We start from the raw sequence: 57671 nt of genomic DNA, 5'->3' as shown, positions 1-57671 counted from the left end.
TGGCTTGTAGAATACAACCAACGAGTGATGCCCTGGGGTGCATGATGCTCGTGACCATCATCAATCGCAATGGTACTGTTCGCACTGGCCTCTGCTGGCGCAGACTTCACTGCCTTATCTATTGGCTTACTCATATTTCCTCCTTAGCACTGCCTTGTGCCTTAAAGGCATTCACATCGGATGCTTGCACTGTATCGCCAGTATCGTTGCCCCATGCATTTCGTTGATATGTGATAACCGCGCCAATTTCTTTGTCACTTAACTGATTAGAAAAAGCCTGCATTGCGGTGCCCGGGCGACCGTTGACAATAATATCTATGTGCTCTGTAACATCTCCGGTTGCAATAGGACTGCCTTTAATCGCGGGAAATGCACCCGGAATCCCCTCACCATTTGCCTGATGACACACAGCGCAACGCGCCGTGTATATCGATTCGCCTTGCGACATCAATTCATCCATAGATAAGTCTTGAGAGAGCGCTTCTTGTGCCGCCGCTTTTTGAAGTGCGAGTTCTTGCTTCTTACTCGCTAGCCATTCATCGAACTTTTCTTCTTCCATCGCATGCACCACCACCGGCATAAATCCGTGTGCACGACCACATAGCTCCGCACATTGGCCGCGATATACGCCTGGCTCATCAATTCTTGTCCATGCTTCATTAATAAAACCTGGAATGGTGTCTTTCTTGACGGCAAAGTCCGGTACCCACCAAGAGTGAATGACATCATCAGAAGTCATCAAAAAACGCACTTTGCGATTCACAGGCAACACCAAAGGGTTGTCTACTTCCAGTAAGTAATGTGCGCCTTTAGCTTCGATTCCATCAATTTGTTTTTGGCTGGTGGCAAGCAAACTAAAAAACTCAACATCTTCGCCAAAATAGCTGTAATGCCATTTCCATTGCGAGCCTGTGATCTTGACCGTGATATCCGATTGGCTTGTGTCTTCCATTGCTACTAGAGTTTTTGTTGCGGGAATCGCCATAGCGACAAGAATGATGATGGGTATGACCGTCCAAATAATTTCCACTTTTGTGCTTTCATGGAAATGTGCTGCAACTGCTCCTTTTGACTTGCGATGACGGAAGATGGAATAGAACATCACACCAAAAACAATCAAAGCAATTACACAGCAGATATAGAAAATCAGCATATGTAATTCATACACTTGCCCACTTATCTCTGTGACCCCTTTTGTCATGTTGTAGTCATTTTCCTTTGACCAACCAAAAGAGGAAAATGTGATTAAAATCACATTCAGTGATAAGGCTAGAGTAGTCGTTAATCTTTTCAAAAGATCTCTCCTCTGCTCAGCCGCTACGCCTACGCGAGCTTCCTTGCGTCCCGATGCAAATATCGAACAACTTTACGAAAAGTCACAAAAACTACGATTTCGACACGGTTTGTTATATTTATGTTAAAAGGCTAGTTATAGTTCCAAGGTTCTTCAAGAAATTAAATATGATTAAATTTTGTTCGGATAAGAAAAATTAATTCGGTTTATCGATTGCCCTCTTTGAAATGTAATTGAGAACCATTTACATTGATTTAAAAGAAAACATTGAGATACTTACCAAACGAAGTGTCCAAGAAAGTAGGCTCCCCCTACTAAGGAATGACTGATATGACAGCACTAATTACGCAATGGCTAGAACGAGACCCTGATCCTAAGACTCGTGAAGAGCTACAACACCTCGTCGATACGAACAATGAACAAGAACTTACTGATCGCTTTGGCTCACGCCTTGCCTTTGGTACTGCAGGCTTACGTGGCAAAGTGGGCGCAGGTCCAAACCGAATGAACCGCTTGGTGATTCAAGAGACCGCCACTGGTTTAGGGAACTATTTGCTTGAGAAAGTCAAAGATGCCGCGAGTCGTGGTGTCGTTATTGGCTACGACGGTCGTCCCGATTCAAAACAATTCGCGCATGATACCGCATCCGTACTGACGGCCCTTGGTATCAAGGTTTACCTAACGTATGACGTTGCAGCAACCCCAATTGTTGCGTTTGGTGTCCGTACATTGAATGCTGCGGCCGCTGTTGTTGTTACTGCCAGCCACAATCCACCAGAATACAATGGCTTTAAAGTATATTGGGAGAATGGCGCACAGATTATTCCTCCGCACGACTCTGGAATCGCAGCGAAAATTGATGACGCAACAACGAAGCCATTACCTTTAATGTCTCTCGATGATGCAAAACAGCACGGTTTGTTAGTTTGGTTGGAAGACGACTACTACCAAACTTACCGTAAGACAATGAATGAAAACGCGCTGCTTACTCCTGACAACAATACCGATATATCTATTGCTTACACCGCAATGCATGGCGTTGGCGCGAATATGGCGGAAACGCTACTTGCCGACGCAGGCTTCCAAAAAGTGGCAAGTGTTAAGGAACAGCGCGAACCTGATGGAAGCTTCCCAACCGTCAACTTCCCAAACCCTGAAGAAGCCGGTGCAATGGATATGGTGATGGCATTAGGTAAGTCCGTAGATGCCGATATCGCTTGCGCGAACGATCCAGATGCGGACCGTTTTGCCGTGGCAGTTAAACGCCTAGATGGCGAGTATCAAATGCTAACAGGTGATCAGGTGGGCTCACTGTTTGGCGATTACTTGCTGGAACAGCAACCTAACGCTTTGGTTGGCAACACCATCGTATCCTCAAGAATGCTGAGCAACATCGCTAAGGCGCATGGCGCACAATACTATCAAACATTAACTGGCTTTAAATGGCTTACTAACGTTGCCATGGAACAAGAGACAGAAACCAACCCATTCTTGTTTGCTTATGAGGAAGCGCTCGGTTACACCGTGGGTAACAAGGTGTGGGATAAAGATGGTTTATCTGCAATCGTCGCGTTTTCACAGCTAACAGGCAAGCTTAAAGCACAAGGCAAAACACTGTGGGATAAACTGGAAGAGCTGTACCGCGAGCACGGTTTCTACTTCAACGCACAACGCAGCATCGCTCTCGACCCGAACTCTCCACCAATCGGCGACAAACTCCGAGCAAATCCACCAACAGAGATTGCTGGTAAAAAAGTTGCAGTAACCGAAGATCTAAAAACATCGGTTCGCATGTTTGACGACGGCTCTGAAGAATCCATTGACTTACCGGCAAGTGACGTATTGATTTATCACCTAGAAGATCAATCACGCGTGATTGTTCGTCCTTCTGGTACTGAGCCAAAACTAAAATGTTACTACGAAGTCATCAACCTCTTCCCTGCGGATATGAGCTATGAGCAAGCACAGCAAGCAGCGGAAGCGAAGATGAACGAACTTATCGACGCGCACCAGCAAAGTTTGTAAGTCAAAGAGAAACATAGATATTTGATACAACAAGAGGCGCAAATTCGCGCCTCTTTTTTGATTTTCACTAGAACAAGTCAAGCTAACCCGTGCTTTTCCCTAGCCTACAATTTCCTTTTGTAGAAAGTACTTGTGGATGCCCTCTACAGGATAGCCTGAGTACTGCCCCACTTTCTCAAAACCCAATTTGAGATAGAACTCAAGAGCTTGAAAGCTGTAGGTATCCAAATAAACATGGGTAACCCCATGAGGCTTTACTTTTTGTTCTAGCATCGACATTAATTGACTACCGAGACCAGAGGTTCGACTTTCGGCGTCTACCCACAAAAACTCAACAAACACCGTATTTTTAAACATTTCGCCAGTCAAGCCACCCATGATCTTGTCATTCTCATCTTTTGCGAAACAGCCTACAGCATGCACTTCCCCTTCAGGTAAATGCAGTCGGTTATAAGATCGAATACCTTCACGAACAAAATCAAGGTCTGTTTGATCTGGATTTAAACAAAATTCAAGCTTCATATATCCTCTCCTTAGGAAACACCAATATCCTAAAACAAAAAGCCAGCAATTGCTGGCTTTCTGATGGAATATGATAACTTTACAAGGCGAAACTACTCAGCATCCACAACGCCAGAATAACAAACACTAACCCCATTAGTTTATGCTGATACGTGCGGAATTTTTCGTTCTCGAGCAGCCCTTTGCCCAATGTGCCTGCTAACCCAACAAGTAATAAATTGAATGACAAGCCAAGAACGTTCAACAATAACCCTAGCGCTAGCATCTGCTCACCGGAAGATGCCGTGATATTGCTTGAGACAAACTGCGGCAAAAACATTACAAAAAAGACCAAGGCTTTAGGGTTAAGCAAATTACTCATCAAAGCACGTTGATAATAAGTTGATGCCATTTTGTTTTGACCATCAAGCTCTGGAGCCGAAGATGCCTCAGCTCGTAAGCAGTCCCAACCCATTTTTAACAAGTAAGCGCCACCTAGTAGATGAAGGACTTTAAGGGCTATTGGGCTCATGGCAATCAGGGTAGATACGCCCATCGCAGCAAGCAAAGTAAGAATAACACCAGACGTCGCATTGCCTAAGCTAGCAAAAAGACCGACCTTCTTACCGTAACTCATACTAGAACTCGCTATCAGCAACATATCGGGCCCTGGTAACAGCAACAAAGCCACTACTGCGGTGAGATAAACAGGAAGTACAGATAAATCAATCATGATGGAACCGCTTTTCTACAACAAGGCGGCGAATGTTATACCAACAAAATAACATCATCCAGCCCAAAATAGCCAAGATAAATCAAAAAATAAAAATCATAGTTTGCCCAGCTGAAAAATAGCAATCAATTCGCCTGTTTATCAAAATCGAATAGCAATTTTGTACAAAAATAAGCACGATGGATCCATTACACTTCTAAAATGATTTTCTTGAGCAGACCGGATAAAGATGAAAGAAAAGAATAAGGAAATCGCTACCTTCAAGATAGCTCAAGAGCTCGGCGGTTTAGAACTTCTCGATGCAAAGTATGAGAAGCAGAATTTTTCACGCCATAGCCACGAAGGTTACACTATTGGTGTCATCGAAAAAGGGGCACAACAATTTTTTAGGACGGGCGGGAATCATATCGCGCCACAGGACAGCATCATCCTTGTTAATGCAGATGAAGTACACAACGGACATTCAGCCTCGGAAGGCGGCTGGGAATACAAAGCAATGTACCCCGTACCTCAGCAGTTTCAAACTTTAGGACAAGAGCTTGGTTCACCAAATGTAGCTCTGCCCTATTTCCCTCAACCTGTGGTTTACGATCCTGAGCTGGCTAGTCAGTTACGATTGGTATTTGAAACACTAGAAAAATCAGACAACCGTTTGTTGAGAGAAACTTTGGTTTACGGCACGTTGATTAAGCTAGCCAGTAAACACAGCACTCATCGGGCACCACTGAAAGAATCAACCAGAGCTCAGCGACAAGTGCAGCTAGTCAGAGAATTTTTGGAAGACTTTCCACAAACGGACGTCTCACTAGAAGAACTCGCCAAACTGTCTGGATTAAGCCCTTTTCATCTGCTGAGAGAGTTTCAAAAGCAATTTGGCTTTCCGCCTCATGCCTATCAAATTCAGCAACGTTTACGTATGGCGAAGAAGCTACTAAAAATGGGACAAAAAATTTCAGACGTGGCACAAGAATGCGGCTTCCATGATCAAAGCCATCTGCATCGACACTTTAAAAAAGCCATGGGCGTCACTCCCGGCCAATACGTCCGTCACAGCTAAAGCAGCAATATTGTACAAGGCGTTATGCGACTACCGAGCTATCTTGGTAATCTGATTTAGGAATAAATAAGAAGAAACTATGGACCACACTTTGCCGTTACAAAAAGAATCAAAAGCCACGCTATTTTGGCAAGGTACACTTGCGATGATGCCTCTGAGTATCGCAGTGCTCCCTTGGGGCTTACTCGCAGGCTCATTCGCAATTGATACTGGGCTTCACCCTTTGGAAGGACAAGCACTATCCGCCATTTTGTTCGCAGGTTCTGCACAGCTCGTCGCGATGGGAATGATTAAAACGGGAGCAGGTCTAGTGACCATGTTACTGACAACGTTTTTTATCACCTCTCGACACTTCCTCTACAGTGTATCGATGCGCAGTAAAATTGCACCGCTCCCTCTAAAATGGCGATTATCACTCGGCTTCTTACTTACTGACGAGCTGTTTGCGATTGTAGGCCACCATTCCGATAAACAATTTAATCGCTGGTATGCACTTGGGGCTGGTCTGAGTTTTTACCTGTTTTGGAATGTCGCGACATTGACGGGCATTATTGCGGGAAGTCTAATCCCTGAACTGAACGAAATGGGTTTGGAATTTGCTGTGGCCGCAACTTTTATCGCAATTGTAGTTCCGACTATTAAAAATGCAGCGGTGCTCGCGAGTGTTCTTGTGGCTTTGGTGAGCTCGGTTGCCCTAACCTATTATCAAATTGAGGGAAGTTTGATGATTTCGAGCATTTTAGCCATGCTTACTGGTTACTTTGTGGAACAAGTAAAGGAGAAACGCTAATGATCATGTTGGCTATTTTACTGATGACGGTACTTGTTTTCACCAGCCGCTACTTGTTTTTAGAACCCAAGCTGCCATTGCGATTAGGGACGCGCACTCAAAAAGTACTCAATTACGCTAGCCCCGCAGTACTGACTGCGATCTGGGCACCTATCGTTTTCATTCCCGATGGGGAGCTCAGCGTCAATGTGCAAAACCCATTTTTACTGGCTGCCGTACTGGCTGCTTTAATCGCTTATTTTACTAAAAATGTTCTTTTAACGACGGTTATCAGTATGGTGGTATTTCTCGTTCTACGAATTTGGCTTTAATCCGCCAACCACTCAATCTCCAACAAGGTGACATCGCCACACTTTAATCGACCAAGGAAGATGTCACCTTCATGTACCTCACCAACGCCCTTTGGTGTACCGGTCATCACTACATCACCATCTTGAAGTGTTGTGTAACTGGTTAATTCATCCAGGATAGTTAGCGGCGGATAGAGCATTTGGTTAACGTGACCTTTTTGCACACGAACACAGTTGATTAAGAGCTCAAGGTTAAGATCATTGATATCAATGTTATCCAAAGAGACAAACCGACTAAACACAGCAGAGCCATCAAATGCCTTAGCTCGCTCCCACGGCAACCCCTGATTTTTAAGCGAGGATTGCAAACCACGCTTGGTCAGATCCAATCCCAAACCAACCGCTGAATAACGTCCATCCTTGATCAAAAAGCAGATTTCAGCCTCATAATGAAGGGGCTCTTGATGGAATGAACGCAGAGTTGTTGATACGGAAGTTGCGGGTTTATTAAATACCACCATTTGCTCAGGCATTGCATTATTAAGCTCATGAATATGTTCAACGTAATTTCGTCCAACACAAAGCACTTTACCCACTTCTACTTTCTTTTCTTCAACTTGAATAACACTCATCATTCTTCCCTGCAAAACAAAAATCCCATCATAATCTAACCTATTGACTTAACGACACTAAATAGCAACCTCTAGTGTAAAAAATAAGACATTCACCCCGTTTTGAGTTTTGTATCATCTAATTGAAACAGCAAAGTATTTGTAAAACAAATAGACAAAAAAGCCAGCACGAGGCTGGCTTTAGATCAATGAGCTTGAATAATAGTTCTCGCTAAACCCTATTATAGGTAGTAACGAGCACCTAACGCCCATTTGTCATCAGTTTCACGACCATTGTCGTCATTTAGGTCAAACTGGTAACCCGCGTAACCAACAAATTTAGGCGTGAAGTTGTATTCTGCTTGTAGTGCCATTTCTTCACGAGCAGTTTCTGTTTTAGAGTTCTTAAACTCTTTACCTTCCACCATCTCATAGTTAACACTCAAGTTTAGGCTGTTCGCCAGAGCGTATGCGATGATCGCCTCGTACGCATCACTTTCTTCTAAACGGTCACCTTTTGCACTGAAGTTCATGTTTTCGTTTGAACCATAAACTGCAGCAAGGAATAGGCCTTGGCCGTACGCACCGTAAGATGCTGATACAACGTGTGATTCCGCCGTGTGCTTACCTGCATATGCAGGGTGCTGGAAATCACCGCCATTGTAAGAGTAACCGATTTTAGCGCCCATGATTGAGTAAGAAAGCGCAGCTTGCACACGGTCATCGTATTTAGCACCGCCAGTTATAACTCCAGCATCGTTGCGCGTGTAATCATCGTTTGCACCCTGCCAACCAAGACCAAAGTTGATCACACCCGCTTCACCCAGCTCGATGGCATTACGGTAAGAAAGCATTTTATCCGCACGGCCAGTGCCAAGGTTTCCATGATCGTCATAGATGAAGTCGTTGGCAAACGCGATTGGCATATCTGCAATACCTGCGACATCGTAGTAAGGTGACCATTGCGTACCACCTACTGCACGACCATAAACCTCATGTGTTATACCTAAGTAACCTAGACGAGTTTTAAACGACTCTTCACCACCGTCTAAGTAGTTTAGCGCCCATTCACCACGTGCGTCTGCGGTGAAGCCATTACCCAAATCCTGTGTCGCAGAGATATTGATACGAGGAGAGTTAGTACCCACATCCGTGTCACCTTGCTCTGATCCATTTAAATTAACAGAAACGTGGCCGCCCATCGAAAATGTTGTGCCATCGTTATTATATAGTTCCACTGCAACTGCTTGAGTACCGAAGGTTGCTGCCGCGATTGCCGCTGCTAATAATTTTTTATTCATTTCTAAATCCATTACTTATTAGTTGGTTAGTCAGTTTTAGACCCGGCTTTGGTTCACTTTCGTAAAAACGAAATGATGAACAAAGAGAGGAATACAAAGGCTATCCGAGGCATCGTTTCCACCAGATTACTTTTACCTTTGTGTAACAACTGCCGACACTTTATTTGATTAGTTCCTGACAACCGAGTGAAAAGATCTCAGACAAAACCTAAAAAGCAATCGTTTACTTAGTCTTTAAGAAATCGAGAAATAAAAACCTTACAATAAGAAATGCTTTAGAGAGAGTTAGCTCACAAATAGCTGATGATTCGCTATTTTTAGGCCAAACTTCCCTGCCAAATTGAAATATTTACTTACATTTAGGGTCAAGAAGCAATTCAGGAACTTTTTGAAAAAAAACACAGTCTTTAACGGAGAGGAAAAAACCTCAAAAAAGATAAACCTTTCTTTTTATAAGTGGTATGAGAAGGGGAACTTATTCTTTCCAGCAATAAAAGTGCAATCAAATCATAACTTAACAGAAATCTATCTTTCATTTTCAGCCTTTACCTTAGCGTCATCAACACATCGGGCAAGAAAGCCCATCGATTACAACTAGGGTAATAAGAAAATGAAAAAGGCACCACTAACTACTGCAATTCTTACAGCATTGGTATCAGCACCATCATTCGCAGCAACTGTATACAAAAACGACGGTACTGAATTAAAAGTTGGCGGCCGCGTTGAGTTTCGTGGTGACTTCATCGGTTCAGACGGTGCTGAAGTTGAAGGTTCTATGGAAGATAAAAGCCGTGCTCGTCTTAACCTAAAAGGTAAAACAGACATCGGCAACGGCCTTTCTGCTTTCGGTGTTTACGAAGCCGAACAAAAAACGGGCAAGAGTGAATTCAAAAACCGCTACATGTATGCAGGCGTCGACTCTGATATCGGTGCTTTCTCTGTAGGTCGTCAAGACATGGCTGCAGTCATCATCTCTGACATGACGGATATCACTGAATTCTCTGGTGTTCAGCAAGTTATTGATTCGTCTTCTGATAAGCAAGACAGCGTTTTCGCATACCGTGGTGCGTTTGATGCACTACAACTTCAAGCAACCTACCAAGCAAACTCTAGCGATAACGAAGATAAATACGGCATCTCTGGAATGTACTCACTACCAATGGGCCTCGACTTTGGTCTTGCATACTCTGGTGGCGATGTAGATAAAGATAACTCTGAAGATCAAATTCTAGGTGGTATCGCTTACTCGATGGACAACCTTTACCTAGCAGGTACTTATTCTCAAGGTTCCCTGACTGACTCTGAAGACTTTACGGCTTACGAGCTAGTCGCAAGCTACAAAGTAGCTAGCAAAGTGACACTTGCAGCTCTATACACAGCTCAAGAGAATGATCCAGACAACGGTTCAAAGTACGACACCGTTGAAGGTATCGAGCTTGTTGGTTACTACAAACTAAATAGCAACTTCCGTACTTACCTGTCTTACTACATCAACCAACTTGATGAAGCAAAAGATGCAACAACAGGTCTAGTAACAGAAGGCGAAGATACACTGCGCCTAGGCGTACGTTACGATTTCTAATTCACTCTTGTCCTAAGAGCGAGTCCACTTGGCCAGCACCTTTGCTGGCCATTTTTTATGTAACCCAACACAACTCGATAAGTCTTCACACTATCCAAGCATCGCTCAGCAATGAAAAACGACCGTAACGACGCCTACTTCTGCCCTCTTTTAATGCGATTGATCACTAAGTTAGTGCATTTCATCTAATCGACAACATAGAAAAACCAAAAAACCATTTAAAATCAAATATATAAAAGTTGGCACGTGTTCTGCAATATTATTTATGCAAATGCATGGCAGCGTTTGTGCTTCTCGTTCTTTGTACCTGTTATAACAGGCACGTCCTTTGAATTGGTAATGTCGCCTCCCTCTGGGAGGCATTTTTTTATTGGCGCGAAAAACAATAGGACGTATGATCCCGCCACCTCTATCAAACTGGAATTTTTCAATTGAATCATCATCCTGTTCAAGGTGCGTCCTGGATGCTAACAGCTGGCTTGGCATTCGCCATAGTGAACAGCTTCGCCCAAATTGCTAGCATCAACTTTGGTGTCTCTTCCACCACATTTGCGTTATTCCAATATGCAATCGCCTTGTTTGTTATTCTGCCCTACCTACGTACACTTGGGATTAGGCGTTCTTTAAGAACCCAACACTTTGGCTGGCATGCATTCCGCATTTTTCTCTCTGTTATCGGGATTCAACTTTGGTTATGGGCTCTCGCTTACCCAGTTCCAATTTGGCAAGGCATTGCACTTCTCATGACCTCTCCGTTATTTGCCACAGTTGGTTCTGGCTTGTTACTCAAAGAGAAAGTAGGTACTGCACGCTGGCTCGCTACATTGACGGGGTTTGTTGGTGCCATGATCATTCTTGAGCCTTGGGCAGACTCATTTACATGGGCGACCCTGCTCCCTGTTGGCGCCGCATTTTTCTGGGCAGCGTATTCATTAATGGTTAAAAAAATGTCGGTAAACGATCCGCCTTCAACCATGGTCGTCTATTTGTTACTGCTGATAACGCCATTTAATATCTTGTTAGCGATACCGACGTTTACTATGCCAGATACGTGGACGATATGGGGTGTGCTTTTAGCCGCAGGTGCACTTACAGCACTCGCTCAGTGGGCTATCGTTAAAGCATATGCAGTAGCAGACGCCTCATTTGTGCAACCATTTGATCACGCCAAACTGCCTTTGAATGTTGTTGCTGGTTGGTTGGTGTTTGGTTGGGTGCCACCTGGTCGTTTATGGTTAGGTGCTGCGATTATTATTGCATCTATTGCGTTTATTACGCATTGGGAAGCGAAAAAGACAAAGTTAGTTGAAAGAAAAATCTAATTTAAAAGTTCTATATTTTCAGGAAAGGAAATGAGGAACCCATATGAGTCAACCAATCAAAATTACACTGTATCGCTGGGCTGGTAGTTGGGGCCCATTCAAAGTCAATATTCCTTGTGGTGAATGTACATTAACCAAGGATATTTTAAAGGATACTTTTGAAAACGAACTAGCCGATGTGCCCGTTGAACTTGAAGTAAAAGATTGGTTATCGCACTGGTGGGAACCATTAAAAGCTGGTGCTTGGCATGCACCCATTCTTCTTGTCGAAGGGAAAGTTATCAGTCAAGGAGAAGCATTGAATCGGGGTGTGCTTGTACAGTCTGTTATTGCTGAGTGGGTAAAATGCGATGAGCTAAAAGGCAACATTGTTTATGGTAAAGCAACTTGCCCTTACTGTGTCAAAGCCAAACAATTACTTGACGAGGCTGGCGTTCAGTATGAGTACCATGATGTAGTTAAAGACAGCGCCGCCTTATACCGCATGATTCCTGAAGTAAAAGCCATCATTGGCGAAAAAACACCGGTAACAGTGCCGCAAATCTGGTTAGATGGAAAATATATTGGAGGCGCTGACGATTTAGAAAAGTGGTTATCAGCAAAGGGGCTAGATAAAGTGCCTAACAATGTTGTGGAGATACCAAGCCAATCCGCGTAATTCTAGATTTAAATGTCATCAGTCTTTGAGTAGCGTTTTGCCAATGTTGTGCAATATGTTGGCTACTTACTAACAACAAAACAGAGAAAAGCAAAAAGCCCTGATTTTTCAATCAGGGCTTTTTAAATTATTTCGCCAGTTTTTTAATAACACGAGCAAAAACAGAAGCTTTTTTCTTCTTCGCTTTACCGTAAAGCGCTTTGTGCATCGCGTCTTTTGCAATCATCTGGCCAATATAAGCACCACCAAGTTCGTTACCCATGACCTTCTCCTGAATGTATTGACTTAACTATGTTGTAATTTTACACCACAATTAGATAAAAACAAGACTCCAGTCACATTTATTTTGTAATTAACTTTCAGTTTGATTTTCGTGGATTTCTTGAAATGAGCGTCTATCGCTTAGGTTGTTGGTATGTTTTACCCGCTGCGACGTACGTATCTTTCTGTTTGATTTCAAAGAATGTTTCAAAGAACCACGCAGCAAACTTGATCAAGTGATCGCCTTCATTCATGACGTGCTCTACGTATTCTTGCTCTTCTCCGGACTCATCTTCTTGAGTGGTAATATGGTAAATACGTTTCTCACCATCAACTTCTGCAAGGCCAAACTGACCCGTTAGGGATTGCGCCGCTTGTGCAACTTCTTCCTCCTCACACGCCTTCAAGATTTCAAGTGCCTTTGGCATGCTTTCTTGCTGAGTAATTTCTTTTACCAGTGTTTCAAATTCGTTTTGTTGCATTCTTTCACCTAACGATTAGAGATCGGATAGCCATTGGGCAGAAATGTATTCCAAGCTTGAGAGAAGTATCAAGGTTCGCCCTCTTCCTTTCAAACCAAGTCATTCAGTATACACAACAGGCCAGACTTAATTTAGCTGCGCATTTTAGAAAGCCGACCTTCTGGTTGCAAGTATATTCAGATGGAAGTTTCTGCTTGAACCGTCCCTTCTGGCACTTTACGAAATTGGCTTAGTACAAGAACAAAGCAAGAAAGTAACGCAATAAACAAATAAAACACCCCAAGCTGCTGCTGATTCGTAACCCATGAGTCTACTAAGTACCCACCAAACAAACCTGCTAAACACATTTGAATAGAACCAGATAGCGCAGAAACCGCGCCTGCCTGTTGCTTATGTGGTGAAAGTAGCAAACTGATCGATACCGGGAATGACATTCCTTGAGCAAAACTTAAACACGTGAATGCCGTCAGCAATGAAAATACACTGAAGGGTGTAACCAACAACATGAAGCCAGCAATAGCAACAATCGCGAAACTCATCAGCAAGATTTTCTGAGCTTTGTAACGAGCGTTGATCAAATTCAGCACTAAGCTACCCGTCAGCAAACCAACTGATGGTATGATCATCAAAGAGCCGTAATCTGCCGCCGTTAATCCTAACTCTTGTTGCATTAAAAATGGATACAAGGAGAGCGTAACCAGAGCCGATAAATAACTAAGCCAGTTGTAGCTCGCACTACCAATCACTTGTGTATTCGTTAACAGACGCAAATAGTTCGCGCTTACTTCGCCTACTTTAAATTTTCTCTTCGGATAAGGCAGCGTTTCTGGCAGCACCAATAAACCAAGTGTAAAAATTGCCATTAAGTAAATCAGCACAAACACGAAGACAGCATGCCAACTCAGGTGAAAAGCAATCCAGCCACCAAACAGCGGAGCAATAATTGGCATCACTGAAGCAGTGACTGAAATATAAGATAGCGCTTTGGTTAATTGCATACCGTCATAACTATCACGCAGTACTGACCGACCAAGTACCGAAGCGCTGCCCGCTCCTAGGCCTTGCAGTAACCGTCCCGCTTCAAGGGCAACAATGTTGTCCGAAAACGCGATGCAAATAACCGTACCAACTAGATATACACTTTGCCCCAAAATAAACACCGGCCGACGACCAATCGCATCAGACAATGGGCCGTAAAAAAGCTGAGAGATACCGAAGCCAACGAGAAATAGCGTGACGAGATTCTGAATCGAATGTTGCGGCAAATTCAAGTCATGACCAATCAACGGCAAAGAAGGAAGATAAATACTAACGCCAACTTGGCCTGTGGCAATGATCATCATCGCTAATAACAATGGTGTTTTACGCAAACGTTCCTCCTACTTTGTGACAGATTGATGGCAAACAGTGTATATTTGATACTCAAAGATGATAATCAGCTAAGTTGGAAAGGAATTAATTCCCAAGGAGATACAATGGACTGGATTCAAAGCGTGAAGAGTTATATTCGTGTGGTCGAAGAAGGTAGCTTTAATGCAGCAGCGCGGAAACTCAATACCACCAGCTCAGCTATCAGTAAGCGAGTTCAATGGCTAGAAGATAAAATTGGCGTTCAACTACTCAAACGTACGACCCGCTCAATTAGCCAAACTGAAGCTGGTGCGCTGTTTTATCAACGAGCAAAAAGTCAGCTTGATTCATGGCAATCGGTATTAGATGAAACTCGCTCAGTCAACCAATCACCAGCGGGGCTATTAAAAATTGGCGCGACACTGGCCGTTGGTTCCAAGTTTCTAGTTCATTATCTCGATGATTTTCTTGAGAAATATCCAGACATCACACTTCAATTAACAACAACGCTACCAGGCCAATTGCCAGAGCTAAGCTTAGACCTGTTTATTAGCCGGGAATTAGAGCAACTGAACTCTCTGAGTTTCAAAGCCACTGCGCTTTTCGAACATAAAGCCCAGTTTTACGCTGCGCCTAGTTACCTAAAAAAATATGGAACACCGCAATGCGTTGAGGATCTGACAGAGCATAATGTCCTGATTTGGGGAGAAAAACCCTCACGAGAAATCAAAACAAATCGAGGTAAGCGTATCAGCTTGTCCGGTAACTTTGCCACGACCAACCCAGAAGCGCTGTTTCATGGTGCCAAAAGAGGCATGGGTATTTTGATGACGAACAACGTCATGATCAAAGATGATCTCAAATCCGGCGCGTTAGTCCCTATCCTGCCCGATATCACAGCGGATAAAGCCACTGTATATGCCTACTATCCAAAGCTGGATTATCAGCATACCCGGACTAAGCTATTCCTCGATTATCTCAAATCACGATTAGAAGAGGAGAAGCGCGCCTAGCTTAGCGTTTTTATCGCTATACCTTTAAAAGGTTCAAGCATAAAAACATGAAAATAATGATTTGTTCGTTCACAAAATTTGAAAAATCTGCCTTAGTAACCGATAGTTTATTTGATGCATATCAAATAATAATTCGTCGTGTCTTACACGATATGTTAATAACAACGCTAGGTGAAATGCTCGATGGGTCAGGTACAAATCAGTTTCCACAAAATTGATGAGATATTGAAGCTAAACGGCACGGCTCAGCTAAACCGAGTCACGTTAGATATTCATCAACACTTGCAGAGCCATTGCACTTGCGTTGTAGAAGTTGCGCATCTTCAGCATTCGGCTCATACCATTTCCTTCGCCAGCAATGGAAAAATTACAGACAACCTAAGCTACCACCTTTCAGGCACCCCCTGTGAAAAAGTGGCGAAAGACATTGGCGAACATATTTTCTATCAAGACCAGGTATACAAGCGTTTTCCTGAAGATCAGATGTTTCAAGAAGATGGCATTCAAGCTTACATTGGCCTGCCATTGAAGACACAAAATGGCGAAGTTCTGGGAATTTTACTGTCTACCTTTACCCGAAGCATCCACGCGAAAGAAGCGCAAGATATCCTCGACTTCCAACGATTTTATGCCAATGTCATTATTCATAGCTTACGTGAAAAGTGGGTCAGTGAACGTTCAGATAAGCTTCTTAATCAGCTTAGCTATGAGGTATCGCATGATAACCTAACTGGACTGCTCAACCGTAGCTGTTTAGCTGATACCTTGGAGACATTAACGCAGCAAGCGACTCGTCCATTCAGTTTGGCGTATCTTGATATCGATAATTTCAAATCGATCAATGATATCAACGGAAACTATATCGGCGACCAAATCATTAAGTTCACAGCTAACGCCATTCAACAGAGCTTGTCGTCGCCAAACAATGCGTTCCGTGTTGCAGGAGATGAATTCGCCTTCATCACGTACGACGAAGATCCTGTCGCCGTGTGTCAGGAAGTACTCGACAAAATTGAAAGCGGCTACAGCGACAAATCTAACCGGATTTCTTTCACCGTTAGTATTGGTATTGCACGTGCCCCAGTACATATGTTGAACAGCGATGAGCTGATTTTGAATGCCAGTCTCGCTCTCAAAGATTGTAAAAAACACCGCGATACACGGATTCAGCATTACGACACACACCTTAGTGCGTTATACCACCGTAGGACGCAGCTTATTGAGGCAATGCGAATCCAGCTAAGTACTGATATACAAGACAGCGATGAGTTGTATGTAGTGGTTCAACCGATCGTCGATATCACGAGCGACCGCTGGAATTACTTTGAAATTTTGACTCGTTGGAATAGCAATATCTATGGAAATATCTCTCCAGCGGAGTTCATTGAAGCTGCCGAACAATCAGGCCTGATTATCGAGTTAGGTGAACGGATTATTGAACTCGCGTGTATCGCAAAGCAAGAACTCGAAGCGAACCTAGGCTATAAAGTCAAACTCTCCATCAATTGCTCAGCGTATGAGCTGGTTGATTCCAACCGTTATATTAATCACTTAACCAACATGGTTGAAAAGTATCAGCACGAAGCAAAAGACTTTGTTATAGAGCTCACCGAGACCGTCTTACTCTCACAAAGTGGCCGTGAACAGATGGTACTTAACTCGTTGCGATACTTGGGTTTTAAAGTCGCACTGGATGATTTTGGTACGGGATACTCAAGCTTGAACTATATACACAATTATCCGATTGATAGCATCAAAATCGATGCTACCTTTGTGCAGAACATGCTCTCAAATACAACCTCTGAACAAGTAGTGTTTTTGATAGCGCAATTGGCAGAGCTGCTCGATGTGGATTTGATTGCCGAAGGCGTAGAAGACGATAGAGCACTACAAAAGTTAATTGAAATGGGCTGCCACTACATCCAAGGTTATTTTTACTCTCGTCCACACAGTGTTGAAGAAATCGTACACCTGATAAATGAACGTGAAGTGCGGAGTGCCTAACGTACCGAACATACTGCTGTCATAGAATTCAAATCTAGTTAATGCACAAAGTAAAAGAGACCAAGCTATGCTTAGTCTCTTTTTGTTTTTTGAGCGAAGTACTTTATTACAGCACTGCTTTCTCTTTATCGCGTAATAGTCTATCCATTTCATCTCTGTTCGCGACAAAAGTAGCCATCTCTTTCTTAGGAACAGAACTCGCCATTGGGATATTTGCTCGCATAGCGTTAACTGGACGGCCGTATTCAATCAACTCATAGTGAAGGTGTGGCCCAGTCACTCGACCTGTTTTACCAGAAAGACCGATACGCTGGCCTCGAGAAACCTTTTGCCCTTTCTTCACCAAAATCTTACTTAGGTGTAAGTAACGGGTTTTGTATTTGCTGCCGTGCTCAACAACCACGTAGTTACCCGCATAAGGGTGTTTACGAGTCATGATCACTGTACCATCACCAGTAGAAACGACTGGTGTACCGGTTGGTACAGCAAAGTCAGTGCCGTTGTGCGGCGCAACACGCCCCGTTACTGGATGTAAACGATTAGGGTTGAAGCCAGAACTGATACGCCAACGGCTACTTACAGGGTAACGCTGGAATGCGCGCTGTAAGCTTTCACCTTTGGCATTGTAGAATTGACCATCTGTATGAAGGTAAGCGGTGATCTCGCGGCCGCGATTATAAATCTTAATCGCCTCAATTTCGTTCTTACCTGTTGGTACACCATTGATGCTTTGTGAGCGACGAACAACTTCAAATCGGTCACCTGCACGAAGATCACGTCCAAAGTTAAGTTGTTCTTTGAGTAAGCTTACGACTTGACTCACTTCCGCTGACGTTAAACCTAAACGACTAGCAGAAGAAGAAAAACTGCCTTGAATGACGCCAACTAAAGGTTCTTGGCTCCACACGCCAGGAATGGAAATATCAGTAAAGTCATAGCTACCATCACTATTCAGCTTGTAGACCACTTTATCTGCAATAGAAAATTGCAGTTCCATTTTCGCTAACTCGCCTGTTGCATCATCACGCCAGAAACGGAGCGTATTGCCCGGCTTAAGTGTATCAAGTGCCAAGTAGTTCAAATCCGTTTCCATTACTTTCATTAACGAGCTGTAACCGAAACCGAGCTGACTAAAAATAGTGCTTAGGTTGTCACCTGCTTGGATTTGATATTCGAAGTTCGGGGGAGTGACAACTTCGGCAGTTGTCGCATCAAGAATTTTTTCAACGACCTGAGATTCAGGTAGGTTCAATGCGATGGTTTTGGTTAAAGATGACTCTTTGAGAGAGTGAGAAACACCAATCGCAACTAAAACTGGCAAGGAGTATAACAGCAGCGCTCTACGACTTGTCAGATTCGGCAACCGTCTTGTAATTTCATTTGTAGACACGGGAATTACTATCTCCTTTCAAACAAGGCTCATAGCTTATGCATTCCCGAATAAGAAATCACTAGGAAATTTCGAGATCTAGCGCAGAAAATACTGAATTTTTACAGAACTCAAAAAAAATTCATCACTGTTGCATATGTAAGTTATTCCCTACACGCTGTAATGTGGATGAATTGAATTGATTTGGCGTGTCTGCCATTGCTTGATCGTCACCGTGCGCTAAATATGAAAGCGTGATAGTTGTATCACTTTTCCATTCGAGCTGAGTAAATTTCACGCGGTCACCAACAAAAATACTGTCTAAAAGGACAACTCGGCTCGGCACGGGGTCAAACTTGAACAAGCCAACATAGTTAAACGAACCGCTACCTTGTGTCGTTACAATCATCGGTGCAACAACCCATGAAACACCTTCAATCTCACGCTGGCTAATCGACGCAGTTGGAACAAGTACCTGACCTTTTGTCGCACCTGAATCATAGTCACCGATCAAATAGCCGTTTTCTTTATCCCACTCATCAAGAAAAGTGACCGCACCCTGCTCGGGTACTTGGATCGTCCAAGGGTTACGTGCAGTGATCCCAAGCGTCTCTTGCACAATAACGTTAGTTTCTACTTCTGTTTGAGGAAACTTAGCCATGATCTCGTCATCAGACAAACTAAAACGATAAACACCTGCGATCACAACCACAACTAATAAAACGATTGGAATAAGTAGAATAAGTGGTATCGGCAGGATTTTTTTGTGAGTCATGAAGACTTCCTTGTTTCAAGGTATAAACTAAAAGCGAGTATACCATTGTATACCCAAATGATTTCACCTCTTCAAGTGTTTCAAAATTAAACTAAACTGATTGTATCCAAATAGTTTCAAGTCCAGAGCTCATAACGAGCTAGTGACACAAGCTCTGTGCTCTAGGTCTATTGGTGTATTGGGACAAATAGGTAATCACGATGACAAGAACCATTCATACATGCGAGTGCGCCTGCGGTTTAGTTGAGATCCGTTGTAAGGGAGAGCCCACCCACACGTCTGTCTGCCATTGCTTCGAATGCCAAAAACGAACTGGCAGTGTTTTTGGGGTACAAGCTCGCTTTGAAAAAGAGCACGTCACTTTAAACGGTGAAGTCACTAGCTATACCCGAATTGGCGATGATGGCAGTGAGGTTCAGTATGACTTTTGTCCATCCTGCGGCACGACAATGAGGTTGTTCGTTGCTGCATACCCGGAAATCATGATCATTCCCGTCGGTCTATTTACCGATAAAGAGTTCCACCAACCTACCGTTTCAGTCTATGAACAAATGAAACACGGGTGGGTGAGTTTCGAATGCACAACGGAACACATCTGCTAGCGAGCAATCCGCGTTCACATATTTACTTTGGCTCGGACAAACGACCTATAAGTGAGATTTTTTGAGAATGATCAATCGAGTTTTACTGTAAAGGGTTTCGTAACTCGGTGTGAGCGTTATAATCGGCTCCTAATATTTGGTGGGGGTTTATTGTGATTTCCAGACTTCCTCGTTGGGTGGAATATGGCGCGTTTCTACTAGCTCTTCTCGCGGGCTGCGTCAACGCCGTTGGTCTTCTCGGTTTTCAACACCAAGCGATAACTCATCTTTCGGGAACCGTAACTCAGCTAGGGAACAGCTTGCTAACAGGTGTGGATAGCTCCATTCACCTGCTCTTCATCGTATTTAGCTTTTTGATTGGCGCTGCCTTTAGCGGCTTTTTTATTGAAAGCAGTGCGTTAAAACTAGGGCGAAGATATGGTGTTGCACTGTGCATAGAAGGGAGCTTGCTCTTACTCAGCTTGGGCTTTTTGGTGCAAGGGGATTTGTACGGCCAATATCTAGCATCAGCAGCATGTGGATTACAAAACGCAATGATCACCACGTTTAGCGGCGCAGTAGTCAGAACCACACATATGACCGGAATCATCACCGATCTAGGGATTATGATTGGAGAGAGCTTGAGAGGTCGTCAATTTGACCGACGTAAAGCAAAATTATTCCTATTCATTTTCTTTGGCTTTTTGTTTGGCGGCGTCGCGGGAGCGGCTCTATTTACGGTATATGGTTTATATACGCTGGTTTTCCCAGCAATATTGGCTTTTTCTACAGCTCTGATTTACTGGAGTTACCTATACATACTTAGCCGTCAACAAAAAGCATAAAATTTCGGTCCGATTGAAGCGACATGCTTCAATCGGATTTGGCTCAATAGGTTCACACTGCAACGGTACAAGAAACGCTGAACGGTATTTTGACACCACTAAAAACCTTAAAATAGATAAGGCTAACTGAATTTCTGGCAAAGAAGTTAGTTAGATCAAAATCACATTTGTTTACCATTTTATTATTCCAGTCACAATGCGCCCCATAATTCACTGCGCAATTCACCTCTCGTGCTACAATTTTCTAACACAAGCAACATATTCGCATACACTTAGACGTTATTTGACCAATTACCCGACAAATCGGCTGAATAACTAGATGTATTTAATGAATAGTATTGCAATGGATGCAGTTTGCGGGTACCCTCCGCAAAACTGTGATTAAATACGGATGTTTAGTGAATATTTATGTCATGGAAATGGCAAGTATTGACTAGTAGTAACACGAGACAACTATGCATAACACCACTAATGCTACTGAAGCTCCTAAGGGCAACTTTTGGATGTTTTTCATCCCTTCCCTAATTGGTCTTCTACTCTTTATGGCTCCGATCTCTTACGATGGCGGCCTAACCATTCCCGTTGCAGTGATGGCAAAAGTCATCCCAGCGGTGTTAGGCGATACCTTGATTGCTATCGTCACCACTATCATCGCTTTCATGGCCGTTGCTTCTGTTCTTTGCAAAATTTTTAAGCCAGCTGCAATTTTACGTAATGGTTTTTTAAACGGTCTCTTCAACCCATCTCCACTTTGGCTCGTTGTTCGTTTAATCGGCGGCGCTGCCGTGTTAATGACGTTTTTCCAAGTGGGTCCAAAAGCAATTTGGGAAGAGAACACTGGCGGGCTTGTTCTTACTGGTCTCCTACCTACTCTGTTTGCCGTTTTCATTTTCGCGGGTTTACTGCTTCCGCTTCTTTTGAACTTCGGTCTTCTGGAGCTATTTGGTGCGTTACTCAGTAAAATAATGCGTCCGGTATTCAACCTACCTGGCCGCAGTGCAATTGACTGTATGGCATCTTGGTTAGGCGACGGAAGTGTTGGTATCTTGCTAACCAGCAAGCAATACGAAAATAAGTTCTATACTCAGCGTGAAGCGGCTGTTGTCGGGACCACTTTCTCAGCAGTATCGATCACGTTTAGCCTAGTTGTTATCGCTCAGGTAAAACTAGAGCACTTATTTTTGCCTTTCTACGGCGCTATCTGTCTAGCTGGTATCGTAGCAGCGATTATCATTCCTCGCCTGCCTCCGCTTAGTCTGAAGAAAGATCGCTACATTGACGGCAGCAACCCAGATAAAGACGCAGATGCAGTGCCAGAAGGCCACACCACATTCTCTTGGGGTATGGATCTAGCTCTTAAGCGTGCTGGTCAAGTCACATCGGTTCAGTCTGTATTTAAAGAAGGCGTACACAACGCAGTCGACATGGTATTTGGCGTACTACCTGTAGTTATGGGTCTTGGTACCGTTGCATTGGTGATTGCAGAATACACGCCTGTATTTGCAATTCTGGGTCAACCGTTTATCCCATACCTAGAGCTACTGCAAGTCCCTGAAGCTGTTGCAGCATCACAGACAATCGTTGTTGGCTTTGCGGATATGTTTATTCCAGCAATTTTAGCGGCCTCAATCGATAACGAAATGACACGTTTTGTTATTGCGGCAATGTCAGTAACTCAGCTTATCTACATGTCGGAAGTAGGTGCCCTACTGTTAGGCAGCAAAATTCCAGTAAACATTGTAGAGCTCTTCGTAATCTTCATTTTACGTACGCTAATCACGTTACCTGTGATTGCTGGCGTTGCTCATCTTATTTTCTAAAATCGAGACGTCAATTAACAAAGGCTCCGCATCGTCGGGGCCTTTTTTATACCTAAAACTCCGTCCACATTAGGCTTTTAGTAAAAAGCTCATAATTTACAAAGACAAAACTTAAACAAAACACCTGTCAGCACCAACAAAATTTTCATCACCTCACCTGTAAAACCAGTTGATACCACTGTTTGTTAAGCAATTCTTTTCATTATGACGATTTCATTAATCGAGCTCGCAAACATGATCACACTCACAAGTTTTAACGTAAACTATCGTTTTGTTTAAATTTAGTTAAAAAAGACGACAAATGAGTTCATGTTTTTGACAAAGATGTCGATAAAAATATAACCAAACACAATAGGTTTCTCTTTATGCCCAATTCGCTCGGTTTAAAAGAGGCGAAAGCAAAGTGGAACCAACCGGGAGAATCAGAGGAAAGCTCATGAAATTCAGACATAAGGTTGTCACAGCCTCTTCATTTTTGCTGCTAATTACCGTGTCGTTATTGTCGACACAACAAGTTATGACCATCCGCTCCCAAACTCAGGAGCAAATCGACTCAAGTGTAAACGAGATATTGACCAGTGTTGGTAACACTGTGCAATCAGAAATGAATGCAAAGAAGGATCTCGCTCGCTCCATTACTGAAGTGATTGAGCTTGATCCCAGTTCACATAGCTATGTTCAAAACATACTTGAAAGACCGACGCCAAAAAGCAGCTTCCTTGCCATCGGTTTTGGTTATGAAAGTAATGGCTTTGTGATTGAAAATGACGACGGCTGGGATGCGGGTCCAGACTACGACCCACGTCAGCGTCCTTGGTTTATTGCAGCTAAGAGCAAAGGCGATTTGGTCGTAACCGATCCGTACGTCGATGCGTCTTCGAAAAACGTTATCATCTCTGTTGGTACGCCAGTAAAAGAAAATGGCCAGTTTTTAGCCGGTATGTTTTATGACCTCGAATTAACTACCCTTTCTGATCTGGTCAACCAAGTGAATCTGTTTGATGCTGGTTACTTATTTCTGATCACCGCTGATGGCACAACTATTGCTCACCCTCAAAGTAAGTATAACGGCGAGAAGGTCGGTAGCTACCTCCCGCAAATCGAACTTACGCAATCAGCACAACATGTTGAGATTGATGGCAACCGCTACATGGTTAACCTGACTCACATTCCTGGCGAGAACTGGTACGTAGGTTCGGTGATCGATGAAGCTGTTGCCTATTCTGCCGTAGGAGAGCTTCGTAACAACGCTATTATTTATTCAATCATTGCCGTGATTGCATCTATTATCGCCCTAACTCTGTTGATTCGCACTCTCATGCGTCCTTTGGACACGCTAAACAATGCGATTAAAGATGTAGCATCAGGGAAAGGCGACCTTACACAACGCCTCGAAACAGATACTGACCAAGAGTTTTCTGAGCTTGCCACAAACTTCAATACGTTCATGGAGAACTTACAACAGCAAATCATTGAGTCGAAACGTATTTCTGATCAAATTTTAAACGGAACTCAAATCACCGCTGAGGGCGCAAAAGACTCGGCAGGCGCAATTCACACTCAGCTGCAAGAGCTAGAACAACTTGCTACCGCGATGCATGAGATGTCTGTCACCGCGACAGAGGTTGCTAATAATGCGCAAGGTGCGGCAAGTGCAGCTAAAGAAGCCGACCAAGCAACGGTTGAGGGGTCTTCTATCGTTGGTGAATCGACACAAACGATAAACATGCTTTCCGATAGCATTGACCTTGCAGTCGAAGAAGTACAAGTGTTGGAATCTGCTACCGCCAATATCGAAACGATTCTAAAAGTCATCAACGATATTGCGGACCAAACAAACTTACTCGCGTTGAATGCCGCAATCGAGGCTGCACGTGCGGGAGAATCTGGCCGAGGATTCGCCGTTGTTGCAGATGAAGTACGTACACTGGCACAACGTACTCAAGAGTCGACAACAGAGATTCGTACTATGATTGAGCAACTACAATCTGGCGCTTCATCTGTGGCAAATGCCATGCATCAAAGCAAAGGTAGTGCTATAGAGGCCGTTGAAAAAGCGGGTTTAGCAAATAGTGCGTTACAACGCATTCGTGACGCGATTCAGCGTATTTCCGATATGAACTTGCAAATTGCCTCAGCAGCGGAAGAGCAAAGCCTCGTCGCTGAAGAGATCAACAACAATACGGTGAATATTAAAGACCTATCGACTCAAGTCGCCGAATCGGCAAATCGAACCAACGACGCGATGCAGGCGCAACAAGAAGATGTACATAAACAAGATCAAATCTTAAATAGATTTACTGTCTAACACCCATTTAAGCAAAAACAGCGAGCACCGGCTCGCTGTTTTTGTTTTTAACCCTCTACCCTAGTATTGGTCGATGTTACATGTGCCATGTTGGTGCTATTAAGCTCAACATTACAAGAACGCCGACTATGTGTCCTTTCAAGTTTAATTGAGCTCGACATGGATATAGCGATCATTAGAACGACGATAATAGCGGTCGTCCACTTTTAGATAAGTGAAATCTCCAATCTTTATGTAGGTACTATTCCGAGGAATTCGGTCATGGTAATAGTAACTGCGCCTTGGTCGTCGGTTCTCAACATAAATAACGTCACGATGTTTGTGTTTATGCTTGTGCTTGCGCTTGTGTTTATGATGGTGGTGATGCGCATGATGGTGATCGTACCCGTACCGATGTCCATGCTTATGCTTCGGGTCAGCCACCGCTTCTGTACTCAACACACCTAAAGACAACATAACGCCAACCATGGCAAAAGATAATTGCTTTGACACAACAGAGCCTCTTATTCATATCAACATTGATATAATAGGAGGGTGAATCACTGTACATGTCAGCCTTTCGCTAAGGAGTTTTACTAAAAAGTCAGCGCTAACCGTGATTATCAGAGAAACGTCAAACATCACAAATGCTGATGACTTTGAGTGGCCTGGGTTCGGCTATGAATACAAAAAAGCCGCCCGTTTGAATACGAGCGGCTCAGTTTTTAAATAAGCTAGCGTGGTTTTATACTGCTTGGGCAAACAGCAAGAAACAGCCGAATAGGAAGATCATGCTCATTCCCATTGCGCCGCCACCAGCTTCATAAATATTGTCATCTTCTACCGGCACTCGGCGCACTTTCATGGTCATTGATAATGGGACAAAGACCGCGAGAAACACAAGAATAATCCCCGCGTAGCTGAGAATAGCTAGGAAGTGTTCTGGCGCAAATACAGCACCTAATAGTGGTAGCACAAAAGTAGTAACAAAAATCACTGGCTTACTTGCTTTCAGTAGGTCTGCATTTTGATCGTATAGCGCCATTGCAACACCTAAGAACGACGTTAGTAGTGCCAAACCAGTAAACATGGATAGGATGAACTCTAAGCCCTCGTATTGCTGACCTAGTACCGAGATCAACTCTGTTACGTTGGAGTATTGAACAAGCTCATGAGGTGGTAGATTGCCGACAACCGCTAACAACCATAATAGGTAACAAACAAGCGGAATAGTTGAGCCCACGATAATCATATTACGCAGCTGTGTTTTACTCGCTTCTTTGTTGTAAGTTACAAGCGATGGGATCACGACCATAAAACCGAAACTGGTGAAAAGCACCGAACTGGTTTTGATAAGTGCCATTTTATCGTCGCTCACAACCTCATCAAGTCCTTCAAACGAGACGCTTGGTGCAAGCGCAAAAAGTGTCAGGATCAGCGCTACGATCATGCCTAGGAACAAACCGCGATTCAGCTTATCTACTACCCCTGTACCTGCCGAAACAATGATACCAACTAAAAGAGTAAAACCGACTTGGCTTGAGATCGTAGATGTTGGAAGCCCAAATGAGGCTGTTACTTTTTGTACGAGATCACCCGCACCAATGATGTAAGCCATTAATAGACAAACTAACAGGGCGTAAAGCAAGCTGTTGGTTACCAACTGGCCTCCTTTACCAAGCGTTTCGCGAGCAATTGCATTCATGCTCACACCACCACCTACTTTACAACTGGCTTCAAGAAGGAGCAGCGCAGCATAAGTCGTTCCAGCCCAGATGAACAACATAAGAAGAGTGCCCCAAAGGAGGCCAAATTGAGCAAGCACCATTGGTATAGCAAGCATACCAGCGCCAAGAGCAGTACCTGCAACGATCAGGGAGCTGCCGACAAGTTTTAGGTTCACGGTTAATACCTCTAAATTCAATCCGTTAATTTCCCACCAGTTGTGCTTTATCTAAAGCACACAACAAAACGCTCCGACTTAGTCAAAATTTGGTTACAAGAGCACTATGTTACAAGAGCCCTGTATGGCTAAGAAAACACGCAACAAAAGGTGGTTAATCATTTGCACATGAACACTTGAGAGTCGTTTTTGGCGATGTCATCGTTGATGAAATGTGCGCAACTTTGGGTTCGAAGCAAAATTGTTCATCTTAATTCATCAACCCCATTCGTTATGAATGGATTTGGTTCGAAAAGATTGTAAGGCATAAGCAGGACGATTGAAAAGCAAAAGGTCAATCTTATAGCGATATATTTTAACAACTCTTATCTTTTACCTAAGATGTGTTGTTTTTTTCGTCACTAATTAGTCTTTTATCGCTTAAAGAGAAGGAAGAACGTGCTCAATGGCTCAATTTGGCTGGGTGTACAGATTAATTTACAGTTTAAGTGAAGGTGTTAGATTCCAAGGACGTAGCCTAGATCGGACAATATCGCTATTATTCGCTGCGTACCGACACTGTTCGGTTCACATACCTCTAAACACTGATTTACGGTTCGAAAATATAGGTAAATGAGTGTCCGAATGCTGGGTGTGGTTCCCCAGCATTTGCATCCTTTCTTTTAGATGTCATCAATTGATCGAAATTGCGTAAATCTTGTATCGCCCGACTTTACGACTGTGTTAATACGCTTTATCTAGCGCGCCAATGATATAAGTTAACACTGGAATACCCATATCGGCGACCTGCTTCTCAGTCTCACTCATGTTTTCATGCGCCATCCGCAGCTCTACTTCACTTATCGATTCTTTGTGAAGGTAAAGCTCTTTGTAGTTCATCAATCGCTGTTGTGACTGTTGAATCAGTGTCACAACATTCTCTTTAGTCTCACGATGTTGCTGATCAATTTCACTAAATAAATGATCTAAAATGCGTTGCATTTTGCGAATAGAAGCTTTCGTTTCTATTGATTTGTATGATTGATACTTTTCCATTGAGTTAATAACTGACTAAAATATTTACGTTTTTATAAGACAGTTATTTTTATACTGATTGCAAAGCAGGTAAATATGTGGTGGTTAAACTGGTCCACTTCTTGCTCCGTTTAGGTCAAAACTGTCCTTTCAGGAGAGCACATGCAGGTAGACCCTATAATTCAAGCACTGATCGCAAGACGAAAATCGAATGGCCTCTCCCGTGAGCAAATGGCAAACATCGCTGGAATGAGCGTAAAAACATATCAAAGGATCGAGCGCGGAGAGTCCGATCTTAAACTCTCACAATATCGTGCCATATTGCGTTCGCTTCATTTGACTGACCTAGATATTGCCTTAGATGTACGTGATGTTCAGCATGTCACAGCAAATGACTTAACGGCCGTGGCGCGATTGCTCTCACCGGAAGCTCAGTCCCTGCTCGTTCGCCTATTATCGTTAGTCCTTGAACAAAAGAACAAGAAAGGTGATTAACGACATTGCTCATACCCAAACGATGAATGCCCTGTTGAGCGTTGAAACATGAATCGTTTAGACAAAAATAAAACTCGTCAAATGACGAGTTTTATTCTTTATATCAGTCCGTTACTCTAGGCTTTTCAATTCCGATGTATCAACGCCTTTTATTGCATCTTTCGCCACTTTATCAGGATCAAAGACATCACGTTCTTCATATGAATTATCAATCATGCCTTGTCCTATCGCGGTTGCCTGCTTTTGTAACTTGTTACCCTCCACCTCACCAGCATCCCAGCCTTGCCGATAATCTGAGTCGGTTTGATATCTTGTTTCGTCCTTAATATAGTGTTCAAAATCATTCCCTGCCTCTTGCATACCACTATGCCGACCGTCATGAAAGCCTTGGATATAAGCTTCATCATAACCGCTCTCTTTTAACGCGCTGTCACTCGTACCACAGCCTGAGAGGAGAACAAAAAATAGCGAAACGAATACCTTATGAAACATATTTAGGCCTCAAAGCTTTCAAATAAATTAATCATAGTTCGCGATTTCAACTTCTGCTTACTTCAGGCTATTAGATAGCATTGTGACTCGACGAAGCCTGTGAACTTGAGTCCCTACAGTGAGTACAAAGCTGGACAAAGCATCACACCTACTGATAAACGTTATACTCAACGCGCGTTTAATACTTCCATCGCAAGTGCTTCATCATCTTGCTCAGCCAAACCGCTAATGCCAATTGCACCGACGATTTTCCCCTCTTGTTCTATAGGCACACCACCCATAAAGCCTGTGATCTTCGGGTCAGTCCAATAACTCAACTGCTTACCCGTCTCACGAGCCCAAGCACCCAGATTGCCGCTAGGCTGACGGTCTCTAGCCGAGGTGTAAGCTTTGTTCTGTGCCAACAAACCTGCTTGTACGCTCACATCATCCATTCGGGCAAAACCGAGCAATTCACCATGCGTATCAACCACGGCAATCGCAATGTTTTGCTTGCGAACAGCAGCAATTTCCAATGCCGTTTGAATCAGAGTTTGAACTTGTACGTATTTCATTTTTCTCTCCTAAGGGATCTCATGACCAAGAGTTTTCTCGAACAATCCATACCAATGGCTGCGTGATAGCGTGACGTTCTCTACTTGAGCACAAGCGCGAATACGCTGTGGGTTTGCAGTACCAATAACAGGCTGAATTTGGTTTGGGTGACGCGTCAGGAAGGCTAAAACAATCGCCTCAGACGACACGCCATATTCAGCTGCTAGCGCCATCACCATCTCCGCCGTCTGTCTGGTGTTGTGATCATCAGAATGTAAGCCACGCTCTGAGAATCTTCCTTGCGCCATACTGCCCCACGCTTGCAGTTGGATATTGTGCTTACGGGCATGTTCCAATGTTCCCGCAACGTAGTCAGATGCCGACGAAGGAAGCCCCATACCTTGCTTGAAGAAGTCAGACTTAGCCAGACTCATTTCCAACTGGTTCGCCACAACAACTTCGCCCGTTGCTTGTTGAAGAAGATCAATTTGAGCACTGTTCATGTTAGAAACACCGAAGTGGTTAACTTTGCCAGCTTGTTTCAGTGCTTGGAGCGCTGTGCCCAGTTCTTCAAATTCAACCAGAGGATCAGGACGATGCAGCATCAAAACATCAAGGTTTTCCACGCCAAGGCGCTCAAGAATGCCCTCAACAGAAGCCGTCACCCATTTGGCAGAGAAGTCATACTGCTTAACACCTTGCTCATCTCCTAGACGGATGCCGCACTTGGATTGCAGATAAATTCGCTCTCGTAAGGTTGAGTCATTGGCTAAGATGCACCCAAACACTTCTTCTGCCTTACCGAATTTGTAGATATCCGCATGATCAAAGAGATTGATGCCAACCTCTAATGCTGCCTCTACAGCGGCATAAGCTTGGTTTTCATCTTGGGCGGTTAATGGGTTGCGATTCCACTCCCCTCCAAGTCCCATACAGCCGAAGACCAAGCGGCTAACGTTAGGTAAGGTTTTGGCGAGCGGTAGTGTTGGATTGTTCATCGTTATTCTCACTTTTCCGATTTCTGCATCTTCAATTTCTTAAGTTAACTCGAACCATCTTACCGTTCGTAAAAATTAGTTTAATACCGTAAAATCGAATTCATTATCCTCACTACCGAACAATTAAAGCGAGCAATCAAGATGGCAGATTATAAGAGAATCGAAAAACTGATGCTGTTTGCCGAAGTGGCTCAAACACTCAATTTTTCTAGAGCAGCGGAGCAACTTGGCATTTCTAAAAGTTACCTGTCGGAACAAATCAAACGATTGGAATCGGAACTCGCCACGCCTTTGATTGTTCGAACCACACGCAGCGTGAGATTGACGGCAGAAGGTGAATCGATCTTTGCACAAGCGGAAGATCTCAAACGCCGCGTAATGGAAATGGAAAAGAGTTTAAGTCAGCAATCTGAGCAAGTAGACGGTCTGATTCGTCTTACTGCTCCCAAGATGTTTGCCGAAGCGGTGCTGCATGATTTGTGTGTGGCGTTTCGCGCTTTACATCCAAACGTAGAGTTCGAGATTCTTTCTAGCTATCAAGCGTTTAATCTGACAGAAACCAGCGTTGATTTTGCGTTTCGAGCGACAAGAACGCCGCCCGAGAATATGATTGCGCATCACCTTTTGGACTACCACCACTGGCTGGTTGCCTCTCCTCAGTATCTGCAAGAAGAAGGTACGCCAGAGACGTTAGCAGATTTAAAACAGCATCAATGCTTAACCACATTGCATCAAAAAGAGTGGCCGTTAAAAACGGGAACAGTTCAAACCCAAGGTTGGCTTTCAAGCAATGAAAACCGCTTACTCAAAGAATCAGCCCTGTCTGGTAATGGCATTGCTCGGTTAGCAAGTTACTTTGTCGAACAAGACGTTGAACATGGTCGTCTAATGCAGGTTTTATCGGAAGAAACCGACCACCAGCACAACGCGGTTTACTTGGTGTATCCGCAGCTCATCTATCAATCGGCGAAAACCAGAGCCTTCATTGAATTTGTGAAGCAGCACTTTGCTCAATAACTAAAGCAGTTAATCCGCCGACCACACCGAGCGAATATCTGGCCAACCCCAGTTAGTAAGAGCGACGTCTTCTAAAACGCCTTGGAAACGCAAAGTTTGTGTATGGTGGAACATGGGTGCAATCCAGTATTCGCTGATCAACGTCGATGCAATTGGCTCCAATGCATTAAGGTAGTCCTCAAGTGGAACGAAAGATCTGACTCTCTGTAGTTGTTCATCTAACCATTGTGCGTTCTTCTCTCCCAAAGTGTGGAATAGCACAGCGTTGCTGAAGAAGTTCGTGAACGCTGAGGCATGACGATTATCATCTAGGTTTATGTTCGTTACGACCATTGTCTCATTTAGCTCACCGTTCTTAGCCTTCTCGTTCAGCTCACGGTAGGAATACATAACAATTTCTACTTTACTGCCAACACTCACCAAACGATTAGAAATAGCCCGCGCACAGCGACGCAACGCGGTATAGTTATATCCTGCTATCGTAATGTGTTTAGGTAACTTAAGCGGCTCACTGAACGGACGGAGCACTGGCTTCCAACCTGGTAGCAGGTTATGAGCGGGTATACTCCCAAATACAATATTCTCGCGGCGCATCACTTCGGCCAAGAGCTCAGGTTGAATTAGCTCACTAATATAACGGCGCTGCGCTAAAGAGAGTTTGTGCTTAGCGTGCTGATTAAATAAGGCGAATAAGCAACCATCTTCTATTCGACTACGCTTGCTCGCCGATGAGTTTTCTCGGTTTTGCGTCGACATATAGTGTCCACACAAATCCTCCTCGGGCGAAGTATCCCTTTGCAACGTATTTGCTGCCAATGACGGGTTCTCCATTTGCTCGTCATCAACAATCCAGATAGTCACCAAATCCGTTAGAACTCTACATGCATAGTAACCATTAAATGCTTGCAGTTTTAAACGACTTTCATTGTGCTCGACAACAGAGAATGGGCCACTTCCGACCACCAGCTTGTTATTCGCTACGTTAACTTGGCTTACTGGTTGAATGCCGTATTTCACACCAGAAATAAGTCCAGCAAAGCCCAAGTCAGCTCGATTAAGCTTAAAAACAACCTTCAATGGCGTTGGCGCAGTAATGTTAGCAACATGTGCCAACTCTTTTTCGTAATACTGTAGTGAACTCAACTTTGCAAACAAGCTAACCACTGTTTCTGCATCAATGGAATTACCATTATGAAAAGTCAGACCTGGACGAAGGTAGAAAGTCCATTCGTAGGTGTCTTCGTCATAACGCCAGTGATGTGCGAGTTCTGGTTGCACTTTCCCATTGTGATCACTCGAAACTAAGCAACAATAGATTTGCCTTAATAAGAAACGTTCGCTGCTACGCTGAAGTTGATGTGGAACGACGCGCTCAAACATTCGCTTATAGGTTAATTGAATATTGAGCTGTCCTTCTTGAACAGAAGCACCAGACGTTGTTTTTAACAAACGGCCAAATGCCATTTCGTCTTCATCTAATATCGCCAGTGCTTTTTCATACTTGCCTAACTTGATACGTTCAAGAGCCAAGCTCTCTTTTAAAACGTCTAACTCCATATTCAGAATAAGAGTCGATCGTTGGTTCCGCCCAGCTTTCGGGTGCCAGCTCAACCACGCCTTCTGCTGCATCTGCGTTAGCAAGCTACGAGCATGCCGAGAAGAAGTGAACATGATGTCGGCAATGTCCTGTAACGTGGTTTTTGTTTCATCACCAACGCTAAACGAGAGTAATCGTTGGTAATAGCGAAACAAATTGAGATCAGACACTGAATCAACCTTAGATCTGTGAAGTTTGTGGATAGGAATAGTTTACTTAAGTTGGCGGTAATAAAATAAGAAAACCTCCTAATTATCTGTTCCCCTTTTCCACAATTAACCTCCAAATTCGGCTTTAAAGCCCCATATATTTACGTTATTAGGAAAAAAGCCAACAAAAGCACTCTCTTTTTTATATCCCCTTTTATACACATAATTTACTCGTCAGCTAAAGGAGGAAGAAATGAAGAAGCCAATGATGGCGTACTTTTTTCAGCAACGCCTAGCTCAATCGAGTAATAAAATAGAAGTGATGACTCTGGTTTATCTTAACGATATGTTCCAGTGGTCATAGCCTAACCTCAAGCAGAACTTAGCTCCTGATACTACACCCCCACTTCGTTGTATCTTAAGTTCTGCTTTTTCATCTTTTGCACTCTACTACCTTATTGCAGGTTACTAAAAGTTAACTAGTTGAAACACCGCAAAACAGAGTCTACATTGAAGTCTCATCCCCCAATCGCTTTGTTGAGAAAGGGGCATTCATGGATATACACCACCAATTCGGGAGTCAATATGGCAACTTCAGTGAAACTTAAAGCGGGCGACAGCTTCCCTCATCTTCAAGCCACTTTGCTAGATGGTTCAAGCGTAACGTTGGGTCAGCCGCAAGGTGATGCGACTTGGCAAGCAGTATTCGTTTATCGTGGTAAACACTGCCCTCTTTGTACTAAGTACCTCAACGAGCTTGAGAGTTACAAACAGGCTTTCGCTGATGCTGGCGTCGATATTCTTGCCGTTTCTGGCGACTCAAAAGCACAGCTAGAGGGGCATCTAGAGAAACTCGAAATCAGCTTCTCTATCGCTTACGGCCTGACCGAAGAACAAATGAAAACGCTAGGCTTGTATGTATCTATTCCTCGATCTGAACAGGAAACCGATCATAATTTCGCAGAACCAGGTCTGTTTGTGGTGAATGAACACGGCGACTTACACGTGGTGGATATTTCAAACAACCCGTTTGTTCGCCCTGAGCTTGGCGCGCTATCACGCGGATTGGCATGGATTCGCGATCCAAACAATAACTACCCTATCCGTGGCACATTGGATTACTAATATCTTCTACACCCAAGTAAACTTTCTATCCTTAAATAAGCTAGGATTCTTGCCTTAGTGAGAATAACTTGGAATGCATATCAGATCCGTGAGATCTGATATGTATCAACAAGTTGGAAATAGAGTCCTTGTTCATTATACAACGTCTTGATGAAAAACAAGATCAGTGAAGTCCAGGCTCCCCTCAAACGACGTTAAGTATTTACTTCTAAGTCACTTTCACGATAAATACATGAAATTAAGACTAAAAACTTAGACTTAACGGATACATAAATCATAACGGTACCTACACAAGTAGTTGGCTAGCGATTATTATCCTATTGCAACTCACAATTGTGCAATTCTAATAATTCATACCATAAATGAAAACATAGATACCGTAAGAGACAAAATAAAAGCAAACGATTAAATTATCAATAAAACACCGTTCAATTAAAAATAAAAATTTTCACTTTATATAAATATAATTAATCGTTATTTGCAATCACACATCTTAATTGAGAAATACAGTATGAATAAAATCTCTTTGCTTTATATGGCCGTTTGTATCGGATTAGTTGGATGCGGTTCAGGAGGAAGCGACAACGATCCAGCAAAAGATATACATCCCACCATTTCAAATCCGGAACAAGTCAACGCAATGACGGTGGACAAAGGTCATTTCTATTGTTCTGTAAACCAACAAAAACTGGAACACGGAGGGACATCTGCAACCTTGTCCTACCTGATTGAAAAGAAAAGAAATTCTACGGTTGTCGACGATTATGAATGTACCGAATACGGTTTAAAGAAAGGTGAGTCAATTATCGTCACTAAAAGTGCAATTGAAAACTTTTCATACTCAAAACATTATAAAAGCACGAAGAAGAATGACATTAATGGGTTTAAAATCATCTACCCTACAGGGCTTACGACTCCGATTAATAAAGATTATGAAAAAATTACGATCACGTATAATACGGAGAGACCTGACGTTAACATTAAGATAATTCAATATTTTGACGAAAAGTCTAAATTATATACCATCAAAAAATATGAAAGCCACGTTAACGACAACTCACCAATAGGTTTAGTTGAGAAAGAGGAATTCGATAAATATTCCGATTTTGAAAAGAAACTGGAATTAAATAGTGCTTTTTTAAATTCAACTGAAGTGAGTGATTTATTCTACAACTTACTAAGTATGATAAAATAATAACTAGAAATCAAAAACTTAAAAAGTACGATTATGCTCAAGTAGCCTCGATATGCCTGACTCGAAAGAGTACGTTGTTTTACGAAACAAATTACGATTTGAATGAAGCACATCTAAGTTACTTGGGTATAAACGGCGATGTATTGTTAATCAGCTTTCAAAAGAGAGTAACGTTTGCGATTAACTACTTTGGTCTTAACGAAGCTCAATTTGATGCTTTTCAGACCAAATTCGCAAATCATCAAGAATCTTAAGTGCGGTACGGCCGAACTCTGTTAGTTCATAGCTTACGGCAATTGGGCGGTCGCTGATCACTTTGCGCACCACCATACCTTCCGCTTCTAGCTCTTTCAGGCGTTGGTCGATCATCTTTTTACTTGCACCGCCTAGCATGCGTGCTAAGTCATTGAAACGAACTGGGCCGTCTTTCAAATGATAAATCAGAGAACCTTTCCATTTACCACCAATTAGACGCATCCCTTTCTCGATAGCACATGGCTCCGCACATACGTTCACCACTGACTTACGACCTTTGCTATCTACACTGATTCTGCTTTCCACAATACACCTCAAGATACGCACCTAATCTAGGTAACGAAAAGTAAGCTAGATACATTTAGTGCTTTAGAGTAATAAAAACGTCACCTCGCCGCAAACAAATAAAAATGGACCGCATGTAGCAGTCCATCTCAATTCATCATTCAGTTCGCACTATCTTTCTAAAAGGATTAGAAGTTTTCGTTAATGTGAGCTTCGAAACGAACAAAATCGTTTTCGATATCTGCGTTCTTCATCACGTCGTAACAAGCGAATGTAGGCAGTGCTGACATACCAAAGAAGCGGAAGTTAGCGTGCATGTGGAACATCAAATCATCCACGCCTTTACCTTGGAATAGGTATTCGCTCTCATCATCAAACGATTCTTCTGGCGCGTTGAATGTCAGTGAAAGCATGTATTTGCTGTTGGTTTGAGTACCGCCTGTACCATAGTTTTTCTTTGGTTCTTCTGCGCTACGGCCATCAAATGCACACAGTGCGCCGCCCATACCCGCAGTAAACACGTCGTCCATGTATTTTTTGAATGACCAAGGCACAGACATCCAGTTGATTGGGCTTTGGATGATCACGCGATCAGCCCATTCAAAGTGTGCGAGTTGCTCATCTACGTTGATCTCATCTTGCATTGTCACAACGCGAACCTCATGGCCTTTTGCTTGCAGAAGCGTCTGTGCTTTGTCGACAAGAGAAGCATTTAGACGACCTTCTGAATATGGTGATGGTTCGTGTGCATTGATGATCAGTACGTTGCTCATGGGATTACCTTTAAATAAGTTCACAAGATGACGCAGTAACCATTGTGCGTCGGATGTGGTTTATTATGGTAACCTAGAAATATAGTGCAATTAGTTAACTTTTAGTAACCTGCTTAATTTTTAATTATATCACTGTTTTTAAAAGATATATTTTTTCAACTTTTTATTCATCGTTATTTCACGATTAATTTTTTCATCGATTTGTTGCATCTTCCACAGAGCAGGCGTACACTTTATCGCAATTCGACGATTAACTATTAAGGCCAGCGAATGAGTGATAAGTGCAAGGACACGTGCGAAGTCGTTTTTCAGACAACGCAACAACAGCTCGAGAAAGAACAAACTCTAGCAGCGCAAGCAAAAGCTTTGTCGCATCCAGCACGTTTGCGCATTCTGCATATCCTGCACACGCTCGATACCATGGGCGGTTGTTTGAACAGTGATTTGGTTTCTGAACTGGGTCTTGCGCAATCTACTGTTTCCGAGCACTTGCGTATTCTCAAGCAAGCAGGCTTTATCAGCGCCGAGCCAAACCCACCTAAGGTGTGTTACCGCATTCAACGCGACGCGTTTGATCAGTTCAATCTAGGCTTTTCCAAGTTATTTGATTGATTCCCTTTGCACGCTGGTCAGGCGTGCAGAGATAAACTATACCTTCAACTATCGCTTTTCGACGATAAACGAATAAGAGAACACTATGACTACTCAAGTTTTAAATAGTGCCAGCGACAAAATGAGCTTCTTGGACCGTTACCTAACGGTGTGGATTTTTGTCGCAATGGCAATCGGTGTAGGTATTGGCGCAGCGTTCCCTCAAGTTGCTGAGTGGAATGAGTCAATGTCAGTCGGCAGCACGAACGTACCGCTCGCGATTGGTTTGATTTTGATGATGTACCCGCCACTAGCAAAGGTGAACTACAACCTGCTAGGTACAGTGACGAAAGATAAAAAAGCGATCACGCTGTCTTTAGTCATGAACTGGATTGTCGGCCCTATTTTAATGTTCATCCTTGCATTGACTTTCCTAGGTGATCATCCGGGTTACATGGTTGGTATCATTCTGATCGGTCTTGCTCGTTGTATTGCCATGGTATTGGTATGGAACGATATCGGTGGCGGTAACAAAGAATACGGTGCAGCTCTAGTTGCATTAAACAGCGCTTTCCAAATCGTGACTTACAGTGTGATGGCATGGTTATTCATCACTGTGTTGCCACCAGTCTTTGGTTACGAAGGTTTCGTGGTTGATATCTCGATGATGGACATCGCGGAAAGCGTTCTGATTTACCTTGGTATCCCATTCCTAGCGGGCTTCCTGAGCCGCAAATGGCTGGTCGCTGCGAAAGGTGAACAATGGTACAACGACGTGTTCATCCCACGCATTTCACCAATTACGCTTATCGCCCTGCTTGCGACCATCGTGCTGATGTTCAGCTTGAAAGGTGAAATGATTCTTGAGCTGCCAATGGATGTATTCCGTGTAGCAATTCCACTGGCTATCTACTTTGTGTTGATGTTCTTTGTCAGCTTCTTCGTTGGTAAGAAAATGGGCATTGACTACGACAAAAACGCGTCAATTGCTTTCACGGCAACAGGCAACAACTTTGAATTGGCAATTGCGGTTTCTATCGCGGTGTTTGGCCTAAACTCAGACCAAGCTTTTGCTGGTGTCATTGGCCCGCTGATCGAAGTGCCGGTATTGATTGCTTTGGTGAATGTAGCATTGCGAATGAAAGCCAAATATTATGGCTAACCTAAAAAGCACAAAAAATACAAAAGCGGTAAAACATTAACTCACTACCGTTTTAATATACTCGCTGGGCGTTAGGCCGAACTTACTTTTAAAGCGTTGGCTAAAACGCCCCTCTGACTGATAACCACACAACTGTGCGAGCATAGCAACGTTATACGAGCCATTTTGCATCAAGTAAAGTGCGTGATTTAAGCGCACTTCCGCCAATACTTCACGATACTGGGTACCTTCTTGTTTCAGTTTTCGTATCAATGTTGCTCGGCTCATAGCAAAGTGCCCCGCGACCATATCTAATGGATGCTCCTCCCCTGGAGAGCGCGATAAGTAACGACTAAGTTTCTGACTAAAAGAGATATGTGAACTCGAGAACAACCGATGCAATAACCCTCTCTCAGCTAGCTGCTGATATAGGCCCATAATCCAATAGCGTTGTGTCGCTTCACTTAAGCTTTCCCGCTCAAACGAAAACAAAGCATTTAACGTCGCTTGCAATGCTTTATCTGTCTCAACAACGGGTACATAGTTTCCTAATGCGTTACTCATGCTTAGCTCCAACATTTCATCGCTAGGCACACAGTGAAAACTGAACATTCGAGAAAGAAATCGCCCTTGTAGAGGAAGATTTTCAAAATTTAGGGATGCATTTGCTTCACAAAGCATGATATTTGGATGATGGATGTCGAGTACTTCATCTTTCCAGAAAAGATGTTTACTCCCCTTAACAATCTGAATAAGGCTTGGGGAGTGAATCCTGACATTACGAAGCTTCTGCTGCTGCTCCGCACGAAACAGCGTAACCTGATATTGGTGACCCATTCTCTCCCCTTATATTCAATTATCGCGTGTAAGTCGTGGTTAATGTCGCTTTACCCAAAGCAACACTATTCAAAGTAAACCCTACAATGGCTGGTGGCGTGTTTTCATCCAAATTCAGTTCTTCAGTTGGCAATGCCCACACCGTAAACTGGTAACGATGCATCCCATCATTCTTTGGAGGACACGCGCCGCCGAACCCCGTTGTGCCGTAGTCAATACGAGATTCTTTGCCGCCTAACTTGTTCATATCAATGCCTCGAGGCAGTTCGCTAACGGTGGATGGAATATTAAACGCTATCCAATGCCAAAAACCACTGCCTGTTGGCGCGTCGGGGTCATACACGGTGATCGCAAAACTTTTTGTGCCCTTTGGAGCTTCTTTCCACATCAATTGTGGTGATTGATTCCCGCCATCACATCCCCAACCAGAGTATTCAAATGTCTTCGCCATCGGGTGGCCTTCTTGAATATCTCTACTCACGAGTTCAAATGCATGGGCAGAACCGACCGCAAAAACACTCAATGCCAAAACTGATTTGTAGATCGCTTTCATGTTTTTCTTCCTTTCAATGAATTCAACACTAGTGTAAGTACCCAGCAGTCCGAATCCTTGTCAGTAAGTATCAAAAAACACAAAATAATCTATAATTTTGACACTTTAAGATTCTAACACAAATTTCTTACTCTCTTAATTGCACTTGGTTTATGCTAATTAATCGCTCACGGAACAAGGAAGGAAAATGGAATTGGATATCTACGTGGTGGACGCCTTCACCGATACGCAATTCAAAGGCAACTCAGCAGCGGTCGTACCGTTAGAGGAATGGCTAGCCCCAGAATTGATGCAAAATATCGCGACAGAAAACAACTTGTCGGAAACGGCTTTTCTAAAATCCATTGGCGCAAACCGATATGAGATTCGTTGGTTCTCTCCGATTACTGAAATCGATTTCTGTGGACACGCAACACTGGCCTCTTCGTTAGTTCTGTTTGATGAGTTTGGCATTAATGGCACGATTGAATTTCATACTCTGGAAGTAGGAACCCTCACCGTAGAGAAGAATGCGCAAGGTAAGATCGAGATGACGTTCCCTGCTCGTCCTCCAAAAGCCGTTTCTGATATTCCCTCGGCATTGATTGAAGGCCTAAGTTGCGATGTGGAACGCGTACTGCTTAGCCCTCAAGCGTATTTCGTGGTGGTCGGCAACCAGCAGGAGGTACTTGAGGTTCAATACCGTTCAGAGCACCTCAAGACACTCGCTCCTTACGATGTGGTCGTTACCGCGAAAGGTGATCAACAAGACTTTGTATCGCGTTACTTTTGGCCTGCAAATGGTGGTGACGAAGACCCCGTAACTGGCTCGATTCACGCTGGGTTAGCACCGTTCTGGGCAGAAGCGTTAGGCAAAGCATCACTGGTCGCTTACCAAGCTTCTCAGCGCGGAGGTATTTTGCACTGTGAAGTTACTGGCGAACAAGTAAGAGTATCTGGCGACGGCGTGCTCTACATGAAAGGCCAGATTTTTGTTTAAATGATATTCATGTAATCAACTTAAAAGAGCCAAGTAAAGCACGGCTTCAGCAGGATAAAGCCAGTTTCAATAATTAATCAATTGATGAATATTGAAGGAATTAACTTCCTAGCCGGACAAAACTGACTCACGTTACACTGAATGCAGTCCCACACTCTTCTATAGCTTGATACGAATTCGAGCTCACCTTCTTAGAGGAAGCGTCGCATGATGAAGCGAATCATTCTTGGCACCCTAGCCCTGACTCTTTTAGCTGCCTGTTCCAAAGATGACGGACAGCAAGCCCTTGGCACACTGGAACGTGACCGCGTAACCTTTACTGCAACCTCTAGCGAGATAATTCGTGCCCTACCCATCAAGGAAGGCAGCCAAGTCACCGAAGGAGAAGTGCTGGTTCAGCTCGATACAAAGAACCAAGAAGCCGTTTTAGCTCACGCCGTAGCCGAACAAGCCAAGGCTGACGCCTATCTTTTGAAATTGACCAATGGTGAGCGACCAGAAGACATTGCCGCAGCGCAAGCACGCGTTGCCAGAGCGGAAGCTCAATTGGTTGAAGCGCAAAAGAACTACCAACGTAAGGCGGAGTTAGTTCGTAAAAAACTCATCAGCCAATCAGAAAAAGACACCGCTTTAGCAGCCAGAGATTCTGCCCGTGCAGAGCTAGACTCCTCACAAGAAGAGTTCAGCAAACTGACCGCTGGCTCTCGTCCTGAAGATATTGAACAAGCAAAAGCCGCACTCATGGCAGCAAAAGCCGATGTGGCACTACAAGAACAGAAACTGGCAGAACTCACCATCACGGCCACGCGAGATGGCTTGTTAGATAACCTACCGTTTAACCTTGGTGAACGCGTTCCTGTGAATGGTGTGGTTGCTGTAATACAAGCCAGCCGCGTCCCATACGCTCGCGTTTACGTTCCTGCCAACTACCGAGTCGATTTTGTGCCGGGTAAAACGGTTAACGTGCATGTAGATGGCGTTGAGCAACCATATAGCGGCACCGTTCGTTGGGTAGCGACTGAGCCTTCATTTACGCCTTATTTCGCGCTTACCGAGGAAGAACGCTCGCGTTTGATGTACCTAGCAGAAGTCGACCTACAAGACTCCGCACAATCCTTGCCTTCAGGTATCCCAGCGCAAGTGGATTTGGTGGAGTAAGCCAATGACCGAATACGCGATTCAAGCTGAAAATGTAGTGAAAAAGTTTGGTGACTTCACCGCCATCAACAACATCACGCTTAATGTGCCCAAAGGCAGTATTTATGGTTTTCTTGGCCCGAACGGCTGCGGTAAATCGACAACCATTCGTGTGTTGACTGGCTTGCTTAGCCCAAGTGAGGGCAAGGTCGATGTACTCGGGCTAGAGATCCCAAAACAATCTGAGCTTCTGCGCCTCAAGATTGGCTACATGACACAAAAGTTCTCGCTTTATGATGACCTGACGGTTCAAGAGAATCTTGAGTTTATTGGACAAATCTTTGGTATGGAAACCAAAGCGCTGAAAGCTCGCATCGAGGAACAGCTATCCACCTACGGTCTCGACCAGTTGCGTAAACAGCGCGTCGGCGGAATGAGTGGCGGCCAGAAGCAGCGCTTGTCTCTCGCGGCAGCGACCATGCACAAACCAGAACTGTTGTTTCTCGATGAGCCCACGTCTGCGGTTGACCCAGAAAACCGACGCGATTTCTGGGAGCAGTTGTTTGATCTCTCTGACCAAGGCACCACGATTTTGGTCACAACGCACTACATGGACGAAGCCGAGCGCTGTCATCGTCTGGCGATTATGGAAGCGGGGGAAATCCGCGCCGATGGTGAGCCAGAAGAACTCATGGCGCAAATGGGCGTTAACATCGTTGAAGTCAAAGCGGATAACTTACGCGAGCTCAAAGAGAAAGTCATTCAGCGCGAAGAAGTACGATCCGCCGCACAGCTAGGCATTCGCTTACGCATTTTGATCCACCAGCACATCGAACAACCGATCGAGTGGTTAACCCAAACCTTTCCAGAGCTTGATGGCTGCGAGATGAACATTGCTCGCCCTAGCTTGGAAGATGTGTTTGTCAGCGTTACGGGAGAAGGTCGCCAATGATGAAATCTATTGCCCGTATGAAAGCGGTGATGATCAAAGAGATCCGTCAGCTTTCACGTGACCGAATTACCTTTGGCATGGTCGTGATGATCCCGTTGATTCAGCTTTTGCTGTTCGGCTTTGCCATTAATACCGATATTCGCAACATTCCCGTTGGTGTCGTCGATCAAAGTGGCAGTACTGCTGGGCGTGTGATCACCGAGTCCGTCAAAGTCACGCAAGTGGTCGATGTGGTTGAAACCTTTACTACCGCTTCAGAAGCCGAGCAAGCCATTCAAGACGGCTTGGTACGAGCGGCTTTAATTCTACCTAGCGACTTAACCCAACGTATGGTGCAAGGTCGAGAGCTTGGCCAGTGGATAGTAGATGGTTCAGACACCATGATCAGCTCTGCGATTCTCTCGCTACAAACCATGCCGTTAACGGATTTTGATTTTGAGATACGCCCTGCCCCAACCAAAACCTTTGAAGTTGCGCTGTATTACAACCCGAGTCGGCGCTCGGCGGTGAACATTGTCCCCGGTTTATTGGGCGTGATTCTGACTATGACGATGATCTTGTTCACCAGTGCAGCCATTGTTCGTGAGCGGGAACGCGGTAATTTAGAGTTACTGATTACTACGCCAATCCACTCCATCGAACTCATGGTAGCGAAGATCATTCCCTACATCTTTGTTGGTCTGATACAGGTGTTTATCATTTTAGGCTTGGGTCATTGGATATTTGGTGTGCCGATAAACGGCGCCATTAGTCAGATACTGTTTGGCACGCTGCTGTTTATCGCCGCGAGTTTAACCTTAGGTTTGGTGATATCCACCATTGCGACGACACAGCTTCAGGCCATGCAGATGACGGTATTCATTCTATTGCCGTCGATTCTTCTGTCCGGATTTATGTTCCCGTATGAAGGAATGCCCGTCGCCGCCCAATGGATATCAGAAGCCCTACCAGCCACCCACTTTATGCGCATTATTCGTGGTGTGGTGTTGCGCGGTGCAGACTTAATGGAGCTATGGCGAGATACAGTTTGGTTACTTGGATTCACCGTTATCGGCCTTATTGTCGCTTCATTTCGCTTCAAAAAATCACTCGACTAATCCCACGATATTGCGTTCATTCCTTAAAAACAAAAATAGCCCCAACGAAGGGCTATTTTTTGTTTCTGTATTTATACACTGTGCTATCGAGCTCAACTCTCAGACAATATTAATAGTACTCACCGTAGGAACAATCTCGTAAATCGGAAATATTGTAGTTTTTCAAAGAGTTTATTTTAAAGTTGAACACTACCTGTTTACAGACAACGCCTTCACGATCCGTGTACGTGATAATACCTTCACTGTACGCACGCTGACCATCAGAGGATGTCACGTCAGCAACAAGTTCCAAATGGCCCTTGTGCGCGTCTACACGATTCATCATCTCAAACACATCGACCCACTCTTCGCGATTTGCCATTTGTATTAGCATGGACTTCGCCTGTGTTTCCAACTGCTGGGGGTAAACATAATAACGGTTGTAACCAAAGTATGCGCACATAAGTAATAAAACGAGTGCAAATGAGGTTGTTCTTGTCATACAAGCTTCCTCTTGTTGTTATAAAAATCTTGCTTCGTTAATTCAGTATAGGAAGCGAGCAAAGTTTAGGTTATAGAACTTGCCCAAATAACAGAGGACAGTCAGAGACAGTCAATTCTATGACAAGCTCAACAACAAACTTTATTGAACTCTCATCATGGGCTTGAACAAAAAAATACGCCGCAGAGACAGCAAGAAGTAAGAAGTAAGAAGTAAGAAAGGAAAACTAACCGGAGCGCGGTGATAACAGAAAAGTAAAAGGAGTTGGAAGAAAAAGACAATCCGAGTGAATATAGTGAGAGCGGAAATCAAGATTAGATTATCCGCCCATCAACTAGGCTCAAATTGTCAGTGACCACAACAATGTGACTCACCGAATTTAAACGTGTTGGTAACTATCTTCGAGAGACTCTGTCTGCGTTGTTTTCTCGCTCACTTCCACTTTAACCGCAGCGACCTTGAACTCAGGGATCTTCGCATGCGGGTCAGTTGCCGTTGTCGTTAGGCGGTTGACTGGCGATTCAACAAAGTGGAAAGGAATAAACACCACACCTTTTTGAATCCGCTTAGTCACAAAGGCATCAATCTCAATGCTGCCGCGACGTGTAGACACCGTCAGACGCCGACCATTACTGATGCCAAGTGCCTCTGCGTCTTCCACGCTCACCATCGCACGAGGGCCAGCCAGATTATCCAACCCTTTGGTTTTGCGCGTCATGGTTCCAGTATGGAACTGCTCAAGTACGCGACCCGTCGTTAACACAAGTGGGTACTCTTCATCTGGCAGCTCAGCCGCATAACGGAACGGTACGCCCACCATTTGACCTTTACCACGAGTAAACTGGGTTTGGTGCATGATGCGAGTACCCGCAGGGTTGTTCTTGTTGCTCGGCCATTGCACACCGTTTGGCGTAATGGCATCCCAACGAAGACCCGCGTATTGAGGTGTCACTCGTGCGATTTCATTGGTGATATCAGACACGCAGTGGTAATCCCAATCACTGCCCATGGCATTGGCAATTTCTTGAATAATCCACCAATCTTCTTTCGCTTCACCCGGTGCCGTTACGACGGGATTCACACGCTGAACACGACGCTCCGTATTGGTGAAGTGACCCGCTTTCTCTGCAAACGAGCAAGAAGGTAGAACCACATCCGCGTATTGTGCGGTTTCCGTTAAGAAGATGTCTTGAACCACCAAGAAATCGAGTGCTTCTAAACCTTCAATCACATGCGCTTGGTTCGGGTCACTCAACACTGGGTTCTCACCCATGATGTACATACCACGAACGTCACGATGGCAAGCCGCATCAATGATTTCTGTCAGGGTTAGACCTTGTTCAGAAGGCAGATTTGGTGCGTTCCATTCAATCGCAAACTTCTGACGCACAATTGGGTTGTATACCTTTTGGTAGCCCGGGAAGCTGTTTGGCAAAGCGCCCATATCACACGCGCCTTGCACGTTTGATTGACCACGCAACGGGTTGATACCGCCACCTTCAATGCCGATGTTGCCACACAGCAATTGCAGGTTAGCGATAGAACGCACGTTGTCATGACCTGTCGTGTGCTGAGTAATCCCCATCGAGTAGTAAACAGCCGTACGATCCGCGGTGCCGATCATGCGCGCCATTGCTTGAATGTCTTCGGCTTTTACGCCTGTAACCAACTCCACTTTATCGAGGTTGTAAGCTGGCGACATCACTTCTTGCAATAAGGTATCAAAGCCGTCGACACGTTCTTCGATGTACTCTTGATCGTACCAACCGTTCTTGATGATCTGCTGCATGACACCATTTAGGAGCATCACATCTGTACCCGGACGGTGCGCCATATACAGCTCTGCATGCTCTGCCATATCGACACGTTTCGGGTCAGCCACAATCAAGCGAGCGCCGTGGTGACGAATTGCTTGTTTGATATGTGAAGCGATGATCGGGTGTGCTGATGTAGTATCCGAACCGATAATAAAGATCACATCCGAGTGCTTAATGCTTGGAATGTCGTTGGTCATTGCACCACTACCCAGTGATGCCTCAAGACCGGTTACACTCGATGCGTGGCACAAACGCGCACAGTGGTCGACGTTGTTAGTGCCCAGTTCACGACGGACAAATTTTTGGAACGCGTAGTTGTCTTCGTTAGTGGTTTTCGCTGAAGAGAAGCCCGCCAATGCGTTGCTGCCAAAATCTTGCTTGATGCCAGAGAACTTACTCGCAATCAGTTGAATCGCCTCTTCCCAGCTTGCAGGCTGCAACCAACCATCTTTACGGATCAATGGCGTGGTAAGACGCTCTTCACTGCCAATGAAGTCAAAACCAAAGCGTCCTTTCACACACAGCATGCCTTGGTTCACTGGCGAGTCACCGCCCTTCACGTAACGAATCGTATTGGTTGCTTCGTCCACGAACATGGTCAACTTACAGCCCACACCACAGTATGTACAAATGGTGTCGACCGCTTTCAGATCTTCAGTACGGCCTTGCGAACGGTCACGACTATCGACCATTGCGCCCGTTGGACACACTTGAACGCACGCGCCACATTGCACGCAGTTCGAATCACCCATTAGGGTTAAGCCATTCTTGTTACTTCCAAAGTGTGGACGGTCGTCAGGACGTAATGCAGGACGACCTTGTTTGTCGCACACAAAGTTCAGTACGCCGTGCACGGCTTTGTCACGACACGCTTGGATACACTGACCACAGCTAATACAGCGGTTGGCATCAAACTCAATAAACTCAGAGCTACGGTCAACTTCGTACTTATGACGCAAGTCTTTCGCACGAAGATCTAACCAATCTTGATGCGATTTAATCTGTAAGGAGAAGTCAAAGCTTTGCTCAGCTTCATATTCGGTGGAGTAATCACGCAGCGCACAATCGGTATTTGCCTGACAGCCACATTCAAGGCAGCGTGCAGCTTCCTTCATCGCTTCTTCGTTATCAAAGCCCAACTCCACTTCAGCGAAGCTTTGCTCGCGTTGTGCTGGAGTCAGTTCAGGCATGATAGAGCGAGCGACTTTCTGGATGTTCTCGAAGTGAAGCGGATCAACTTGAGAGAGTTTCTTCTCTTTACGCGAGTTAAACGCCGCCTTTGGCATATCTGCCATATCGCCATTCAAAAACAGATCAATGGCTTTTGCCGCAACGCGGCCATCTCCCACGGCTTCAACTGCCGTTGCAGGACCACGGCGGAAATCACCAATACTGAAGATGTTGCCCATGCCGGTGTGCATGGTCTTTTCATCTGCATCAGAGGTGTTCCAGCGTGTAAGCGGAATCGACAAATCTTCACCTTCGAGGAAGCTCAGGTCTGGCTTTTGCGATACTGCTGCAATCACGGTGTCGAACTCTTCGGTGAAGAACTCGCCGGTTGGTTTAGGGCTGCGACGACCAGATGCATCCGGCTCACCCAATGCCATGCGCTCTAGGCGAATCGCACTCACGCGTCCAGTTTCATCGGCAAGGTTTTCTGCAGGGTTGGTCAAGAAGTGGAATTTCACCCCTTCGTGTTCCGCTTCGACAATCTCGTAGTCTTCTGCCGGCATTTCGTCACGTGTACGACGATAAATCAACGTGGTGTCTGCACCAGCACGACGCGCAGTACGAGCACAGTCAATTGCCGTATTACCACCGCCGATCACCGCGACTTTCTGACCCGTTACATAGTTTTGCTCAGTGACGTAATCTTTAAGGTAATCAACGCCTAAGTAGCAACCTTCAAGGTCACTGCCTGTGTAATGCATTTCAACCGCTTGAGACGCGCCGACAGCTAAACACACCGCATCGTATTCTTCGCTCAATTGAGAAAGCGTGAAATCCACACCCAGCTTTTGATTAGTGTGAACTTGCATGCCATTACGGCACATCAGTTCGATTTCTTTATCGAGAATGTCTTTTGGCAAACGGTATTCAGGAATACCGTAACGCAACCAACCGCCCGCTTTTGGCATGGATTCAAAGACCGTAACGTCATAGCCTTCGTTCGATAGGTAGTAGCCAGCCGTTAGACCACCAGGACCACTGCCGACGACGGCAATGTTCAACCCTTTACTTGGTTTCTTTTCTGGTACATAGGCTTCATGCGCAGACAAATCCGCATCCGCGGCATGACGTTTTAGCTGACGAATTGCGATTGGTTCATCGACTAACGAGCGGCGACATTCACTCTCACAAAATGCCGGGCACACACGACCAATCGATAGCGGCATAGGAAGCGTACGCTTAATCACTTCAATCGCTTTTTGATGATCGTTCTGTGCGATGTGATAAAGGTACGATTGGATATCAACGCCCGCTGGACACGCGGTTTTACATGGCGCTTCACAATCGGCGTAATGGTCCGTCATTATGCGGTTGAGTGCTTTTCTGCGGTGCTCGCTTAATTGTTCTGATTGCGTGACCACATTAAGGCCCCGGTAAACTTCAAGTTCACACGCACGCTTAGTACCGCCGCTTTCGACTTCAACCACACACAAGTCACACGGTACTTTTTCATTACTTTTGTTCATTCCGCACAGCGATGGGATCTCGACCCCACACACTTTTGCTGCTTCTAAAAGGGTTAGACCCTCTTCTACAATTCTATATTTTCCATCGATGACAATTTCTATCATGCAACCCCCGCAGCAAAGCAAATCCAAATCTGCACAAGTAAAACCATGCATTCTATAAGGATAATCATTTGTAAGACAAGTTAGTGTGATGTAAAACTTATAAACCACATTTTTCACGTGTCATAAAAAGCGAGGGCTTCTTTCGCTAACTTTCAACACTCGGTGTTTAACAAACGTTTTACTCCCTCGAAAGTGCGAAAACAGAAGGGTTGGACTATTTTGATAATAAGAGTAATAAATGATTGACCTTACCCTTAGGTTAACCTTTAGAATCGAAGGGTTTTCATCATTTTCATCAAACACATGGGAAAGGGTATGCACTTAAAATCGCTGCATACAATCTGGTTAACTCTCTTCACGACGCTAGTGCTATTGGTATCTAGTGTGGCGAACAGTGAGCCGTTGATGAATATTCAAATGATGTCTATTGGCATGGCTCACCATCCTTCTATGATGAGTGACAGCGAACACTGCGGTATGCCTGGCATGATGGACGTCTCCATGACTGACGCTTCTATGTCCGAAGATGGCGATGCAAGAGAAACCAGCATGAACTGTGGTGGAGGCTCCGGCATGGTTCATACCTGCTGTACTGCCGCGTGTACGATAGTTTTCGTCCCCCTACCGAATCCTATCAATAGCCCAATGCCCGTTGTCTATCGCGCAACTATTACTCCTGAAGTTGCTTCCCCTGTCGTACACGTCAGCCGCGACCTATACCGACCTCCTATAACCTAAATTCGTCCTAGCATTCGACCCTGCGCGTGTATCGCAGGTTGTTTTAATGCGCCTGAACGATGAGGTAACAAGGCTTTACTGTTCCCGCAATAAAATCCGCACCTCCGTCGATCCGGCGAACACTGGATTTAGATTATGGATATCAAACCATACCGCTTAGCTTCACCTATTTTTATGGTGGCTCTGGTCGCTGCGCCAACCTTGGTTAACGCCGCAGGTAAAGAGACGCACGCAGCGCAAAATTCCGCATCAACTGAGCGAGCTTCAACGACCAAGCTTGCCCAACTGATCAACGTCGCTTTGAGTAACGATGGCAATCGTAAGCAATACTCAGCGCAATCTGCTGCCATGCGTGAAACGGGCGTCGCAAGTGCAACCTTGATGGACCCAAAACTGAAAGTGGGTTTTGGTGGCTTGCCTGTCGACAGCTTCAAATTCGATGAAGACCCAATGACCAACATCTCCGTTGGTTTAATGCAACAGTTTGAGCGTGGCTCTACGCTTGATTTGCAACAGAAGAAAGCCAACCAACAAGCCGATGGCCTTGGGCTTCAAGTGCATGCTCGTGAGCTTGAGGTAGCCAACAGCATGACTCAACTTTGGTTAGAGCTTGGTTACCAGCAACGCGCTGAGCAAATCATGCTTGAGAATCGCAAGTTGATGAAGGAGATGGAAAGCTTTATTCAAACCAACTATTCGATTGGTAAGAGTGAAGCGCAAGATCTGCTCAATGCCCAGCTTCAAGTCAGCAAGTTAGATGAGAAACTGCAAGCCAACGCACAAATGCAACGTCGTCTTATCTCTCAACTCTCCGAATGGTTGGGGTCAGATTGGTTGGCAAACGAAGAGGCTCTGCACGCGAGCAATCAACTTAATTGGGACACACTGAACAGCAAACTTGCTGCCAGTCAGGGTTCCACCAAGCATTATCAGCAACTCAGCCAACACCCGATGGTTAAGATGGCCGACGTCAGTATTTCTGCCAATAAAACGCAGGTGGAAATTGCTGAGCAAGCCTACAACCCACAATTTGGCGTCGAAGTAATGTACGCCTACCGCCAAGCCGACAACATGATGGGTGAACCCGCCTCCGATTTGGTCAGCGCTTACCTAACCATGGACATTCCGTTGTTTACGGGTGACCGCCAAGATCGCAATCTCGCGGCCGCTCAATACCAAGTTGGCGCGGCACAATCACAAAAAGACACCTTACTAACGCAGATGAATGCCAAGGTGAACACTCTGTTGGTTGATCGCGGCAACTTAACCCAACGCTTAGAACGTTATCAATCCACCTTATTGCCTCAAGCGAAAGCGCGCATTCAAGCCGTTGAGCGGGGTTATCAAAACAACACAGCGCAGTTTAACGATGTGATTTCCGCCACGACTGACGAGTTGGCTCTGCAATTGGAGCAACAACGTCTACTGACCGATCTCAACATCGCAAACAGCAATTTAGCCACCCTACTCGGTGGTTTCGACTATCAAGTGGCTTCACCGGAAGCTCGCTCTATTTCGACATATTAATTTGTGATTCCCCAAGACAGTTGGGGCTACAGCTAGGCGGCAAACAAGAGAATCCCATGAGCACTTTCCCTAACAAACTAAGGGATCTGCTATGTGATTTGGGTGAACGAGAGCAGGCAACAACGCTGTAGCGTCAAATGTGAAGGGGAAAATAAGGTAAAACAATGAAAACATTTAAAATTGCAACCATCGCGCTGATTGTTGGTGGTGCTTTAGGGTTTGGTGCTAATCATTTTCTTACGGGCTCGGCTCACGACATGAGTGCGATGGGTGGCGAATCTGCTGCAAGCTCCAATGATCCACTTTACTGGGTTGCCCCAATGGATCCGAATTACAAACGCGACAAACCGGGTAAATCCCCAATGGGCATGGATTTGATTCCGGTTTACGCAGAAGATCTATCCGGTGAACAAGACGCACCGGGTACTGTGACTATTGACCCTTCAGTAGAAAACAACCTCGGGGTTAAAACCGCAAACGCGACATTGCAGCAGTTATCACCACGCATCGAAACAGTTGGCTATATTGCCTTTGATGAAAGTCTGTTATGGCAAACCAACGTTCGCGTGGCGGGTTGGGTAGAAAAACTCTACATCAATGCTGTGGGTGAGAAAGTGAAGAAAGGCGATGTGCTTTTCACGCTCTACTCTCCAGAACTGGTTAAAGCACAAGAAGAATTGCTGAATGCGTACCGCACTGGCCGCAAAGGTCTGGTAAAAGGCGCGACCGAACGCTTGGTAACGCTTGGTGTTGACCGCGCTCAAATCCAATCCATTACTCGTAGTGGTAAAGCATCGCAAACCATTGAAGTCAAAGCGCCTGCTGATGGTGTTATCGCGAGCTTAAACGTGCGTGAAGGTGGCTATTTGTCCCCTGCTCAAGCGGTGATCAGTGCAGGTCCTTTGGACAATGTTTGGGTTGATGCTGAAGTCTTTGAGCGTCAAGCACACTGGATGAAAGCGGGTTCTCAAGCCACGATGACCCTTGACGCGATTCCGGGCAATGAATGGCAAGGTGTTGTCGATTACGTGTACCCAATCCTCGATCCGAAAACACGTACGTTGCGTGTGCGTCTTAAATTCCCCAATCCAGATGGCGCATTGAAGCCAAACATGTTCGCCAATATTGCTCTGCAGCCTGTTACTGACGACGCAGTATTAACGATTCCTAAATCATCTGTTATCCGCTCTGGCGGTATGACTCGCGTTGTTCTGGCTGAGGGCGAAGGCAAATACCGTTCTGCTCGAATTGAAGTTGGCCGCGAAGCTGGCGAACAAATCGAAGTATTACAAGGACTTAAACAAGGCGACAAGATCGTTACGTCATCTCACTTCATGCTCGATTCTGAATCAAGCCAGTCGGCGGATCTGTCTCGCATCAATGGTGTAGAAGCGGCAGCAGAAACGGCATGGGCCAAAGGTGAGATCACGGATGTGATGAAAGATCACCGCATGCTGACCATCAACCACCAGCCTGTACCAGAATGGGATTGGCCGGGCATGGTAATGAACTTCACTTTCGCAGATGGCGTCGAGATGGGTGACTTGAAAAAAGGTCAGGCTATCGAATTTGAAATGCAAAAGACGGAGTCGGGTCAGTACCAAATCATCGACTATAAGGCAGACAACAGCGTCATTGCCGCAGAAGTTTGGCTAACTGGTGACATTAGCATGCTGATGGCCGACTTTGGCATGATCACCTTAAACCACCTACCGGTTGCAGAATGGAACTGGGATGCTGGAGAGATGAACTTCTCTGTGGGTGAAGACGTTGATCTATCGGGTTTTGAAGAAGGACAGAAAGTTCGGTTTCTAGTTGAAAAACAAGGATCTGACTACGTTCTTAAACAGCTAGTTCCTGCAACATCAGCCGTCGAGGGTTAATTATGATCAATGCTATTATTCGTTGGTCACTGAGCAACCGATTCCTAGTGTTGGTCGCGACCTTAGCCCTTGTATTAGGCGGACTTTACAGTGTAAAGAATACGCCTGTTGATGCGATTCCAGATCTTTCTGATGTGCAAGTGATCATCAAGACAAGCTATCCGGGTCAAGCTCCTCAAGTCGTCGAGGATCAAGTTACTTACCCACTCACCACCGCCATGCTTGCCGTGCCGGGAGCTGAGACGGTTCGTGGCTACTCTTTCTTTGGTGACTCTTACGTTTATATCATTTTCAACGATGATACCGACATGTACTGGGCACGTTCACGCGTGTTGGAGTACTTAAGCCAAGTAGCACCAAAGCTGCCACCGAACGCAAAACCAACCCTAGGTCCTGATGCAACGGGCGTGGGCTGGGTTTACAGCTACGTATTACAAGACAAAACTGGCAAGCATGATTTGGCTGATCTTCGCAGCCTGCAAGACTGGTTCTTGAAGTACGAATTGCAAACCGTTGATGGCGTTTCTGAAGTCGCTACCGTGGGCGGTATGGTGAAGCAGTATCAAGTGCAGATTGATCCTGCCAAGCTGCGTGCGTACAACCTCACTTTGCAACAAGTGAACATGGCAATCCAAAACGGCAACCAAGAAACCGGCGCGTCCGTTATCGAAGTGGCCGAAGCCGAGCACATGGTTCGTACCACAGGCTACCTAACCAGCATTGAAGACATCAAGTCACTGCCTCTCAAAGTCACTGAGAAAGGCACGCCGTTGCTATTAGGTGATATCGCAGACATTAACCTTGGCCCACAAATGCGCCGTGGTATCTCAGAGCTGAATGGCGAAGGTGAAGCAGTGGGTGGTGTTATCGTGATGCGCTTTGGTGAAAATGCCAGTGAAGTGATTGCGAAAGTCAAAGACAAACTCGCAGACTTACAACGCAGCCTACCAGAAGGCGTGGAAATTGTTGCAACCTACGACCGTTCTACTCTTATCGATTCAGCGGTAGAAAACCTCTGGAAGAAGCTTGCAGAAGAGTTCATCGTCGTCGCGATTGTGTGTGCGTTGTTCCTGTTCCACATTCGTTCTTCATTGGTTATCGCTCTGAGCCTACCGGTTGGCATTCTTAGTGCGTTTATCGTAATGCATTGGCAAGGCATCAACGCCAACATCATGTCCTTGGGTGGTATTGCGATAGCCATCGGAGCCATGGTAGATGGTGCGATCGTGATGATTGAAAACGTTCACAAGCACATTGAACGAACGCCACTGACCGATAAAAACCGCTGGCAAGTGATTGGCAAAGCCGCAGAAGAGGTCGGCGCTCCGCTGTTCTTCTCATTGCTGATCATTACTCTTAGTTTCGTACCGGTGTTCGCCTTAGAAGGCCAAGAAGGCAAGATGTTCTCGCCGCTTGCGTTCACTAAGACGTACGCCATGGCAGCGGCAGCAGGTTTGGCAATCACGCTCGTGCCTGTACTTATGGGCTACTTCATCCGCGGTAAGGTGTTACCGGAACACAAAAACCCGGTTAACCGCGGCTTGGTCGCGCTGTACCGCCCGCTGTTGAACACCAGCTTAAAATACCCTAAGACCATGATTGTTATCGCATTAGGTCTAATGGCATCGGCTTACTACCCAACCAGTAAACTGGGTAGCGAGTTCATCCCGCCGCTGGATGAAGGCGACTTGATGTACATGCCAACGACCTATCCGGGTATCTCAATTGGTAAAGCGCGCGTGCTTCTACAACAAACCAACAAGCTGATCAAAACCGTTCCAGAAGTGAAAACCGTATGGGGCAAAATTGGCCGAGCTGAGACCGCAACCGATCCAGCGCCACTCACCATGATTGAAACCGTGATTCAGTTGAAGCCACGCGACCAATGGCGTGAAGGGGTAACAACCGAGTCACTGCGCAAAGAGTTCGACAAGCTGGTTCAGTTCCCTGGTCTTACTAACGCTTGGGTAATGCCGATCAAAACGCGTATCGACATGTTGGCAACGGGCATCAAAACCCCTATCGGCATTAAGATCGCCGGACCTGATCTGAAAGTGATTGAGAAGATCGGTTCTCAGCTAGAGCCAATTCTTAATGGCGTACAAGGCACGGCATCGGTTTACGCAGAACGTGTAGCAGGCGGTCGTTACGTCACGATCGACATTAAACGTCGTGCCGCAGCGCGTTATGGCTTAAGCATCAAAGACGTTCAGCAAGTGATCTCCACTGCGGTGGGTGGCATGAATGTGGGTGAAACCATTGAAGGCTTGGAGCGTTACCCAATCAATGTTCGTTACCCACAAGACTACCGTGATTCAGTGGTTAAACTGCAAAACCTACCATTAGTCACACCAAATGGCGCTCGTATTGCGCTGGCTGACGTAGCGGACATTCGTTACGAAGACGGCCCTCCGATGATCAAGACAGAAAACGCGCGTCCAAACGGCTGGGTATTTGTCGACATCGATGGTCGTGACCTTGGCTCTTACGTCGTAGAAGCGCAACAGGTCGTGGCTGATCAATTGGAACTTCCTGCGGGTTACTCGCTGGCTTGGTCTGGTCAATACGAATACATGGAGCGTGCGAAAGACCGCTTGAGTGTCGTGGTACCAATCACTATCGCCATCATTATGCTGCTGCTTTACTTCAGCTTCCGTCGCGTTGGCGAAGTGATGATCATCATGCTTACCCTACCGCTCGCTATGGTCGGTGGTTTGTGGCTCATGCATATCCTCAACTACAACTTCTCAATTGCCGTCGGGGTTGGCTTTATTGCCCTAGCAGGCGTCGCGGTTGAAATTGGGGTCATCATGCTCGTCTACCTCAACCAAGCATGGCACTACAAGAAGCTGGATGCGGAAGAGAGTAAACAAAAGCTTGAGGCGAAAGACCTAACCGATGCCATTCGTGAAGGTGCGGGCCTGCGTGTTCGCCCAGTAATGATGACGGTACTGACAGTAATTATTGGTCTGATTCCGATCATGTACGGCGAAGGTACAGGATCAGAAGTAATGCAACGTATCGCCGCGCCAATGATTGGCGGTATGGCCTCAGCACTGCTGCTGACGCTGTTGGTACTTCCAGCCATCTTCAAGCTGTGGAAACAACGTGAGTTGCGCCCAAGCAACTCAACTCCGAGCCAAACAAGCACGCAAACTGGCAACCAAATCGAAAACGCCGCCAGCACAGATCGCACTGGCAACAAGGCTTAATCCCTACCTTCCCCTCAATCAATTCGTTTGGGGGGAAGCAACCAAGTTATTAATGAATTAAAACAAGGATATAAAAATGAAAAAGACACTAATCACTCTTACTCTAGCCCTAACAACAACGACTGCGTTTGCCCAAATGGATCATTCAAACATGGACCACGCGAACATGGATCATAGCAACATGAAGCATGAAAATATGGACCACGGCAGCATGAAGATGGACCACAGTAAAATGGACCATTCAAACATGATGGATATGCCGGGCATGTCGGCAGTAGGTATGCCAGCAAAAGGTGCAAAGCCAGACAAGGTGGTACACGTTATCTTGGGTGATGACATGACTATTAAGTTCAAGAAAGACGTTAAGATTGAGCCAAACGATGTGGTGCAGTTTGTAGTCATGAACACAGGTAAGATCAACCACGAGTTTACGATTGGTTCGGCTAAAGAGCAGCTAAAACATCGCGAAATGATGAAGACAATGAGCGGTGATCACATGCACGACTCGGGCAACTCTGTGACGGTAGAACCGGGTAAAGCGAAGCAGTTGTTGTGGCATTTCCACGGTGACAACAATGTTGAGTTCGCGTGCAACATTCCGGGCCATGCAGAATCGGGCATGGTTAAAAAGATTGAACTGTAAGTAATTATCCAACTAGACAAAGGAGCTGATGATTCAGCTCCTTTTATTTCTCTGGATCAAACTATTCGTTAGCTCATGATAAGAAATTCTGAGCCAGTGTCTCACGCTAAGATATTTTTATGACCGAATCACCGACGTAATATATAAGCCAAACTACAGGCCTTGATAGCAACACTCTTCTCCCCATATTGAGACCGTTTAAGCGTATTGCAAAGAATCCTACATAAAATAGACATAGATTTAACAGTGTTTAGAGTATTGGCTCGTTATAGTTTACGTGACATCGCTACGGTGCGAACTAAAACTAAAATTGAAGAACACGATCCATGAAAAAGTTATTTTTGTTGGCTGGGCTAATGGTTTGCTCAACCCTAAGTTACGCGTCCCAACTGAATGAGGACATTTCTCTCCTCGAGCAACAAACCTCAAGCAGAATTGGGGTGTCAGTTTGGGATACCCAAGCAGACGAGCGTTGGGATTACCGTGGCGATGAACGCTT

At 44.9% G+C, this 57671-nt stretch carries 53 protein-coding genes (2 of these 53 cut by a window edge); 29 read left to right on the top strand and 24 right to left on the bottom strand.

Features of this window, described 5'->3' with window-relative positions; genetic code table 11:
* A protein-coding gene (gene ctaD, locus R7R24_RS14160) for a cytochrome c oxidase subunit I (protein WP_005375510.1) crosses the window boundary here: on the bottom strand, positions 1 to 134 show its beginning. Its footprint begins 1498 nt before the window's first position; only the first 134 of its 1632 coding nucleotides appear in the window; it begins with the start codon at positions 132 to 134; its stop codon lies off the left edge, out of view.
* Positions 131 to 1294 (bottom strand): cytochrome c oxidase subunit II, encoded by a 1164-nt coding sequence (gene coxB, locus R7R24_RS14155; protein WP_017821602.1) that lies wholly within the window; start codon positions 1292 to 1294, stop codon positions 131 to 133. Before coxB ends, ctaD begins: the two co-directional genes overlap by 4 nt.
* A gap of 330 nt (positions 1295 to 1624) precedes the next feature.
* Between coxB and R7R24_RS14150 the strand changes: the two genes are divergently transcribed.
* Positions 1625 to 3319 carry a phospho-sugar mutase gene (locus R7R24_RS14150; protein ID WP_206947000.1) on the top strand — a complete coding sequence of 565 codons (1695 nt, stop codon included), beginning with the start codon at positions 1625 to 1627 and terminating at the stop codon, positions 3317 to 3319.
* 99 nt (positions 3320 to 3418) lie between these two features.
* On the opposite strand, the gene R7R24_RS14145 is transcribed toward R7R24_RS14150, so the two are convergent.
* Positions 3419 to 3841, bottom strand: coding sequence for a GNAT family N-acetyltransferase (locus tag R7R24_RS14145; RefSeq protein ID WP_206946998.1), 423 nt, complete (start codon positions 3839 to 3841; stop codon positions 3419 to 3421).
* A 79-nt stretch (positions 3842 to 3920) separates the two neighbouring features.
* Positions 3921 to 4553 carry a LysE family translocator gene (locus R7R24_RS14140; RefSeq protein WP_005375522.1) on the bottom strand — a complete coding sequence of 211 codons (633 nt, stop codon included), beginning with the start codon at positions 4551 to 4553 and terminating at the stop codon, positions 3921 to 3923.
* Positions 4554 to 4782: 229 nt separating this feature from the next.
* On the opposite strand from R7R24_RS14140, the gene R7R24_RS14135 reads away from it, so the two are divergent.
* The 3 genes from R7R24_RS14135 (at position 4783) to R7R24_RS14125 (ending at position 6711) form a co-directional block, all read left to right on the top strand.
* The gene (locus R7R24_RS14135) at positions 4783 to 5610 is read left to right on the top strand and encodes an AraC family transcriptional regulator (protein ID WP_005385198.1); all 828 of its coding nucleotides are present in this window, start codon (positions 4783 to 4785) and stop codon (positions 5608 to 5610) included.
* A 79-nt stretch (positions 5611 to 5689) separates the two neighbouring features.
* Positions 5690 to 6400 (top strand): AzlC family ABC transporter permease, encoded by a 711-nt coding sequence (locus R7R24_RS14130; RefSeq protein ID WP_054578691.1) that lies wholly within the window; start codon positions 5690 to 5692, stop codon positions 6398 to 6400.
* A complete protein-coding gene (locus R7R24_RS14125; protein WP_005385193.1) occupies positions 6400 to 6711 on the top strand; it encodes an AzlD domain-containing protein in 312 nt (103 codons plus the stop codon). Before R7R24_RS14130 ends, R7R24_RS14125 begins: the two co-directional genes overlap by 1 nt.
* Here the strand turns inward: R7R24_RS14125 and R7R24_RS14120 are convergent.
* Together R7R24_RS14120 and R7R24_RS14115 are read right to left on the bottom strand one after the other, a co-directional pair.
* Positions 6708 to 7322, bottom strand: a complete 615-nt coding sequence (locus R7R24_RS14120) for a fumarylacetoacetate hydrolase family protein (protein WP_017635857.1) — start codon at positions 7320 to 7322, stop codon at positions 6708 to 6710. The two genes, R7R24_RS14125 and R7R24_RS14120, sit on opposite strands and share 4 nt — an antisense overlap.
* A 221-nt stretch (positions 7323 to 7543) precedes the next feature.
* Positions 7544 to 8602, bottom strand: a complete 1059-nt coding sequence (locus R7R24_RS14115; protein WP_017821605.1) for a porin — start codon at positions 8600 to 8602, stop codon at positions 7544 to 7546.
* A gap of 610 nt (positions 8603 to 9212) precedes the next feature.
* Here R7R24_RS14115 and R7R24_RS14110 point away from each other — a divergent pair.
* From R7R24_RS14110 to R7R24_RS14100, 3 genes are all read left to right on the top strand, one after another.
* On the top strand, positions 9213 to 10184 hold the full coding sequence (locus tag R7R24_RS14110; RefSeq protein ID WP_206946996.1) for a porin: 972 nt from the start codon (positions 9213 to 9215) through the stop codon (positions 10182 to 10184).
* A 464-nt stretch (positions 10185 to 10648) separates the two neighbouring features.
* Positions 10649 to 11506, top strand: coding sequence for a DMT family transporter (locus tag R7R24_RS14105; protein WP_005375542.1), 858 nt, complete (start codon positions 10649 to 10651; stop codon positions 11504 to 11506).
* 43 nt (positions 11507 to 11549) lie between these two features.
* Positions 11550 to 12164: a glutaredoxin domain-containing protein gene (locus tag R7R24_RS14100; protein ID WP_206946995.1), complete on the top strand. Its 615-nt coding sequence runs from the start codon at positions 11550 to 11552 to the stop codon at positions 12162 to 12164.
* Positions 12165 to 12291: 127 nt separating this feature from the next.
* On the opposite strand, the gene R7R24_RS14095 is transcribed toward R7R24_RS14100, so the two are convergent.
* The 3 genes from R7R24_RS14095 to R7R24_RS14085 all read right to left on the bottom strand — a co-directional run bounded on the left by R7R24_RS14095 (position 12292) and on the right by R7R24_RS14085 (position 14277).
* Positions 12292 to 12426, bottom strand: a complete 135-nt coding sequence (locus R7R24_RS14095) for a hypothetical protein (protein WP_017635854.1) — start codon at positions 12424 to 12426, stop codon at positions 12292 to 12294.
* A 133-nt stretch (positions 12427 to 12559) separates the two neighbouring features.
* Complete coding sequence (locus R7R24_RS14090) at positions 12560 to 12907, bottom strand: hypothetical protein (protein ID WP_005375501.1); 348 nt, start codon at positions 12905 to 12907, stop codon at positions 12560 to 12562.
* A gap of 176 nt (positions 12908 to 13083) precedes the next feature.
* A complete protein-coding gene (locus tag R7R24_RS14085) occupies positions 13084 to 14277 on the bottom strand; it encodes a multidrug effflux MFS transporter (RefSeq protein ID WP_054578689.1) in 1194 nt (397 codons plus the stop codon).
* A 105-nt stretch (positions 14278 to 14382) separates the two neighbouring features.
* Between R7R24_RS14085 and R7R24_RS14080 the strand changes: the two genes are divergently transcribed.
* Both R7R24_RS14080 and R7R24_RS14075 read left to right on the top strand, forming a co-directional pair.
* Positions 14383 to 15270: a LysR family transcriptional regulator gene (locus tag R7R24_RS14080; protein ID WP_017635852.1), complete on the top strand. Its 888-nt coding sequence runs from the start codon at positions 14383 to 14385 to the stop codon at positions 15268 to 15270.
* 183 nt (positions 15271 to 15453) lie between these two features.
* A complete protein-coding gene (locus R7R24_RS14075; protein ID WP_318119523.1) occupies positions 15454 to 17274 on the top strand; it encodes a putative bifunctional diguanylate cyclase/phosphodiesterase in 1821 nt (606 codons plus the stop codon).
* Between the two features lie 106 nt (positions 17275 to 17380).
* Here the strand turns inward: R7R24_RS14075 and R7R24_RS14070 are convergent, their stop codons facing one another.
* Positions 17381 to 18664 carry a peptidoglycan DD-metalloendopeptidase family protein gene (locus tag R7R24_RS14070; protein WP_025768471.1) on the bottom strand — a complete coding sequence of 428 codons (1284 nt, stop codon included), beginning with the start codon at positions 18662 to 18664 and terminating at the stop codon, positions 17381 to 17383.
* 124 nt (positions 18665 to 18788) lie between these two features.
* The gene (locus R7R24_RS14065; protein WP_053350494.1) at positions 18789 to 19418 is read right to left on the bottom strand and encodes a hypothetical protein; all 630 of its coding nucleotides are present in this window, start codon (positions 19416 to 19418) and stop codon (positions 18789 to 18791) included.
* Between the two features lie 200 nt (positions 19419 to 19618).
* Between R7R24_RS14065 and R7R24_RS14060 the strand changes: the two genes are divergently transcribed.
* From R7R24_RS14060 to R7R24_RS14045, 4 genes are all read left to right on the top strand, one after another.
* Positions 19619 to 20020: a GFA family protein gene (locus R7R24_RS14060; protein WP_104980828.1), complete on the top strand. Its 402-nt coding sequence runs from the start codon at positions 19619 to 19621 to the stop codon at positions 20018 to 20020.
* A 152-nt stretch (positions 20021 to 20172) separates the two neighbouring features.
* A complete protein-coding gene (locus R7R24_RS14055) occupies positions 20173 to 20844 on the top strand; it encodes a YoaK family protein (RefSeq protein ID WP_005375484.1) in 672 nt (223 codons plus the stop codon).
* Positions 20845 to 21299: 455 nt separating this feature from the next.
* The gene (locus R7R24_RS14050) at positions 21300 to 22664 is read left to right on the top strand and encodes a YjiH family protein (protein ID WP_005375481.1); all 1365 of its coding nucleotides are present in this window, start codon (positions 21300 to 21302) and stop codon (positions 22662 to 22664) included.
* Between the two features lie 436 nt (positions 22665 to 23100).
* Positions 23101 to 24972: a methyl-accepting chemotaxis protein gene (locus tag R7R24_RS14045; RefSeq protein ID WP_025768473.1), complete on the top strand. Its 1872-nt coding sequence runs from the start codon at positions 23101 to 23103 to the stop codon at positions 24970 to 24972.
* Positions 24973 to 25116: 144 nt separating this feature from the next.
* Here R7R24_RS14045 and R7R24_RS14040 read toward each other — a convergent pair whose 3' ends face one another.
* The 3 genes from R7R24_RS14040 to R7R24_RS14030 form a co-directional block, all read right to left on the bottom strand.
* Complete coding sequence (locus R7R24_RS14040) at positions 25117 to 25464, bottom strand: hypothetical protein (protein ID WP_206946993.1); 348 nt, start codon at positions 25462 to 25464, stop codon at positions 25117 to 25119.
* 232 nt (positions 25465 to 25696) lie between these two features.
* Positions 25697 to 26854, bottom strand: coding sequence for an amino acid permease (locus R7R24_RS14035; RefSeq protein WP_053303777.1), 1158 nt, complete (start codon positions 26852 to 26854; stop codon positions 25697 to 25699).
* A 723-nt stretch (positions 26855 to 27577) separates the two neighbouring features.
* Positions 27578 to 27889, bottom strand: coding sequence for a hypothetical protein (locus tag R7R24_RS14030; protein ID WP_005375472.1), 312 nt, complete (start codon positions 27887 to 27889; stop codon positions 27578 to 27580).
* 141 nt (positions 27890 to 28030) lie between these two features.
* On the opposite strand from R7R24_RS14030, the gene R7R24_RS14025 reads away from it, so the two are divergent.
* On the top strand, positions 28031 to 28363 hold the full coding sequence (locus R7R24_RS14025; RefSeq protein WP_031780945.1) for a helix-turn-helix transcriptional regulator: 333 nt from the start codon (positions 28031 to 28033) through the stop codon (positions 28361 to 28363).
* Between the two features lie 111 nt (positions 28364 to 28474).
* Here R7R24_RS14025 and R7R24_RS14020 read toward each other — a convergent pair whose 3' ends face one another.
* The 3 genes from R7R24_RS14020 to R7R24_RS14010 all read right to left on the bottom strand — a co-directional run bounded on the left by R7R24_RS14020 (position 28475) and on the right by R7R24_RS14010 (position 30387).
* Complete coding sequence (locus tag R7R24_RS14020; protein ID WP_005375467.1) at positions 28475 to 28855, bottom strand: hypothetical protein; 381 nt, start codon at positions 28853 to 28855, stop codon at positions 28475 to 28477.
* A 167-nt stretch (positions 28856 to 29022) separates the two neighbouring features.
* The gene (locus tag R7R24_RS14015) at positions 29023 to 29409 is read right to left on the bottom strand and encodes a GlcG/HbpS family heme-binding protein (protein ID WP_054577104.1); all 387 of its coding nucleotides are present in this window, start codon (positions 29407 to 29409) and stop codon (positions 29023 to 29025) included.
* Positions 29410 to 29418: 9 nt separating this feature from the next.
* Positions 29419 to 30387 carry an aldo/keto reductase gene (locus tag R7R24_RS14010; protein ID WP_054577103.1) on the bottom strand — a complete coding sequence of 323 codons (969 nt, stop codon included), beginning with the start codon at positions 30385 to 30387 and terminating at the stop codon, positions 29419 to 29421.
* Positions 30388 to 30528: 141 nt separating this feature from the next.
* On the opposite strand from R7R24_RS14010, the gene R7R24_RS14005 reads away from it, so the two are divergent.
* Positions 30529 to 31404, top strand: a complete 876-nt coding sequence (locus R7R24_RS14005; RefSeq protein WP_138939623.1) for a LysR family transcriptional regulator — start codon at positions 30529 to 30531, stop codon at positions 31402 to 31404.
* Positions 31405 to 31413: 9 nt separating this feature from the next.
* Here R7R24_RS14005 and R7R24_RS14000 read toward each other — a convergent pair whose 3' ends face one another.
* Complete coding sequence (locus tag R7R24_RS14000; protein ID WP_154203956.1) at positions 31414 to 33171, bottom strand: SgrR family transcriptional regulator; 1758 nt, start codon at positions 33169 to 33171, stop codon at positions 31414 to 31416.
* Positions 33172 to 33735: 564 nt separating this feature from the next.
* On the opposite strand from R7R24_RS14000, the gene R7R24_RS13995 reads away from it, so the two are divergent.
* Both R7R24_RS13995 and R7R24_RS13990 read left to right on the top strand, forming a co-directional pair.
* Positions 33736 to 34275 carry a redoxin domain-containing protein gene (locus tag R7R24_RS13995; protein WP_104980833.1) on the top strand — a complete coding sequence of 180 codons (540 nt, stop codon included), beginning with the start codon at positions 33736 to 33738 and terminating at the stop codon, positions 34273 to 34275.
* Positions 34276 to 34786: 511 nt separating this feature from the next.
* Positions 34787 to 35470, top strand: a complete 684-nt coding sequence (locus R7R24_RS13990; RefSeq protein WP_054865852.1) for a hypothetical protein — start codon at positions 34787 to 34789, stop codon at positions 35468 to 35470.
* 195 nt (positions 35471 to 35665) lie between these two features.
* Here the strand turns inward: R7R24_RS13990 and R7R24_RS13985 are convergent, their stop codons facing one another.
* Together R7R24_RS13985 and R7R24_RS13980 are read right to left on the bottom strand one after the other, a co-directional pair.
* Positions 35666 to 36031 (bottom strand): winged helix-turn-helix transcriptional regulator, encoded by a 366-nt coding sequence (locus R7R24_RS13985; RefSeq protein WP_054865851.1) that lies wholly within the window; start codon positions 36029 to 36031, stop codon positions 35666 to 35668.
* Between the two features lie 167 nt (positions 36032 to 36198).
* Positions 36199 to 36783 (bottom strand): NAD(P)H-dependent oxidoreductase, encoded by a 585-nt coding sequence (locus R7R24_RS13980; RefSeq protein ID WP_017635228.1) that lies wholly within the window; start codon positions 36781 to 36783, stop codon positions 36199 to 36201.
* A gap of 270 nt (positions 36784 to 37053) precedes the next feature.
* Between R7R24_RS13980 and R7R24_RS13975 the strand changes: the two genes are divergently transcribed.
* Both R7R24_RS13975 and arsB read left to right on the top strand, forming a co-directional pair.
* Positions 37054 to 37395, top strand: a complete 342-nt coding sequence (locus tag R7R24_RS13975) for an ArsR/SmtB family transcription factor (protein WP_005375451.1) — start codon at positions 37054 to 37056, stop codon at positions 37393 to 37395.
* A gap of 85 nt (positions 37396 to 37480) precedes the next feature.
* Complete coding sequence (gene arsB / locus R7R24_RS13970) at positions 37481 to 38536, top strand: ACR3 family arsenite efflux transporter (RefSeq protein ID WP_005385145.1); 1056 nt, start codon at positions 37481 to 37483, stop codon at positions 38534 to 38536.
* Positions 38537 to 38572: 36 nt separating this feature from the next.
* Here the strand turns inward: arsB and R7R24_RS13965 are convergent, their stop codons facing one another.
* Together R7R24_RS13965 and R7R24_RS13960 are read right to left on the bottom strand one after the other, a co-directional pair.
* On the bottom strand, positions 38573 to 39352 hold the full coding sequence (locus tag R7R24_RS13965) for an AraC family transcriptional regulator (RefSeq protein ID WP_005385142.1): 780 nt from the start codon (positions 39350 to 39352) through the stop codon (positions 38573 to 38575).
* 19 nt (positions 39353 to 39371) lie between these two features.
* Positions 39372 to 39905, bottom strand: a complete 534-nt coding sequence (locus R7R24_RS13960) for a YbhB/YbcL family Raf kinase inhibitor-like protein (RefSeq protein ID WP_005375444.1) — start codon at positions 39903 to 39905, stop codon at positions 39372 to 39374.
* Positions 39906 to 40092: 187 nt separating this feature from the next.
* Here R7R24_RS13960 and R7R24_RS13955 point away from each other — a divergent pair, with 187 nt between their 5' ends.
* From R7R24_RS13955 to R7R24_RS13940, 4 genes are all read left to right on the top strand, one after another.
* On the top strand, positions 40093 to 40884 hold the full coding sequence (locus R7R24_RS13955; protein ID WP_054865850.1) for a PhzF family phenazine biosynthesis protein: 792 nt from the start codon (positions 40093 to 40095) through the stop codon (positions 40882 to 40884).
* Between the two features lie 207 nt (positions 40885 to 41091).
* Positions 41092 to 42042 carry an HlyD family secretion protein gene (locus R7R24_RS13950; RefSeq protein WP_372430176.1) on the top strand — a complete coding sequence of 317 codons (951 nt, stop codon included), beginning with the start codon at positions 41092 to 41094 and terminating at the stop codon, positions 42040 to 42042.
* 4 nt (positions 42043 to 42046) lie between these two features.
* On the top strand, positions 42047 to 42973 hold the full coding sequence (locus R7R24_RS13945; RefSeq protein WP_009706211.1) for an ABC transporter ATP-binding protein: 927 nt from the start codon (positions 42047 to 42049) through the stop codon (positions 42971 to 42973).
* Positions 42973 to 44070 (top strand): ABC transporter permease, encoded by a 1098-nt coding sequence (locus R7R24_RS13940; protein ID WP_191115903.1) that lies wholly within the window; start codon positions 42973 to 42975, stop codon positions 44068 to 44070. Before R7R24_RS13945 ends, R7R24_RS13940 begins: the two co-directional genes overlap by 1 nt.
* A gap of 109 nt (positions 44071 to 44179) precedes the next feature.
* Here R7R24_RS13940 and R7R24_RS13935 read toward each other — a convergent pair whose 3' ends face one another.
* Together R7R24_RS13935 and fdhF are read right to left on the bottom strand one after the other, a co-directional pair.
* Positions 44180 to 44551, bottom strand: coding sequence for a hypothetical protein (locus R7R24_RS13935; protein ID WP_005375433.1), 372 nt, complete (start codon positions 44549 to 44551; stop codon positions 44180 to 44182).
* 379 nt (positions 44552 to 44930) lie between these two features.
* Positions 44931 to 49169, bottom strand: coding sequence for a formate dehydrogenase subunit alpha (gene fdhF, locus R7R24_RS13930; RefSeq protein WP_206946991.1), 4239 nt, complete (start codon positions 49167 to 49169; stop codon positions 44931 to 44933).
* 315 nt (positions 49170 to 49484) lie between these two features.
* On the opposite strand from fdhF, the gene R7R24_RS13925 reads away from it, so the two are divergent.
* The 6 genes from R7R24_RS13925 to R7R24_RS13900 all read left to right on the top strand — a co-directional run.
* Positions 49485 to 49907 (top strand): hypothetical protein, encoded by a 423-nt coding sequence (locus R7R24_RS13925; protein WP_136976489.1) that lies wholly within the window; start codon positions 49485 to 49487, stop codon positions 49905 to 49907.
* 135 nt (positions 49908 to 50042) lie between these two features.
* Positions 50043 to 51434: a TolC family protein gene (locus tag R7R24_RS13920; protein ID WP_054578676.1), complete on the top strand. Its 1392-nt coding sequence runs from the start codon at positions 50043 to 50045 to the stop codon at positions 51432 to 51434.
* A gap of 164 nt (positions 51435 to 51598) precedes the next feature.
* Positions 51599 to 53317: an efflux RND transporter periplasmic adaptor subunit gene (locus tag R7R24_RS13915; protein ID WP_054578675.1), complete on the top strand. Its 1719-nt coding sequence runs from the start codon at positions 51599 to 51601 to the stop codon at positions 53315 to 53317.
* 2 nt (positions 53318 to 53319) lie between these two features.
* Complete coding sequence (locus R7R24_RS13910) at positions 53320 to 56529, top strand: efflux RND transporter permease subunit (protein WP_054578674.1); 3210 nt, start codon at positions 53320 to 53322, stop codon at positions 56527 to 56529.
* 76 nt (positions 56530 to 56605) lie between these two features.
* A complete protein-coding gene (copI, locus tag R7R24_RS13905) occupies positions 56606 to 57172 on the top strand; it encodes a copper-resistant cuproprotein CopI (protein ID WP_054578673.1) in 567 nt (188 codons plus the stop codon).
* 326 nt (positions 57173 to 57498) lie between these two features.
* A protein-coding gene (locus R7R24_RS13900; protein WP_005375420.1) for a carbenicillin-hydrolyzing class A beta-lactamase CARB-42 crosses the window boundary here: on the top strand, positions 57499 to 57671 show its start. The gene runs 679 nt beyond the window's last position; only the first 173 of its 852 coding nucleotides appear in the window; its start codon is at positions 57499 to 57501; its stop codon lies off the right edge, out of view.

The organism is Vibrio sp. 704 (assembly GCF_033339295.1).
Note: the sequence above shows the minus strand (reverse complement) of the source record. Positions and strands in the feature narration are given on the sequence as shown.

Bases quoted from the DNA above. Each gene is read 5' to 3' on its own strand.
- R7R24_RS14100 (WP_206946995.1), top strand. From the start codon at position 11,550: ATGAGTCAACCAATCAAAATTACACTGTATCGCTGGGCTGGTAGTTGG.
- R7R24_RS13940 (WP_191115903.1), top strand. From the start codon at position 42,973: ATGAAATCTATTGCCCGTATGAAAGCGGTGATGATCAAAGAGATCCGT.
- R7R24_RS14010 (WP_054577103.1), bottom strand. From the start codon at position 30,387: ATGAACAATCCAACACTACCGCTCGCCAAAACCTTACCTAACGTTAGC.
- R7R24_RS14145 (WP_206946998.1), bottom strand. From the start codon at position 3,841: ATGAAGCTTGAATTTTGTTTAAATCCAGATCAAACAGACCTTGATTTT.
- R7R24_RS13950 (WP_372430176.1), top strand. From the start codon at position 41,092: ATGATGAAGCGAATCATTCTTGGCACCCTAGCCCTGACTCTTTTAGCT.
- R7R24_RS13915 (WP_054578675.1), top strand. From the start codon at position 51,599: ATGAAAACATTTAAAATTGCAACCATCGCGCTGATTGTTGGTGGTGCT.
- R7R24_RS13945 (WP_009706211.1), top strand. From the start codon at position 42,047: ATGACCGAATACGCGATTCAAGCTGAAAATGTAGTGAAAAAGTTTGGT.
- R7R24_RS14135 (WP_005385198.1), top strand. From the start codon at position 4,783: ATGAAAGAAAAGAATAAGGAAATCGCTACCTTCAAGATAGCTCAAGAG.
- R7R24_RS14080 (WP_017635852.1), top strand. From the start codon at position 14,383: ATGGACTGGATTCAAAGCGTGAAGAGTTATATTCGTGTGGTCGAAGAA.
- R7R24_RS14060 (WP_104980828.1), top strand. From the start codon at position 19,619: ATGACAAGAACCATTCATACATGCGAGTGCGCCTGCGGTTTAGTTGAG.
- R7R24_RS14115 (WP_017821605.1), bottom strand. From the start codon at position 8,602: ATGAATAAAAAATTATTAGCAGCGGCAATCGCGGCAGCAACCTTCGGT.
- R7R24_RS13925 (WP_136976489.1), top strand. From the start codon at position 49,485: ATGCACTTAAAATCGCTGCATACAATCTGGTTAACTCTCTTCACGACG.
- R7R24_RS13920 (WP_054578676.1), top strand. From the start codon at position 50,043: ATGGATATCAAACCATACCGCTTAGCTTCACCTATTTTTATGGTGGCT.
- R7R24_RS14050 (WP_005375481.1), top strand. From the start codon at position 21,300: ATGCATAACACCACTAATGCTACTGAAGCTCCTAAGGGCAACTTTTGG.
- R7R24_RS14110 (WP_206946996.1), top strand. From the start codon at position 9,213: ATGAAAAAGGCACCACTAACTACTGCAATTCTTACAGCATTGGTATCA.
- arsB (WP_005385145.1), top strand. From the start codon at position 37,481: ATGACTACTCAAGTTTTAAATAGTGCCAGCGACAAAATGAGCTTCTTG.
- R7R24_RS14150 (WP_206947000.1), top strand. From the start codon at position 1,625: ATGACAGCACTAATTACGCAATGGCTAGAACGAGACCCTGATCCTAAG.
- R7R24_RS13980 (WP_017635228.1), bottom strand. From the start codon at position 36,783: ATGAGCAACGTACTGATCATCAATGCACACGAACCATCACCATATTCA.
- R7R24_RS14030 (WP_005375472.1), bottom strand. From the start codon at position 27,889: ATGGAAAAGTATCAATCATACAAATCAATAGAAACGAAAGCTTCTATT.
- R7R24_RS14095 (WP_017635854.1), bottom strand. From the start codon at position 12,426: ATGGGTAACGAACTTGGTGGTGCTTATATTGGCCAGATGATTGCAAAA.
- R7R24_RS14015 (WP_054577104.1), bottom strand. From the start codon at position 29,409: ATGAAATACGTACAAGTTCAAACTCTGATTCAAACGGCATTGGAAATT.
- R7R24_RS14045 (WP_025768473.1), top strand. From the start codon at position 23,101: ATGAAATTCAGACATAAGGTTGTCACAGCCTCTTCATTTTTGCTGCTA.
- fdhF (WP_206946991.1), bottom strand. From the start codon at position 49,169: ATGATAGAAATTGTCATCGATGGAAAATATAGAATTGTAGAAGAGGGT.
- R7R24_RS14120 (WP_017635857.1), bottom strand. From the start codon at position 7,322: ATGAGTGTTATTCAAGTTGAAGAAAAGAAAGTAGAAGTGGGTAAAGTG.
- R7R24_RS14130 (WP_054578691.1), top strand. From the start codon at position 5,690: ATGGACCACACTTTGCCGTTACAAAAAGAATCAAAAGCCACGCTATTT.
- copI (WP_054578673.1), top strand. From the start codon at position 56,606: ATGAAAAAGACACTAATCACTCTTACTCTAGCCCTAACAACAACGACT.
- R7R24_RS14075 (WP_318119523.1), top strand. From the start codon at position 15,454: ATGGGTCAGGTACAAATCAGTTTCCACAAAATTGATGAGATATTGAAG.
- R7R24_RS13935 (WP_005375433.1), bottom strand. From the start codon at position 44,551: ATGACAAGAACAACCTCATTTGCACTCGTTTTATTACTTATGTGCGCA.
- R7R24_RS14140 (WP_005375522.1), bottom strand. From the start codon at position 4,553: ATGATTGATTTATCTGTACTTCCTGTTTATCTCACCGCAGTAGTGGCT.
- R7R24_RS14125 (WP_005385193.1), top strand. From the start codon at position 6,400: ATGATCATGTTGGCTATTTTACTGATGACGGTACTTGTTTTCACCAGC.
- R7R24_RS14105 (WP_005375542.1), top strand. From the start codon at position 10,649: ATGCTAACAGCTGGCTTGGCATTCGCCATAGTGAACAGCTTCGCCCAA.
- R7R24_RS14020 (WP_005375467.1), bottom strand. From the start codon at position 28,855: ATGTTTCATAAGGTATTCGTTTCGCTATTTTTTGTTCTCCTCTCAGGC.
- R7R24_RS14025 (WP_031780945.1), top strand. From the start codon at position 28,031: ATGCAGGTAGACCCTATAATTCAAGCACTGATCGCAAGACGAAAATCG.
- R7R24_RS13910 (WP_054578674.1), top strand. From the start codon at position 53,320: ATGATCAATGCTATTATTCGTTGGTCACTGAGCAACCGATTCCTAGTG.
- R7R24_RS13990 (WP_054865852.1), top strand. From the start codon at position 34,787: ATGAATAAAATCTCTTTGCTTTATATGGCCGTTTGTATCGGATTAGTT.
- R7R24_RS13995 (WP_104980833.1), top strand. From the start codon at position 33,736: ATGGCAACTTCAGTGAAACTTAAAGCGGGCGACAGCTTCCCTCATCTT.
- R7R24_RS14065 (WP_053350494.1), bottom strand. From the start codon at position 19,418: ATGACTCACAAAAAAATCCTGCCGATACCACTTATTCTACTTATTCCA.
- R7R24_RS14005 (WP_138939623.1), top strand. From the start codon at position 30,529: ATGGCAGATTATAAGAGAATCGAAAAACTGATGCTGTTTGCCGAAGTG.
- R7R24_RS13975 (WP_005375451.1), top strand. From the start codon at position 37,054: ATGAGTGATAAGTGCAAGGACACGTGCGAAGTCGTTTTTCAGACAACG.
- R7R24_RS13955 (WP_054865850.1), top strand. From the start codon at position 40,093: ATGGAATTGGATATCTACGTGGTGGACGCCTTCACCGATACGCAATTC.
- R7R24_RS14090 (WP_005375501.1), bottom strand. From the start codon at position 12,907: ATGCAACAAAACGAATTTGAAACACTGGTAAAAGAAATTACTCAGCAA.
- R7R24_RS13960 (WP_005375444.1), bottom strand. From the start codon at position 39,905: ATGAAAGCGATCTACAAATCAGTTTTGGCATTGAGTGTTTTTGCGGTC.
- R7R24_RS13965 (WP_005385142.1), bottom strand. From the start codon at position 39,352: ATGGGTCACCAATATCAGGTTACGCTGTTTCGTGCGGAGCAGCAGCAG.